Annotated in this window: 48 protein-coding genes; 38 read left to right on the top strand and 10 right to left on the bottom strand. The window is 40.5% G+C overall.

Features of this window, described 5'->3' with window-relative positions:
* Window positions 1–105: 105 nt before the first annotated feature.
* Together FTU70_RS11875 and FTU70_RS11870 are read right to left on the bottom strand one after the other, a co-directional pair.
* Window positions 106–450, bottom strand: coding sequence for a hypothetical protein (locus FTU70_RS11875; protein WP_180060636.1), 345 nt, complete (start codon window positions 448–450; stop codon window positions 106–108).
* 88 nt (window positions 451–538) lie between these two features.
* The gene (locus FTU70_RS11870; protein ID WP_131261492.1) at window positions 539–934 is read right to left on the bottom strand and encodes a hypothetical protein; all 396 of its coding nucleotides are present in this window, start codon (window positions 932–934) and stop codon (window positions 539–541) included.
* 257 nt (window positions 935–1,191) lie between these two features.
* On the opposite strand from FTU70_RS11870, the gene FTU70_RS11865 reads away from it, so the two are divergent.
* Both FTU70_RS11865 and FTU70_RS11860 read left to right on the top strand, forming a co-directional pair.
* Window positions 1,192–2,004, top strand: a complete 813-nt coding sequence (locus FTU70_RS11865; protein ID WP_178867737.1) for a DUF6502 family protein — start codon at window positions 1,192–1,194, stop codon at window positions 2,002–2,004.
* On the top strand, window positions 1,982–2,635 hold the full coding sequence (locus FTU70_RS11860; RefSeq protein ID WP_131261490.1) for a hypothetical protein: 654 nt from the start codon (window positions 1,982–1,984) through the stop codon (window positions 2,633–2,635). Before FTU70_RS11865 ends, FTU70_RS11860 begins: the two co-directional genes overlap by 23 nt.
* A gap of 113 nt (window positions 2,636–2,748) precedes the next feature.
* Here FTU70_RS11860 and FTU70_RS11855 read toward each other — a convergent pair whose 3' ends face one another.
* Window positions 2,749–4,050 carry a peptidylprolyl isomerase gene (locus tag FTU70_RS11855; protein WP_131261489.1) on the bottom strand — a complete coding sequence of 434 codons (1,302 nt, stop codon included), beginning with the start codon at window positions 4,048–4,050 and terminating at the stop codon, window positions 2,749–2,751.
* Window positions 4,050–6,497, bottom strand: a complete 2,448-nt coding sequence (locus tag FTU70_RS11850) for an LPS-assembly protein LptD (protein WP_180060635.1) — start codon at window positions 6,495–6,497, stop codon at window positions 4,050–4,052. Before FTU70_RS11850 ends, FTU70_RS11855 begins: the two co-directional genes overlap by 1 nt.
* 120 nt (window positions 6,498–6,617) lie before the next feature.
* Here FTU70_RS11850 and FTU70_RS11845 point away from each other — a divergent pair, with 120 nt between their 5' ends.
* From FTU70_RS11845 to pyrF, 28 genes are all read left to right on the top strand, one after another.
* On the top strand, window positions 6,618–7,631 hold the full coding sequence (locus tag FTU70_RS11845; protein ID WP_168419026.1) for an aminoglycoside phosphotransferase family protein: 1,014 nt from the start codon (window positions 6,618–6,620) through the stop codon (window positions 7,629–7,631).
* Window positions 7,632–8,321, top strand: coding sequence for an N-acetylmuramate alpha-1-phosphate uridylyltransferase MurU (murU, locus tag FTU70_RS11840; RefSeq protein WP_180060634.1), 690 nt, complete (start codon window positions 7,632–7,634; stop codon window positions 8,319–8,321).
* Between the two features lie 84 nt (window positions 8,322–8,405).
* The gene (rsmG, locus tag FTU70_RS11835; RefSeq protein ID WP_180060633.1) at window positions 8,406–9,038 is read left to right on the top strand and encodes a 16S rRNA (guanine(527)-N(7))-methyltransferase RsmG; all 633 of its coding nucleotides are present in this window, start codon (window positions 8,406–8,408) and stop codon (window positions 9,036–9,038) included.
* A 23-nt stretch (window positions 9,039–9,061) separates the two neighbouring features.
* Entirely contained in the window at window positions 9,062–9,844 is a 783-nt protein-coding gene (locus FTU70_RS11830) for a ParA family protein (RefSeq protein WP_004976821.1), read from the top strand.
* Window positions 9,841–10,728 carry a ParB/RepB/Spo0J family partition protein gene (locus tag FTU70_RS11825; RefSeq protein ID WP_180044047.1) on the top strand — a complete coding sequence of 296 codons (888 nt, stop codon included), beginning with the start codon at window positions 9,841–9,843 and terminating at the stop codon, window positions 10,726–10,728. Before FTU70_RS11830 ends, FTU70_RS11825 begins: the two co-directional genes overlap by 4 nt.
* Window positions 10,729–10,759: 31 nt before the next feature.
* Window positions 10,760–11,407 (top strand): MotA/TolQ/ExbB proton channel family protein, encoded by a 648-nt coding sequence (locus tag FTU70_RS11820; protein WP_004976814.1) that lies wholly within the window; start codon window positions 10,760–10,762, stop codon window positions 11,405–11,407.
* Between the two features lie 9 nt (window positions 11,408–11,416).
* Window positions 11,417–11,839, top strand: a complete 423-nt coding sequence (locus FTU70_RS11815; RefSeq protein ID WP_004976812.1) for a biopolymer transporter ExbD — start codon at window positions 11,417–11,419, stop codon at window positions 11,837–11,839.
* On the top strand, window positions 11,839–13,566 hold the full coding sequence (msbA, locus tag FTU70_RS11810; RefSeq protein ID WP_180060632.1) for a lipid A export permease/ATP-binding protein MsbA: 1,728 nt from the start codon (window positions 11,839–11,841) through the stop codon (window positions 13,564–13,566). The genes FTU70_RS11815 and msbA overlap by 1 nt, the downstream gene beginning before the upstream one ends.
* A 3-nt stretch (window positions 13,567–13,569) precedes the next feature.
* The gene (gene lpxK, locus FTU70_RS11805) at window positions 13,570–14,583 is read left to right on the top strand and encodes a tetraacyldisaccharide 4'-kinase (RefSeq protein ID WP_131261483.1); all 1,014 of its coding nucleotides are present in this window, start codon (window positions 13,570–13,572) and stop codon (window positions 14,581–14,583) included.
* Window positions 14,584–14,594: 11 nt separating this feature from the next.
* Window positions 14,595–15,356 (top strand): 3-deoxy-manno-octulosonate cytidylyltransferase, encoded by a 762-nt coding sequence (gene kdsB, locus FTU70_RS11800; protein ID WP_004976805.1) that lies wholly within the window; start codon window positions 14,595–14,597, stop codon window positions 15,354–15,356.
* A 14-nt stretch (window positions 15,357–15,370) separates the two neighbouring features.
* The gene (locus FTU70_RS11795) at window positions 15,371–16,360 is read left to right on the top strand and encodes a DNA polymerase III subunit delta' C-terminal domain-containing protein (RefSeq protein WP_180060631.1); all 990 of its coding nucleotides are present in this window, start codon (window positions 15,371–15,373) and stop codon (window positions 16,358–16,360) included.
* A gap of 10 nt (window positions 16,361–16,370) precedes the next feature.
* A complete protein-coding gene (locus FTU70_RS11790) occupies window positions 16,371–16,712 on the top strand; it encodes a PilZ domain-containing protein (protein WP_026438361.1) in 342 nt (113 codons plus the stop codon).
* Between the two features lie 24 nt (window positions 16,713–16,736).
* Window positions 16,737–17,510 carry a TatD family hydrolase gene (locus FTU70_RS11785; RefSeq protein ID WP_004976800.1) on the top strand — a complete coding sequence of 258 codons (774 nt, stop codon included), beginning with the start codon at window positions 16,737–16,739 and terminating at the stop codon, window positions 17,508–17,510.
* Between the two features lie 93 nt (window positions 17,511–17,603).
* Window positions 17,604–18,218: a TetR/AcrR family transcriptional regulator gene (locus FTU70_RS11780; RefSeq protein WP_004976797.1), complete on the top strand. Its 615-nt coding sequence runs from the start codon at window positions 17,604–17,606 to the stop codon at window positions 18,216–18,218.
* Window positions 18,219–18,224: 6 nt separating this feature from the next.
* A complete protein-coding gene (locus FTU70_RS11775; RefSeq protein ID WP_131261481.1) occupies window positions 18,225–18,776 on the top strand; it encodes a prepilin-type N-terminal cleavage/methylation domain-containing protein in 552 nt (183 codons plus the stop codon).
* Complete coding sequence (gspI, locus tag FTU70_RS11770) at window positions 18,766–19,146, top strand: type II secretion system minor pseudopilin GspI (RefSeq protein ID WP_004976793.1); 381 nt, start codon at window positions 18,766–18,768, stop codon at window positions 19,144–19,146. The genes FTU70_RS11775 and gspI overlap by 11 nt, the downstream gene beginning before the upstream one ends.
* The gene (gene gspJ / locus FTU70_RS11765; RefSeq protein WP_131261480.1) at window positions 19,143–19,766 is read left to right on the top strand and encodes a type II secretion system minor pseudopilin GspJ; all 624 of its coding nucleotides are present in this window, start codon (window positions 19,143–19,145) and stop codon (window positions 19,764–19,766) included. The genes gspI and gspJ overlap by 4 nt, the downstream gene beginning before the upstream one ends.
* 13 nt (window positions 19,767–19,779) lie before the next feature.
* Window positions 19,780–20,763 carry a type II secretion system minor pseudopilin GspK gene (gene gspK / locus FTU70_RS11760; protein WP_171501107.1) on the top strand — a complete coding sequence of 328 codons (984 nt, stop codon included), beginning with the start codon at window positions 19,780–19,782 and terminating at the stop codon, window positions 20,761–20,763.
* 182 nt (window positions 20,764–20,945) lie between these two features.
* On the top strand, window positions 20,946–21,542 hold the full coding sequence (locus FTU70_RS11755; protein WP_104851897.1) for a 6-carboxytetrahydropterin synthase: 597 nt from the start codon (window positions 20,946–20,948) through the stop codon (window positions 21,540–21,542).
* Between the two features lie 37 nt (window positions 21,543–21,579).
* On the top strand, window positions 21,580–22,293 hold the full coding sequence (gene ung / locus FTU70_RS11750; RefSeq protein ID WP_004976786.1) for a uracil-DNA glycosylase: 714 nt from the start codon (window positions 21,580–21,582) through the stop codon (window positions 22,291–22,293).
* Complete coding sequence (locus tag FTU70_RS11745) at window positions 22,290–23,411, top strand: enoyl-CoA hydratase/isomerase family protein (protein WP_004976784.1); 1,122 nt, start codon at window positions 22,290–22,292, stop codon at window positions 23,409–23,411. The genes ung and FTU70_RS11745 overlap by 4 nt, the downstream gene beginning before the upstream one ends.
* A gap of 27 nt (window positions 23,412–23,438) precedes the next feature.
* Window positions 23,439–23,930: a tRNA adenosine(34) deaminase TadA gene (gene tadA, locus FTU70_RS11740; RefSeq protein ID WP_004976782.1), complete on the top strand. Its 492-nt coding sequence runs from the start codon at window positions 23,439–23,441 to the stop codon at window positions 23,928–23,930.
* 101 nt (window positions 23,931–24,031) lie between these two features.
* Complete coding sequence (locus tag FTU70_RS11735) at window positions 24,032–24,463, top strand: SRPBCC family protein (protein WP_019836521.1); 432 nt, start codon at window positions 24,032–24,034, stop codon at window positions 24,461–24,463.
* A gap of 16 nt (window positions 24,464–24,479) precedes the next feature.
* Complete coding sequence (cmk, locus tag FTU70_RS11730; RefSeq protein ID WP_154320795.1) at window positions 24,480–25,172, top strand: (d)CMP kinase; 693 nt, start codon at window positions 24,480–24,482, stop codon at window positions 25,170–25,172.
* Window positions 25,173–25,291: 119 nt separating this feature from the next.
* Window positions 25,292–26,968, top strand: coding sequence for a 30S ribosomal protein S1 (gene rpsA / locus FTU70_RS11725; protein WP_004976774.1), 1,677 nt, complete (start codon window positions 25,292–25,294; stop codon window positions 26,966–26,968).
* A 159-nt stretch (window positions 26,969–27,127) separates the two neighbouring features.
* Window positions 27,128–27,433: an integration host factor subunit beta gene (locus FTU70_RS11720; RefSeq protein ID WP_004976773.1), complete on the top strand. Its 306-nt coding sequence runs from the start codon at window positions 27,128–27,130 to the stop codon at window positions 27,431–27,433.
* A 17-nt stretch (window positions 27,434–27,450) separates the two neighbouring features.
* Window positions 27,451–27,816: a lipopolysaccharide assembly protein LapA domain-containing protein gene (locus FTU70_RS11715; RefSeq protein ID WP_004976771.1), complete on the top strand. Its 366-nt coding sequence runs from the start codon at window positions 27,451–27,453 to the stop codon at window positions 27,814–27,816.
* Between the two features lie 182 nt (window positions 27,817–27,998).
* Window positions 27,999–28,679: an orotidine-5'-phosphate decarboxylase gene (pyrF, locus tag FTU70_RS11710; RefSeq protein ID WP_180060630.1), complete on the top strand. Its 681-nt coding sequence runs from the start codon at window positions 27,999–28,001 to the stop codon at window positions 28,677–28,679.
* Window positions 28,680–28,800: 121 nt separating this feature from the next.
* On the opposite strand, the gene FTU70_RS11705 is transcribed toward pyrF, so the two are convergent.
* Window positions 28,801–29,706: a lysine exporter LysO family protein gene (locus tag FTU70_RS11705; protein ID WP_004976767.1), complete on the bottom strand. Its 906-nt coding sequence runs from the start codon at window positions 29,704–29,706 to the stop codon at window positions 28,801–28,803.
* 67 nt (window positions 29,707–29,773) lie between these two features.
* Entirely contained in the window at window positions 29,774–31,252 is a 1,479-nt protein-coding gene (locus FTU70_RS11700) for an NAD(P)/FAD-dependent oxidoreductase (RefSeq protein WP_180060629.1), read from the bottom strand.
* A gap of 169 nt (window positions 31,253–31,421) precedes the next feature.
* On the opposite strand from FTU70_RS11700, the gene FTU70_RS11695 reads away from it, so the two are divergent.
* From FTU70_RS11695 to FTU70_RS11675, 5 genes are all read left to right on the top strand, one after another.
* Entirely contained in the window at window positions 31,422–32,429 is a 1,008-nt protein-coding gene (locus FTU70_RS11695; RefSeq protein WP_165492532.1) for an AraC family transcriptional regulator, read from the top strand.
* Window positions 32,430–32,518: 89 nt separating this feature from the next.
* Window positions 32,519–33,673, top strand: a complete 1,155-nt coding sequence (zapE, locus tag FTU70_RS11690) for a cell division protein ZapE (RefSeq protein WP_004976758.1) — start codon at window positions 32,519–32,521, stop codon at window positions 33,671–33,673.
* Window positions 33,674–34,031: 358 nt separating this feature from the next.
* The gene (locus tag FTU70_RS11685) at window positions 34,032–36,197 is read left to right on the top strand and encodes a malate synthase G (protein ID WP_004976757.1); all 2,166 of its coding nucleotides are present in this window, start codon (window positions 34,032–34,034) and stop codon (window positions 36,195–36,197) included.
* Window positions 36,198–36,396: 199 nt separating this feature from the next.
* Window positions 36,397–37,839, top strand: a complete 1,443-nt coding sequence (locus tag FTU70_RS11680) for an aldehyde dehydrogenase family protein (RefSeq protein WP_136144233.1) — start codon at window positions 36,397–36,399, stop codon at window positions 37,837–37,839.
* A gap of 115 nt (window positions 37,840–37,954) precedes the next feature.
* On the top strand, window positions 37,955–38,632 hold the full coding sequence (locus FTU70_RS11675; RefSeq protein ID WP_096901413.1) for an SOS response-associated peptidase family protein: 678 nt from the start codon (window positions 37,955–37,957) through the stop codon (window positions 38,630–38,632).
* Between the two features lie 54 nt (window positions 38,633–38,686).
* On the opposite strand, the gene FTU70_RS11670 is transcribed toward FTU70_RS11675, so the two are convergent.
* Window positions 38,687–39,151 (bottom strand): MarR family winged helix-turn-helix transcriptional regulator, encoded by a 465-nt coding sequence (locus FTU70_RS11670; protein WP_004976754.1) that lies wholly within the window; start codon window positions 39,149–39,151, stop codon window positions 38,687–38,689.
* Window positions 39,152–39,928: 777 nt separating this feature from the next.
* On the opposite strand from FTU70_RS11670, the gene FTU70_RS11665 reads away from it, so the two are divergent.
* A complete protein-coding gene (locus FTU70_RS11665) occupies window positions 39,929–41,452 on the top strand; it encodes a TerC family protein (protein WP_004976753.1) in 1,524 nt (507 codons plus the stop codon).
* A 268-nt stretch (window positions 41,453–41,720) separates the two neighbouring features.
* Here FTU70_RS11665 and FTU70_RS11660 read toward each other — a convergent pair whose 3' ends face one another.
* On the bottom strand, window positions 41,721–42,581 hold the full coding sequence (locus FTU70_RS11660; protein WP_096901415.1) for an alpha/beta fold hydrolase: 861 nt from the start codon (window positions 42,579–42,581) through the stop codon (window positions 41,721–41,723).
* A 140-nt stretch (window positions 42,582–42,721) separates the two neighbouring features.
* Between FTU70_RS11660 and FTU70_RS11655 the strand changes: the two genes are divergently transcribed.
* Window positions 42,722–43,174 (top strand): hypothetical protein, encoded by a 453-nt coding sequence (locus FTU70_RS11655; protein WP_004976749.1) that lies wholly within the window; start codon window positions 42,722–42,724, stop codon window positions 43,172–43,174.
* Window positions 43,175–43,347: 173 nt separating this feature from the next.
* On the opposite strand, the gene FTU70_RS11650 is transcribed toward FTU70_RS11655, so the two are convergent.
* Complete coding sequence (locus tag FTU70_RS11650) at window positions 43,348–43,584, bottom strand: hypothetical protein (protein ID WP_004976747.1); 237 nt, start codon at window positions 43,582–43,584, stop codon at window positions 43,348–43,350.
* 572 nt (window positions 43,585–44,156) lie between these two features.
* Window positions 44,157–45,449 (bottom strand): branched-chain amino acid transport system II carrier protein, encoded by a 1,293-nt coding sequence (gene brnQ, locus FTU70_RS11645; RefSeq protein WP_154320787.1) that lies wholly within the window; start codon window positions 45,447–45,449, stop codon window positions 44,157–44,159.
* 366 nt (window positions 45,450–45,815) lie between these two features.
* On the opposite strand from brnQ, the gene FTU70_RS11640 reads away from it, so the two are divergent.
* Window positions 45,816–45,940: MerR family DNA-binding transcriptional regulator (locus FTU70_RS11640; RefSeq protein WP_180060505.1), on the top strand; the 125-nt coding region annotated here is incomplete at its 3' end.

The following is a 45,940-nucleotide window of genomic DNA, read 5'->3' as shown; positions in this document are numbered from 1 at the left end:
CTAGACAAAATGACACCAAATGAGTTTTACTATGATCAGCTACCCCAACAAAACAAGGTGGCTTAACTAGAGCGGAATATCACTTATAAATACGCTTTTAGTTGTTCAAACAAGTGGGACCACCTCTTTTAATGAAGGATTATATAGAGAATATTGAACACCTTCATTACTGGCTTCTACTGAATTATTCCCAGTTTTAGTAATTTCAATCTGAGCTAAATTACAATCAGAAATACCTAAGTTAGATGAGCCTTGAATCCACTCTCCAGCCAATTTATCCGCTACTGTTGTTGGTGTTGGTGTTGGTGTTGGTGTTGGTGTTGGTGTTGGTGTTGGTGTTGGTGTTGGTGTTGGTGTTTGTGTATTGGAATTATCTGAGCTGTCACTGTTACAACCAACCAAAGCAGTAATTATTACAGTCACAAAGCCACTTTTAATTATCTTGTTCATAATAAGCTACTCACTAGAAATATTTTTCACAGAGATAGCCATCAAAATTCTGATAGCTATGTTATCACTATCGCCCCCATTTTAAGAATTAATGAATTAAATGAGACTCTACCCATCCATTTCCATATTCTGTTGTTACTTCGATTAATCCATTTGAGCTGACATTACCTGCATAAATAATGTCAGAATTTTTAGAAAGCTTAGTTTTTACTTTGCTTGATTTATTAGACGTTTCATAAAGCGGTAAGTTGTTTAGTTTTGGGGTTAATTTTTGTCCTATAGTACGTTCAATATCTTTAGATGTTTCATCATTACCACGAAACTTAGTCATTTCTTTGGCTGTACCTGCTACTTCTTTGGTCGTTTCGTTAATTTGACTTAAGGTTCCTCTTAGATCTCTTAAACTGTCTGCAAAGCCAGCATAAGAAGACGTTGAACTAGCATAAATGGTAAACAGAAGAATCAGGGGTGAAATTTTCATCATACTTACTCCTTAACGATGATTATTTAAATTGAATACTTTGTTTAGGAATGCGAAAAATTCGCATTTTTATGATAGAATATTTAATTAACAGTTGTAAATAGATGAACGTTAAATAGTAAAAAATTAAAAAGTGATATAGTGAGAGCCAGGTTGTGAGTATTTTTATTTCACAAGATATGAAAATTCATCTGATATAATTTGTAAGAGACTAAAAATAGTGAGAAAATTTCAATTGTAATTCTATTGCTGTTGGTGTAATGACTAAACTTCCTACTAATGATGCTGAGTTTAATTTAAAGCAAGTGCTTGCACTCATGGATTATCTTAGCCAATGGTTAATTCGTTCTGGTGTTGGATATACAGAATTTTCAGCTGCTTTAAAACCAATTTTTTATCAACAGGCTCTTCAAGAATTAGAAAGGATTGATCAAAAGCCTACTATTTCTGCTATTAGTTTATTATCTGGTCTACACCGTAAGGATGTCAGTGCATATAAAGAGACAAAGCTGGCGGGTAAGCCTTTGACTGAAGCAAATATCTCTGAACCAATTAGTGTTCCTTCTCGGGTTATAGGTTTGTGGTTAGCAGAAGGCTGGGGAGAATGTTTACCATTCAGTAGTGATGAAGAAAATAATTTCGAAATTCTGGTAAAAAAAGTATCTACTGAACGCCATCCTAGGTCTGTGTTAAATGAGTTGATCCGATTAGGCATAGTACTTGAAAAAGAGGGTAATATTTTCTTGCAAAAAGGACAGTTTATTCCTGATCCTTCTTTACAAGAAGCTCGTAAAATTTTGATTAAAAATTTACAATCCCATCTGGCTGCAGGTTTACATAATTTATTTGAAAATAATCAGACAAACTTTTTAGAACAAGCTGTGTGTGCGGATGGCTTAACAGAAGCATCTGTTCAGTTTTTACGTGATCAAAGTCTAAAATTGTGGCACGAATATTCACTACAACTACTCAAGCTAGCTTCTGAAAAATGTACAGAGGATGAAGGCAAGCTAGATGCTTCTAAAACTTTTATATTTGGGGTTTATCAACATGACCGTGAAGAAAATGGTTAAGCTATTTTGCTTTAATGTTTTATTTTTAACAATGATTGGTTGCGGACAGGATTTTAGTGTAGGGGGAGCTAGTTTAGAAGGTACAGGTAATGGGCTTCCACCTCCACCTGGTCTTGGGAATGCTAACGACAGCAATAGTGATGATGTCTTTAAACAGGATCAATATACGTTAAGACTATCTGGGGCTGCAACTGATTTGTGTGGTCTAGTCGTTCGTGAAATTCAATTTTTGGATTTATATCAAAAAACAGATTTACGTAAAGATGCTTCGTATGATCTAAAAGTTGATAAAGATAAAGGTACTCCTATAGAGATTAAATTATCTTTTCTTAATAATTATTCGGATAAAGTGATATTAGAATATCCTGATTGCAATGTGCCTTTAGATTTTTATAATACTGAAACAAAAGATCAATTATTTCCTGAGATGCAGTGTTCCATTATTAAAAAAGTTGAATTAATGCCAGATGAAGAGCGTATTTTTCAGCTTAAATACAAGTTATTTGAACCTGTAAAAGGAGTATGGCAGTTAAATAATCAAGTCAAAATTACTATCCCATCTGAGCCAGAAGAAGAGTGTGGAGAATTGCAGCTACCATTGGAACTAATAGAAAATAAAAACTTTTCTTGATGAAAGTCGAACGGATGAGGACATAAGTTTGAGCAGATACCCTTGCAAATAAAAAAACCAGTGCGGTGGCACTGGTTTTGATTGTGATCTAAAGCTCTAAAAGCTATATGCGCTTAGGAGTTCTTTTTACGATCTAGGCTTGGGTCTTTGATTTCTACAAAAGCATTGTTGCGTGTTTCACGTAACCAACTGTCCAATTCAGTATCAAACTGGCGTTCACCTAGTATTTGACGTGCCATACGTTCTTGGTATTCACGAGTCATATCTTGCTGGCGTGTATCGGTCACTTGCAGTACATGCCAACCAAACTGGGTTTGGAATGGTGCGCTAATTTCACCTTTTGCAGTATTTTTCATTTGGTTTTCAAATTCAGGTACCATCACCCCAGGATTAACCCAACCCAAGCTACCACCATCACGTGCAGAGCCAGCGTCATTAGAGAACGTCGCTGCTAAGGTTGCAAAGTCTTCACCCGCTTTTAAACGGTTGTGAATACTGTCAATCATGTGTTTCGCATTTTCAGGGCTTACGACTTCACTTGGCTGAATCAAGATATGTCGAGTTTGATATTGTGGAACTAGTGCACGTTGCTCAGTACTTTTGCGCTCCAGTAATTTTACGACATGAATACCATCACGGACTTCAATCAGTTCACTGGTTTGCCCCACATCTAATGGCGTAATACGTGCAGCAAGTTCCGCGGGAATATCGGTCAAGTTACGTAAACCCATGTCTGCAGACTGAACGGTTACACCATTGCCTGTATATTTTTTACTAATGGCTTGAATGTCATTGTTCTGCGCCAATTCAGCTTTGACTTGTTGCGCAACTTGTGCGGCATTTTCTGCTCCAGAAACACGCACATGCAAAATATGGACTTGGTTGCCTAAGGCAGCCTGACCTTGTGGGGTTTTCAGAAAGTTATCAACGTCTTGATCGCTAATTTGAATACGTGACATCACCACTTGCTGACGCAAACGATTCATAGCTAAATCTTCGGCAATACGATTACGTAAAAACGCATAACTGCCAGGAGATGATTTATCTAACTTTTGCTGAAAAGCCTCTAAGCTATTGCTTCCATTTTGCTGTGCAACTTTTAACACAGCTTCATTCAGGGATTTTTCATCAGCTTTAATGTTATAGCGTTTGACTTGTTCTAATTGCGCTTGGCGTACAATCAGTTGTTCTAAAGCTTGTTGTTCTAAAATGTGTTGTGGCGGAACAGGGCGCTTTTGCATTTCAAGTTGTTGTTTGAGTTCAACCACGCTTTGCGCTAAATCACTTTTTAAAATGACACTATTGTCAACTACAGCCACAATTTGATCATTCGCAGCAAATGCAGGCAGCGCTGCTGTCATGCAAAGTGCCAAGGTAGATGCTTTTAAAAATCGTTTTAACTGTTCTGTTTTCATTAACGTTGTGTCCAAGATTGATTAATTTTATTAAAACCTAAAATACGGTTTTCAAGTAAAGATGCAAGTTTATTATTGAAACTGCCTAAACCTTTTAAATTTAACTCTGCCATAATGGCACGTTTGGGTTTAACGCCCGCATCCGTCACATCATCCAAGTCGTTATAGTAAGAGCGACCATAGACTGAGATGCCCCAACAGCACGACTCATAGTTCACACCTAGCAAATATTCACGCGCAACGCTGTTGTCTAGGTCATATTGAGCATGACCTAAAATGCGCCAGTTGTTGTGAATAGGTTGAATAAACGATGCCACGACTTGATCATAATGATCTTGACGGTTTGGAATAACACGGCGGTTAATATAACCAAAGCTATATAAGTTGCCTTGATCACCCGTGTAAAGCATATTGACACTGCGCTGTGCATTGTCGCCATTTGACATCCATGCAGCATTGGCACCCACACTAAGGTTTTGGCTTAGCTGACTGGTTAGGCTAACAATTGGCCCAGTACGGTTTTCCGTATTAAATTCGTCTTCGGTATTATCCAGCGTGACACGACGATCTTCAAAGTAAAAACTTTGACCAATTCCTGCTCTAAGGCGTTCCAAACCAATTTCATCAAATAGGCTATAGTTTAAACCCAAAGACAAAAAGTTGTTGTCTTCTAAACGGTCATGACCATAGAAACGGTTTGGACTGAACAACTGGTCATAATTAATCGAAGCTGTTGCAGAGTCAAAGTTTGGGTGGTCGTTTTGATTGCGGTACGGTGCATAGGCATAGAACGCGCGCGGGGTAATGGCTTGCAAGAAGCGACCATCTTTTTCAAAGGTAATCCCTGTGTCTAAAGTGAATTGCGGAACAGTAACCGACTCACTTTTACTTGAAGATTTATACGTGTCTGTACTTAGAGTTTCTTTATCATAGAAGGTGTTGATGTTGCGTAACGATACTTCTGGAATCACAAATGACCACGGGTTACGGTAGTTGTAACGCACTGCAAAGTCATTATAAATACGCGTACCACTTGGTTCCCCATCTTGCGCAGCTAGATCTTTTTTGAAGTAAGCTGTGTCGTTATTAAATTCGACTTGGAAGCCTTGAGGATTGCCCGTTTTATAGTTCAATAAAAATTGTGGTAGGCGTGCATAAGGGCGATCCACAGATGGAATCGTCTTATCCAGGGTTTGGAAATCTTCAACTTTGAGCTGTGCTTTTAAACCCGGTATGCCGTTACGATAATTCAACTCCCAAGCACGACGTAAATTTAGGTCGGTTTTAGAGTTCGGGTTGTTATTTAAATCGGCAAAGTAGTCTTTGTCCGATGCATAGTTATATTCTAAGTTGGTTGAAAATTGTTCGTTGATTTGCCAGCCGTGTAAAAAATGTAAGTCTTTACGGTCTTGGTCATCATATTTGGCATCCGATGCTAAATAACCGCCCCAAATTTTACCTGAACCAAAATTTTCAGTTAAATAACGGAATTCACCTTCTAGCATCGCGCCACGATCTGCAATATAACGTGGGCTAACGGTAGCATCAAAATTCGGTGCAAGGTTTAAATACACAGGCACAGATAGCTCGACACCACCATCATTGGTAAAGCCAAAACTAGGCGTCAAAATACCTGTGGTACGGCGGTCATCAATTGGGAAATTGAAGTAGGGTACAGCCAAAACTGGTACATTTTTCACATACAATTTGGTGCCACGTGTTTCACCGCGTCCCGTTTCCTGATTCAGCTTAATTTCATTGGCTTGAATTTTCCAAGTCGGGGCTTGTTCAGGCGGGCAAGTACTGTAAGTGGCATTATTCAGCACCATCGTATTGGTTGAGGTGCGTGCAATTTTTTCTGCCATGCCGTGTGCATGTTGTTCTTCGGCAATATAAAAACTGTTGTTTAAGTCACCTTGCTGGGTTTTTAGGTTGTAATTAATTTCATCACTTTGCGCCAGTAAACCCGCTTGCGCCATTTGTACCCGACCTTCGGCTTTGGCAAAGGTCTGAGTTTGATCAATGGTAATTTTATCGGCACGAATTTGACGACCTTCTTGGTCAATCACCACGTTGCCTTCTAAGACTGAATCACCATTTGGGTCATAGTGCCCATAATCGGCAGTCACTGTAGAAGTGGCATTTGCAGCATCTACCGCAACAGTACCTGAGCTGATCGGCGTTAGCCACGCACCCTCACAATAGGCAGAACTTTGGCTGTGACCAAATTGTTGTTGTGCTTCAGGTGCAGCTTTATCAACATAATATTGCTCAAAGAACTGCTGCCCAGGATAAGCTTCCTGAATGGTGTGCTTAAGCTGCTGGTTATTGAGATTTGTGACAGATGAAGTCTGATCTGTGGTCTGCGCATAGCTGGAAACAGAGTGACCACATAACAGAGTTAAGACCGCAGTCGCTAAAGGATTAAATTTAAACTGATGCTTCATTTATCTCATCAACCAAGAGTGCTTAATCGCAATTAATTATTGTCGCATCATAGAGAAAAAGCGCAGAAGTAGCTACACTTAGCACTTTAAAAACTCAGCCTGTATTAGAATTTATTGCAAATGAATACACAACGCGAACAATTGATACAAACATGGATAACATCTGTACTTGGTTCAGATCAATTTGAAACTCATTTTTTAGCAGGCGATGCAAGTTTTCGTCGTTACGCACGAATCAAGTTGAATAATAAAACATTTATGCTCATGGATGCACCACCAGAAAAAGAAGATTGTGGTCCTTTTGTGTCGATTGATGAATTTTTTGCTGCCCATGGCGTGCGCGTGCCAAAAATTGTAGCCAAAGACTTGACACAAGGCTTTTTGTTGCTTGAAGATTTTGGTGATGTCTTGTTATCCACCTTGCTGAATGATCAGACTGTAGATGACTACTATGCGCAGTGCTTTAAGCAGTTAATTCAATTACAAGATATTGATGGCACTGCACATTTCCCTGAGTATTCCTATGACAAACTCATCAGTGAAATGGAATTGCTCACCGATTGGTTATTGCCTGCCTTACAGATTCAGCCAAGCGCAGAAGAAAGTGCCTTAATTAAACGTACTTTTGCTATTTTAGCCAATGCAGCTGTGGCACAGCCGCAAGTGATTGTGCATCGTGATTTTCATAGTCGTAACTTAATGAAAGTAGGCGATGACACGGAACTTGGTGTGATTGATTTTCAGGATGCGGTCATTGGTGCAGATACATACGATTTAATTTCGATTACCCGTGATGCTTATGTGCAGTGGAATGCTGAGCATGTGTATCGTTGGTTTAAAATGTTCTATGATTTGTTGCCAGAAGTATCTAAGCAAGACCGTGATTTTGAACAATTTAAAAAAGATGCCGATATGATGGCGATTCAGCGTCATATCAAAATTTTAGGTATTTTTGTGCGTTTATTTGAGCGTGATGGTAAATCGGGTTATCTCAAGGATTTACCGCGCGTAATGTGGTATTTACTTGAAGAAAGTAAACCTTATCCAGAATTACAACCATTTATGCACTTTATTCACACGACAGTAATGCCAAAATTTACTGCTAAATATGGTCAGTATGAGGTGGTTGCCTAAATGAAAGCCATGATTCTTGCCGCAGGAATGGGCAATCGTATGCGTCCTTTAACACTGCATACGCCTAAACCTTTATTGGAAGTCGGTGGAAAACCTCTAATTGTGTGGCACATCGAAAAATTACAAAAGATGGGTGTGCAGGAAATTGTCATCAATACGGCATGGTTGGGTGAAAAACTTGCAGATGCTTTGGGTGATGGTTCGCAATTTGGTGTGAAAATTTTGTGGTCGCATGAAGGCGAAGGCTTAGAAACTGCAGGTGGCATCATCAATGCGTTGCCATTATTGGGCAATGAACCTTTTATATTGGTGAATGGCGATGTTTGGACCACCATGGATTTTGCGCCATTATTAAATGTGCAGCTTCAAGATGACTTGGCACATTTGGTTTTGGTGGAAAATCCAATACAGCATCCACAAGGTGATTTCATTTTGGCTGCAAACAAAGCCTATACTTTTGAGCAAGCACGTTCAGGTGAAAATCTGACTTATAGTGGCGTGGCGGTGATGCATCCGCAAATGTTTAATGGTTTGGAATCGGGTAAACGTCCACTTGCACCATTGCTTAAACAAGCCATGCAGCAAGAAAAAATTTCTGCACAGAAATTGCAGGGTGTTTGGGTGGATGTTGGCACTCCTGAACGATTAAATGCGCTAGATCAACAAATTCAGCAGGGTGTGTACGCTTAAGTGCATATTCACTAAGCATTCGCCCCTATGACTGCAACTATAAATCGGTATACTTCCATTAACTTTTTCGAGATGTGAATTGTGATGCATTCGTTTTTTCAGGAACTCAAGCAAGGTAGTCAGGCTTTAGGTTTAGAGCTCAGTGATGAGGCTTTAAATTTATTACTCAAATACCAAGATGCTTTGGTGCTATGGAACAAAGCGTACAACCTCACTGCAATTCGTGACCCGAAAGAAATGCTGGTGAAGCATTTGCTAGACAGTCTGAGCATCCTCAAAGATTTGCCTGCAGGTCGTTTACTGGATATTGGGACAGGTGGCGGTATGCCAGGCATGATTATTGCCTTGTGTCAGCCTGAGCGCGATTGCGTGTTACTGGACTCGAATGGTAAAAAGATTCGTTTTTTAAAGCAGTTTATTGCGGATTTAAAACTGAAAAATGTGGTGGCGGTACAGACTCGGGTTGAAAATGAAGATAGTATTCGTGAACTTGGGCAGTTTGATGTCATCACCAGTCGTGCTTTTGCTTCGTTAACCGACTTTGTTACTGCATCAACACCTTTTATGCATGCGCAAAGTATCATTGCTTCTATGAAAGGTTTGGTTCCTGCCGATGAAGTCGCGGCATTGAAAGATCAGTTTAGCTGTGAAATTATTGAGCTCAAAGTTCCGCGTTTAGACGAACAACGTCATTTACTTTTATTAAAACGTATTTAATTTTTCAAAGGACTGGGGTGATCATGGCACAAATTATTGCGATTGCGAACCAAAAAGGTGGTGTCGGAAAAACCACAACCGCAGTAAATTTGGCAGCATCTTTAGCTGTTTTGAAAAAGCGCGTTTTATTGGTCGATATGGACTCACAAGGCAATGCCACCATGGGTTCAGGCATTCAAAAAAATGATTTGCTGTATTCAGTGACCGATGTATTGTTGGGCGAAGTGCCGATTGAAACCGCAATTAGCAAGGCAGAAGTTGGTTATAAAGTCTTGGGTGCCAATCGTGATTTGGCAGGGGTTGAATTGGTGATTGCTGAGCAAGAAGGGCGCGAGTTTATTTTGCGCAATGCCTTGCAAGAAGTTGCCAAAGACTTTGATTATATTATTGTCGATTGTGCGCCAAGTTTAAGCTTAATTACCGTGAATGCTTTGGCAGCAGTGCAAAGTGTGATCATTCCAATGCAGTGTGAATATTACGCACTTGAAGGTTTGGCTGACCTGACGCAAACCATTGACCGTATTCAACAAGCACTCAATCCTGATTTAGAAATTATTGGTGTATTACGCACCATGTATGATGCGCGTAATGCCCTAACCCGTGATGTGTCTGAAGAATTATCACACTATTTTGGTAAAAAATTATACGATACCGTGATTCCGCGTAATGTACGCTTGGCAGAAGCGCCTGCACACGGTTTACCCGTCATTTATTTTGAAAAAAGCTCGAAGGGTGCAGTTGCCTACCTGAATTTAGCAGCTGAAATGTTGAAAAAAAGCAAAGTAAAAAAAGGAAGTAAAGCATGACCACAAAAAAACGCGGATTAGCCAAAGGTCGTGGTTTGGATGCCTTATTGGGGTCAATCCAGAAAGAAAAATTACAACTTGAAGTGCAATCTTTAGATCATGGTCAGCTAAAACAAATTGATGTCAATTTATTAAAACGTGGTGAATATCAACCGCGTCGCTTTATTCAAGAGCAAGATTTACAGGAATTGGCGGCATCTATTGAAAAACATGGTGTAATGCAGCCAATTGTGATTCGTCCGATAGATGACGAACAACATCCTTATGAAATTATTGCAGGTGAGCGTCGCTGGCGTGCTGCACAGTTGGCAGGTTTAACTGAAATTCCTGCAATTGTGCGTGATTTGACCGATCAGGTCGCGATTGCTTTGGCATTAATTGAAAACATTCAGCGTCAAGACCTCAACCCAATTGATCAGGCAATGGCGTTACAACGCTTTCACGATGAGTTTGGCTTGAGTCATCAGGAAATTGCCGAAACAGTAGGTAAAGCACGTACCACGGTCAGTAATTTATTGCGTTTACTCACTTTGGCTGAGCCTGTTAAAGAGTTGATGCAGCAAGGCTTGCTAGATATGGGTCATGCACGTGCTATTTTAACTTTGAAAGCTAAAGATCAGCTCAAAGTCGCGCAGCATGTAATTGAAAAGAATTTATCGGTACGTCAAACCGAACAGTTGGTACGTGACTTTAATGCGCCAAAACAAGAAAAGCCGAAAACGGCTATTGCGCCTGATATTCAACAACTCACGCAACGTCTTTCTGAGCGTTTTAGTGCAGATGTTAAAATTGATTATAACAAGCAAGGTAAGGGCAAATTGACCATCAGTTATCACTCTCTGGAAGAGCTGGATGGTATTTTAAATATTTGCCTGTCCGATTAATTTTAATTCGTATTTTATTGGGGAAAAGCGAATGTGGGAATTGGTAAAAGCAGGTGGCTGGCTGATGCTGCCGTTGGTATTGTGCTCGGTATTTACCGTTGCAATTACCATTGAGCGTTTTATGCGTTTAAAGAGAGCAGGTATTTTGCCCAATGCGTTGTTGCTCAACCGCGGGCAAAGTTTAGCGACTGTGTTGCAACAACTGAATCAAAGTGCCAACTTAAAAAACAGTACATTAGGCCGTATTTTTGAGGCGGGTGCGCGTAATAAACAACAATCAGAACACTATGCGCGTGCACAAATGGAAGCGACAGCTTCACAAGAAATTGGTTATTTAGAAAAAAATATCAACTTCTTGGGTACGCTCAGTGCAGTTGCGCCATTATTGGGTTTATTGGGTACAGTGCTTGGGATTATTGAATCATTTTTAGTGATTGATGTGGGTGCAAGTAATCCAACCTTAATGATTCCAGGGATTTCTAAAGCCTTAATTACCACTGCTGCAGGTATGTTAATTGCAATTCCAGCCTTATTTGCCTATCGTTATTTTCAGCGTTTGGTGCAAGAATATACTGCTGAGTTAGAGCAGCAAGCGACTTTGTTTCACGCAGGATTATTTCATCAGAGTCAACCTCATCAGCTTGATGCGGATGTGCAAGATGTGAAAAAAGTAAGCTAAGGTGAGTTTATGAAATTCAAACGCTCGCAAGTTGAAGATATTCATATTAACCTGACCCCAATGATTGACTGTTTGCTGTTCATCTTGGTGTTTTTGTTGCTTTCGACCACATTTAACCAATTTAGCCGTATGAATTTAACTTTGCCAGATGCGCAAGGTGTACCACCAAAATCTTATGAACATAAAATTGAAGTGGTGGTAGATTCTTCAGGGCATTATTCTGTCAATGGTCAGGCACTTTCGACTAAGGAAGTGGCAGATTTAAGCACAGCAATTAAACAAATTTCTCAAGATCGACGCGATTTAATGTTTATCATTGCTGCAGATGCCAAAGCCACTCATCAAGATGTGATTCGAGTGATGGATGTCGCAGGACAACTTGGTTTCGTCAACATCAATATCAGTACGAAAGTCCCAACTCGAGGTTATTAGTGAAGAAGGATTTACAGGTCTATCGCCGTCTTCTGAGATATTTGCTCCCATTTTGGGGCTTAGCAATCTTGGTGATTATCGGTTTCGCCATTAATGCAGCCACAGAAGTATCTGTGGCAAAACTCTTGGAAAAAATTATTAATGCCATTCAGGAGCGTGACCAATCTTTCACCACACTATTTCCGCTATTAGTCATTGCACTGATGTTTTTCCGTGGTTTGGGAACTTTTATTGGCGGTTACTATACCGCAGTGATTTCACGTAATTTGGTATTCAATATCCGTCAGGAAGTCTTTGCTAAATTGCTGCGTTTACCTGCACAGTATTACTTAGATAATACCAGTGGGCACATTACTGCCAAAATTATGTATAACGTAGAGCAGTTGACCGCTGCATCTACAGAATCGCTGCGTACATTGGTACAACAGGGTTTGATTACACTCGGCTTGCTCGGCTATTTGCTGTATACCAACTGGCGTTTGACCCTCTGTATTTTGGTATTTGGCCCATTAATTGGCTTGCTGATTCGTAAAGCTGCAAAACGCATGCGTCGTTTATCTATTCAAGTACAAGACACCATGGGGGATGTAAACCACGTGGTGCAAGAAACGGTGAATGGTAATTTGGTCGTCAAAGGTTTTGGTGGTCAGACCTATGAACAAAGCCGATTTAAAGAAAACTCTTTAGAAAACCTGCGTCGTGGTTTAAAGATGGTGGCAGTGCAGCAATTGAACAGCCCTGTGGTGCAGTTCATTATGTCCATTGCTTTGGCAATTATTATCTGGATTGCCTTACGCCCAGAAATTCTACGTGATATTTCAGCAGGCGAGTTTGTAGCCTACATTACTGCCGCAGGTATGTTGAGCAAACCAATTAAAGCCCTTACCGATATTAATGAAAAATTACAACGCGGTTTGGCAGCAGCGCATTCGGTTTTTGAATTGCTCGATATGCCTGAAGAAGATAATCACGGGACGCTTACACCAGACTTAAAAGGTAATTTGCAATTTAAGAATGTGAATTTGGTGTATTCCGATGGGCATCATGCCATTCATGATTTTAATCTGGATGTCAAAGCAGGTGAAACTGTGGCTTTAGTTGGGCGTTCAGGTGCGGGTAAAACCTCATTGGTCAATCTGTTGGTACGTTTTCAGGAAGTATCTTCAGGGCAAATTTTGTTTGATCAGCAGGATATTCGTGACATTGAGCTGAATAGCCTGCGTTCACAAATTGCTATGGTCAATCAGCAAGTGGTATTGTTTAACCGTACGGTGCGTGAAAATATTGCCTATGGTCAGCTTGAAGGTGCGAGTGATGAAGCAGTGATTGCTGCAGCCAAAGCGGCTTATGCACATGACTTTATTATGGCTTTACCGCAAGGCTACGACACAGCATTAGGTGCGCAAGGCTTGAATTTGTCTGGTGGTCAGCGACAACGTATTGCCATTGCACGTGCAATCTTAAAAAATGCACCAATTTTAATTTTAGATGAAGCCACCAGTGCTTTAGACAATGAATCTGAATACTTTATTCAGCGTGCATTTGATGCGGCTATGCAAGACCGTACCACCATTGCCATTGCACACCGTTTATCTACCATCGAAAATGCTGACCGTATTGTAGTGATGGATCAGGGACGTATTTTAGAACAAGGTACTCATCAGGAACTCATGGCGCAAAAAGGCGCGTACTTTCAGTTGCATCAGCGTAACTTCGAGGAACATTAATTCATGTCTTTGGCACAATTTATTCAGGACGCTTGGCAGCAACAGGCCAAATGGCTAGTTGTGCTTAGGCCCTTGTCTTTATTGTACCGTGGTGTGAGTTTGCTCAATCAAAATTTATATCGCTCAGGTATTAAAACCGCTTATACTGCGCCCGTACCTGTGATGGTGATTGGCAATATTACTGTGGGTGGCAGCGGCAAAACCCCTTTGCTGATTCACTTGGTCAAATATCTACAAAGTTTAGATGTTCGTGTTGGCGTGATTAGCCGTGGTTATGGCGGAAAAGGCCCATTTCCAGCCTATGTCAGCATTGACGCTAATGTTGACGTAGTGGGCGATGAACCGACTTTGATTGTGCAATCTACAGGCGTACCGATGGCTGTGGGGCCAAATCGTCAAAAAAGTATTGAATTGTTACTTGCACAGCATGAATTGGATTTAATTATTAGTGATGATGGTTTGCAGCATTTGGCTTTAAACCGTCAATTGGAATGGATTGTTTTAGATAATAATCGTGGTTTGGGTAACGAGAAAATATTGCCCGAAGGTTATTTGCGTGAACCAAAATCTCGATTAGAGCATGCCACGGTGATTGAACATGCAGCGCAACCGAGTTCTGAATTAAATATGCATTTGGCCGTTGCAGCGCCATACTTATTGCATCCCGCACAAGAATTAATTTTTGATCCGACCCAAAATTTTTATGCTGTCGTGGGCATTGGCTTTCCTGAGCGGTTTTATAAAACTTTAGAGTCGATGGGTGTGACCCAATTTCAATGCCATGAGTTTCCAGACCACCATGACTATGAAATTACCGATTTGCAGTTTGAAGATTCGCAACCGATTATTACCACAGAAAAAGATGCAGTAAAGTTATTGCCTCTGTTAAAACAATATCCAGATTTTCAGCGTGAAATTTGGGTTGTACCTGTAGATGCAGTATTGTCATCGGCCTGCTATGTCACCTTACATCAACAATTGAAACAATTGGGTTTAAACCTGCCTGAAAGACCATGATAAGGAAAATTATGAAGCACATTGTTATCCCTGCACGTTATGCTAGTTCACGCCTGCCAGGCAAACCTTTACTGGAAATTCATGGTCGTGCCATGATTTTACGTGTGGTTGATCAGGCAAAAAAAGTGGCAGGTTTTGATGACTTGTGTGTGGCGACCGATGATGCTCGTATTGCAGAATTATGCCGTGCCGAAGGTGTAGATGTAGTGCTGACTTCGGCAGACCATCCATCAGGTACAGATCGTTTAAGTGAAGTGGCGCGCATTAAAGGTTGGGATAAAAACGATATTATCGTCAATGTGCAGGGCGATGAGCCACTTTTGCCTGCGCAATTGGTGCAACAAGTGGCGCAGTTGTTAGAAGCTCAACCTGAATGCTCGATGTCTACGCTATGTGAGCCGATTCAGCAACTAGATGAATTTACTCGCGACAGCATTGTTAAAGTGGTCATGTCTAAACACAATCAGGCTTTGTATTTTAGCCGTGCCACGATTCCTTATGACCGCGATGGTGCGAAAGCAGCGACACCACAATTGCATGCACATGCGTATCGCCATTTAGGTTTGTATGCGTACCGTGTGGAATTGCTGCAAGAATATGTGACTTGGGAAATGGGAACATTGGAAAAGCTGGAAAGCCTAGAGCAATTGCGTGTCTTGGAAAATGGACATCGTATTGCCATTGCAGTTGCAGAAGCCAATTTACCACCGGGTGTAGATACCCAAGCAGACTTAGACCGTTTAAATGCAATGGATATTGCCCATTTTGAGTAAGTGAATCACCGACCATGCAACGTGATGTAATTGGACAAGTATATCCTTGGCAGCAACAAGTTTGGGAAAACCTGACAGGGCGATTTCCTAAAATGGGGCATGGTTTATTGTTTTTTGGCAAACAGGGTTGTGGTAAAGAAGCCTTTGCACAGCAATTTGTGGCTTGGATTTTATGCCAACAGCGTGATGTGCAGTCACAGCCTTGTGGTGAATGTAGCAGTTGTCAGTGGTTAAAATCAGATACACATCCGAATTATGTCTATATCAGCACCGATGAAGAGAATAAAAAGCAAAACGCGAAAATTAAGATCGAGAAGATCCGTGATTTATTACCTTTTGTCCAGCAAACGGTAGATGGCTGGCGGGTGATTGTGATTGAACCTGCTGAAGCCTTAAATATTGCATCTTCCAATGCGTTGCTGAAAACCCTCGAAGAACCGGGTGATCGCATCGTGATTATTTTGCTGGCAGATCATTATCTTAAATTACCTGCAACCATTCGTAGCCGTTTGCAGCATTTTGCTTTAGACCGTATTGATGCTGCACAGGCTACGGCATATTTGCAGCAGCATTTGCCCGATTTAGATGCGAACAAACAGCAATTGTTGATGAATTTGTCTAATCAAATGCCATTGCAGGCTTTGCAGTTGGCACAGGCAGAATGGCTGGAACAGCGTACAGATTTTCTGAAAGACTGGTCTAAACTGGTAACGCAAAAAAATATGCCGCTGGCAATCGCAACCAAGTGGAACAAGGCGCTGAGCTTTACTGATTTTAGTCAGATGTTTGAATACTTGTTGTGTGATTTAATTTGTGTCAAGCTAAATCAAAGCATTAAAAATTTGGATTTAAGCACCGCTTTGCAGCATTTGGCTGAACAATATGACTTAGAAAGTCTGTTTGGTTTATATGCAGAATTACAGCAAGCCAAGCCAATGCTTGAGCAAAACGTGCAAAGTAATCTAGTGCTTGATCAATTATGTATTAAGTTGATGAATATTTAAGGGGAACATGATGCAACCACGTATGGGCGGTATTATTCAGGCCAATATTCCTGATGTCGAAACGCTATATTTAAGTTATATGCCATACGTTGTGGGCGGTGGCTTATTTGTACCCTCAAAACAACCTGTAAAAATGGGTGAAGAAATCTTCGTGCTTGCAACTTTGCCTGAACAATCACAAAAAATTCCACTTACAGGAAAAGTCATCTGGATTTCGCAAAAGCAAAACGGCATCAAATTGCAGGGCTTTGGCATTCAACTGAGCGGTGAAAAAGGCGTTTATTACAAATCTGAAGCCGAAAGAATCCTTGCGGGGCTTAAGTCTGACAACCGTAACAGTTACACTATGTAGGTTGTTTGCTTTTAGGAAAAAATCGTGTTTGTAGATACACATTGTCATTTAACGATGTTGGATTTAAGCCCTTATGATGGTGACTTAGATGCAGCAATTGCACAGGCACGCCTAGCGGGTGTGTCTAAAATTATGGGTATCTCTGTCGATTTAGACGATCATATTGCATTGTCAAAAATTGCAGCACGCCATGCCGATGTTGGTTATAGCGTGGGTGTGCATCCTTGTGAAAATGCTGAAAATATGGCGCGTGCCACCACCGAGCAACTGATTGCTTTAGCACAAGCAGACAAAGTCTGGGCTTTGGGCGAAACAGGTTTGGACTATTTTCACAGTACCGATTTTGTCGCAGAGCAAAAAGCCTGTTTTGCACGGCATATTCATGCGTCACAAGCTGTAAAAAAACCTGTGGTGGTACATACCCGTGCTGCCAAGCAAGATACAGTAGATATTATCCGTGCGGAAAAATCGACGCATGGTGTATTACATTGCTTTACTGAAGACTGGGCAACCGCCAAAGCGGTGTTAGATTGTGGTTATTATGTGTCGTTTTCAGGCATTGTTTCCTTTAAAAATGCGCAAGATTTACGTGATGTGGCTAAGCAAGTACCTTTAGACCGTGTCTTAATTGAAACTGATAGTCCATATTTGGCACCTGTGCCATATCGCGGTAAGACAAATGAGCCAAAATACGTTCCGTATGTAGCCAAAGCCCTAAGTGATGTATATGATAAGTCCTTAGAGGAAATGGCTTTCATAACAACACAAAACTTTGAAAACCTGCTCAAAGGACATTAATTTGCATAGTGGAATGATGCAAAAATTTAATGTTCTGGTGATATTAAAAATTTCCATTGATTGAATAGTGAAAAGAGAGTTTATCGGGTGAAGATGGATCGTCAGGCTCAGTTTCGAGCAAGAGAAACGTTAATTTTCCAAGTGGCAGAGCAGTTGCTTTTGGAAAATGGTGAAGCAGGAATGACCCTTGATGCTTTGGCAGCAGAACTGGATTTGGCCAAAGGTACTCTATATAAACACTTTCAAAGTAAAGATGAACTATATATGTTGCTTATTATTCGTAATGAGCGCATGTTGCTAGAAATGATTAAAGATGCGGAAAAACAGTTTCCTGAACATCTAGCATTTTTTATGCTGCATCACTTACATCATCCTGAACGTACTGTGCTTTTTCATCAAATTGAAGAACGCCTTTCTACAACGGGTGTTGGCATTGGCTTGTTGTTTAGTGAACTATATCAGGTTCGTAAAAGCCGATTACGCATCATTATCCGTATGACTGAACAATATTTGGAATCTATTAATAGTCACATGGAAGTGCGTGATTATCTGGCTTCAATTTGGGCACTTACGCATGGTGCGGCAGCCATTTTAAACTCAAGTTTCTATCAGCGTTATTTAGGTTCCCGGGATACTTTACGTGTGGCCTATATCGATCAAGCGTTGGCGATGCCCAAACAAGCACAATCTTTCGAGCAATTGAATTAATACGCTATGAACACACCACTATCTTCGGTTCGCGGTTTTACGCTCATTGAATTGATGGTGGTGATAGTCATTATGGCGATTATGGCATCGCTGGTTTTAATGAATATCGGTGGTGTTGATCAGCGTAAAGCCATGCAGGCGCGGGAAGTGTTTTTATTGGATTTGCGTAAACTGAATCGTGAAGCCAATGATCAAGCGCGTATTTTTGCACTCAATTTGCATCAAGCAACCGATGTTTCACCTGCGCGATATGATGTACTGGAATATCAGCCTTATGCTTCAGAACAACAATTAACCCTGCAAAATAATCAAAAATGGCAAAACTATGGCGAATTTAAAAGCAGAACGTTGCCTGAACAAGTTTCTATCCAAATTTTATCTTTAGAACAAAGCTATCCGAATGCTAACAATAGTGAGTTGCTGCAAGGTAATGCACCCGCACTGATTTGGCTGGGCAATGGTGAAGCCAAACCTGTGCGTATTCAGTTCTATTTAGAACAGCGTCCTGTAGGTGCGGAAATAGAGGTCGATCATTTAGGAAAAATCCATGAAAGCTAAAGGATTTACACTACTTGAAGTTATGGTGGCTTTGGCAATTTTTGCAACAGCAGCTATGGCAATGACCAAAGTGGCGATGCAATATACCCAATCCACCGCCAATGCAATTTTAAGAACCAAAGCACAATTTGTGGCTTTGAATGAAGTGGCATTGATGGAAATGAATCGGCAATGGTTAAGTGGAACAGAGTCAAAGCAAGTGACACAACAGGGCGAAACATGGCAAATTGACAAGTCCACACAGCCAACCATTAGTCCGAATGTGCAACGTGTCGATCTTCAAATCAGTTTATATAATCAAGACACAGGACAAGTTGAAGCAGGAGTGACTTCTTTGGTGTTTTTTAATGCCCGTGAGCAGCAATCATGAGTACAAAGAAAGGCTTCACTTTAGTTGAGTTGCTAGTCGCTATTGCAATTTTTGCAGTGCTGTCTGCTTTGGGTTGGAAAGTATTTGATTATCTCGCCAAAGTCAAAGATCGCAATGCGATGCATGAAGCCAATCTAGAACAGTTGCAAGAAAGCTATCAACAAATATTACGTGACACGATGCAGGCTGTTCCATTAACGGCCAATGTCAAAGGGCAGCAACAACCTGCTTTGGTTTTACAAAATGGACGTTTTAATTTCAGTAAAACAGGGGTGACCGATCCTTTGCAGCAGAGTATTTCACCCCATGAGCGTGTTGAATATCAATATCGTGCCGATGAAAAAAAATTGTATCGTTTAAAATATCGTAATTTGCATCAAACGGGCAATGATCAGCCTGAGTCGAGCGTGATGTTGGATGAAGTCGAAGCCTTTGAGATTATGGTTTTGAATCCAAATGAATTGAGCAGTTGGCCTGAAAGCAGTGTCGATTCGCAGCAAACTGAACAATTAAGGCTACTCCCGAAAGGAATAAAAATAAATTTAACCGTGCGTGACGTGCAATACGAATGGATATTTAGCTTATTGCAGACTGATTTTTTAAAGAAGAAAGACAATTAAAGGCACAGTGGCAATGTATTCAAAATCGACTCAGCGCTTAGGTAGCATCATCAAATCACAACAAGGCATCGCCTTGATTACGATTTTGATGTTGGTTGCCTTAGCTACGATTTTGGCAGCGACCATTGCCAAGCGGCAAATGTACACCAGTGAAAATACCGCCTATTTGATGCGTCAAAATCAGGCATTGTTATATGCCAAAAGTGCTGAAGTATTTTTTGCAGAATTACTGCAAGATGATGCTGAAAATGCAGGCCAAGTTGATCACTTACAAGAGAACTGGGCAAAACCGATGCCGCCATTTCCAGTCGAAGATGGTTATGTATCGGGCGTGCTGCAAGATGAGTCAGGGAAATTTAATTTAAATAGTTTGCTGACAACCGAAGATCAAGTAAACGAAAAAGCAAAAAAATATTTTGAAAAATTATTGCAGCGTGTTGGGCTACCTGCGCAATTAAGTGAAGCTGTGATTGATTGGCAAGATGCAGATGATGAACCGAGTGGTGCTATGGGTGCAGAGTCGAGTTATTACCAAGGTTTGCCAATTCCTTATTTACCGCCCAATAGCTTGTTTCATAGTGCGGAAGAATTAAAACAAGTCCGTGGTTTTGAAGGTGCGAAGTATCAGCAAATTGCACCTTATGTGAGTGCCTTGCCAAAACGAGATACCACTATCAATATTAATACCGCACCTGCTTTAGTTTTGGCGAGCTTTGATGAAAAATTGGATGTGGTTGCTGTGCAAAATCTACTTGATCGTCGTAATGCCAATTTAGAGCACTTTAGCAATGTAAATGCTTTGTGGGAGTTAGATGGCTTTCAAGCTGTCGATAGCGCGATACGCAATGAATTTACAAGTTTATTGGGTGTGCAATCCCATTATTTTAAAGCCAAAATTGAAGTGGTATTGGGCGAGCGCAAACGTCAATTTAGCAGTGATTTGGTGCGTAGCGAAAAATCTGTCAATGTCAGTGGGCGAAGTCTGGCGCCATTTTAAGTATTAGCATTAACCTTGACTTAGTTGCTGTTATTCGGATGCAAATGCATTGCATATCTGTACTGAAACTGATCATTACGATTTTTGTCTGGCAATCTGCGGGCTAAAATTGGCTTATTGTTCACGTTTTGCATTATAATTAAAAAGAATATCCCCCAAATATTTTGATGACGTTAAGACCCATGTTAATTCGAAAGTTATTTAAGTTTGAAAATGCGCATATTGTGCGTAATTGCACTTCAGACCGCTGTAAGCGCTCGATTCATGGTCATAGCTATAAAGTAGAATTATTACTGAAAGCTTCAAAACTTGATCATGGACAAATGGTGTATGACTTTGGTTTGCTTAAAGGTGTAATCAAAGAATTATTTGATGCCTTCGATCATGCCATTTGTTTTTGGGAGCAGGATGACCCTGCATATATTCAAGCCTGCAAAACGTTCAGCGCACGTTGGGTATCTTTACCAGTATCGCCATCAGCAGAGCAGTTTTCACGTATTTTCTTTTATTTGGCACAACAAGTTTTGGCATCAACCATCACACAAAATGGGGAAGGTGATGTAGAAGTCTATTCTGTGATTGTACATGAAACTGATACAGGCTATGCACAAAGCTTTTTGGAAGATATTGAAAATGCGCAGATGGGATTGCTAAGTCTGGATCAAATTCATTTCTCTGAGCAAGTACAGACAGAATGGTCAGACCCACAAATGTATGAAAAATTAAAACAGGGGATGACATTCCAAAACCCGAATGTCGAGTTACAAGTTAAACTTTAAATCACATCATTAGACATCAACAAGGATTGATAGCGGTATGTCTTTTACTGAGCAGCAATATGCGAGCTTAAATAAAGTTCAGTTAGATGAGAGTTGGAAATACAATCTAGCTGAATTTTTATTGAGTCCACAAATGGATGCGCTACGCGATTTTTTGTTGCAGGAAAAACAACAGAATAAGGTGATTTATCCACCAAGTTCACTGATATTTAATGCTCTAAATACCACGCCTTTAAATCAGGTGAAAGTCGTGATTATTGGGCAAGACCCTTATCATGGACCTAATCAGGCACATGGACTTAGTTTTTCTGTACAAAGAGGGGTTGCATTGCCACCATCTTTGCGTAATATTTTCCATGAGTTACATACAGATTTAGGTGTGCCTATTCCAAGACACGGTGATTTAACGCATTGGGCAGAGCAAGGGGTATTGCTGCTCAACAGCGTGTTAACGGTAGAAGCAGGACAACCAACCTCGCACCAAAAGCAGGGTTGGGAAGATTTTACAGATCATGTGATTGATGTGTTAAATCAACAACGTGAGCATATTGTGTTTATTTTGTGGGGCGCGTATGCACAACGTAAAGGACAACGTATAGATCCAAATAAACATCTGATTTTGAAGGCAGCGCATCCATCCCCATTGGCAGCAAACCGCGGTGGTTTTTTTGGATGTAAAGTATTTTCAAAATCAAATAATTATCTTAAACAAAATGGCATTGAGCCTATAGACTGGCAGCTGGACGCATGACACATTCTCCCATTTCTAAAGAATATCATCCGGATTTAATTGTCGAAGAAGCAAATAACGGTTGGCGCATTGTACGTTTGAATCGCCCAAAATCTTTGCATGCTTTAGATGAATCTATTGTTTCTGCATTATTGGCAGTATTTGAAGACTTTCATACCGATGATAGCGTAAAAGCAATTTGGCTAGATTCGACCACACCAAAAGCATTTTGTGCAGGCGGTGATGTGCGTAAATTACGTCAGCTTGTCATTAATGATGAGGTTGCAACTGCCAATAAATTCTTTGAGCAAGAATATGCGTTGGACTTGTTGCTACATAACTATGCCAAGCCTGTTTTAGTGTGGGGTGAAGGTTATGTCATGGGTGGTGGCTTAGGTCTATTTATGGCTGCACCATTCCGTTTGGTGACACCGTATTCACGTTTAGCTATGCCAGAAATTAACATTGGTTTATACCCAGATGTAGGGGCAACTCGTTTCTTGGCTGACCGTGGTGCGATTGGCTTGTTCACAGGTTTAACGGGTTCAATTATGACTGCTGCAGGTGCGTATGGTATTGGTTGGGCAACCCATATTTGTGATGCACAACGCGCTTCTGTATTAGAAAAAGTCATTAATATTGACTGGAATCATTACCCTGCAGGTGACTTCCGTGCCATTGATGATACCTTGAACAGCATGCACCGTCCTGTAGGGCCTGGGCCGCTACAGAATTCTTTGGATGTGATTCAAAGCGTGTGCCGTGGTGTGAGTTTTGAAAGTGATTATGAATCCATCATTGGTCTAAGCGATGCACGTAGCGATTGGTTACGTCAAGCCAGTGAAAACTTGCAAAAAGGTTCACCAACCACAGCAGCTTTAACGTGGTTACTATGGCAATGGGGTAAGAAGGTTCACGCTTGGAATGAAGTGTTTGAACTGGAAACGCAAATTTCAGACTGGAAAATTCGCCACGCAGATTTTGTCGAAGGTGTGCGCGCACGTTTGGTCGATAAAGACCTTGCACCAGCTTGGCAGCAAAATGGGCCAGTGCAGCTCAAAACCATTTTTGCAGACAATCCACCTGTGACGAGCATTGAAAGCTGGAATGAGTTATTGAAACAATACGAGATTATTTAATTCGTATTGATTTTTACTCATATTTAAATGTCAGAACAGAACTATAGTGATGAAGACTGGATGCAGCTTGCCTATGCGCAGGCTGCTTTGGCTGCAGCACAGGGGGAAATTCCTGTGGGGGCTGTCATCGTTAGTCAAAATCAAGTGATTGGCGCGGGTTATAACGCGCCTATTTCCTTACACGACGCAACCGCACATGCCGAAATTGTGGCAATCCGTGCAGCATGTGATCATATTCAAAATTATCGTTTGCCTGAAGATGCCACGCTTTATGTCACACTGGAGCCTTGTACCATGTGTGTGGGTGCGCTCATTCATGCGCGAATCAAACGTGTGGTATTTGGAGCAACTGAACCCAAAGCCGGCTCATTGATCAGTGCTAGAAAGCTTTTAGAGTCAGGCTATTACAATCATATTTTTGAGTATCAATCAGGTTGTTTAGAGCAGCAATGTTCAGCCCAGTTGAGTGATTTTTTTAAGATGCGCCGTGCGCAAAAGAAACAACAAAAGCAGCAATAGTTGATAAATGACCTCCATGATCAAAACCAGTTCTGAGTTTTAGGCTTGATTTGCGTTAAACTAAATCAAACACAACATAGCATTCATCATCAGGGCAAACCATGCACGCTATTCAAATTAAAAAAGAATTTAATGCGCCAGTTGCGCAAGTATTTGAATTACTTTCTAAACATGCAACTTATAATATTGCGTTTGCACCAATGCAAGTGGTGCGCATTAAAGACTCTGCTGACCCTGAACGTCCAGATGGTGTAGGTTCGGTGCGTCGTATGGGGATTGGGCCAATTAAACCTTTGCAAGAGCAAATTACCGTGCTTGAACCGAATCAGCGGATTGAATATAAAATCATTAAAAATCCATTGATCAAACATCATTTGGGTACCATTGAATTTCAGCAAGTGGCAGATCACAAAACCTTGGTCACGTATAGCATTGAGCTACAAGCGCGAGTTCCGTTTGTGAGCAAAGCTATTCTTGCGCAGTTGAAAACTGCAATTAAAATTGGTTTATCCAAACTCGCAAAATCTCTCTAATCATTTCGGAAACAGCATGACGGTTCAAATTATTACCATTGATGGCCCTAGCGGTTCAGGTAAAGGCACACTCGCGGCAAAATTGGCAGCATATTATCAGTTTCATTTACTCGACTCTGGTGCGTTGTATCGTTTGTTGGGTTTGGCGTTACATAAGCAGAATTTGCTAGATCAACTTGATACTGAACTGAGTCAATGCGTTGCCATTGCAACACAGCTCAATATTCAATTTGTGACCCAGCCAGATGGCACACAAGTGTTGCTTGATGGTGAAGATGTCACGCAAACCATACGTACCGAACGTGTGGGGGAATATGCCTCAAAAGTTGCGGCAGTACCTGAATTGCGCACAGCATTACTTGCACGTCAGCATGCCTTTGCCCAAGCACCAGGCTTGGTTGCAGATGGACGCGATATGGCGACCAGTATTTTCCCAAATGCGCAGGCTAAAATTTATTTAACTGCTTCGGCAGAGTCACGTGCACAAAGACGAGTAAAACAGTTGCAGGGTATGGGGCTGGATGCTAAAATAAGCGACATTTTAGCGAATATACAGGCTCGCGACAAACGAGACATGGAGCGCACAGTTGCTCCGCTCAAGCCCGCAGAAGATGCTTACATCATTGATAGTTCTGAGTTGAACATTGATGAAGTGTTTGCATTAATGACGGCTTATGTCGATCAGAAGCTTGCTATTTGCCGCGCTTAACCGCGTGAAATAAACCTATTCAGCGAACGCATAGCTTGATCAGTTCTATACGGACTATGTAGACGCTTAACTAAACCGGCCTTGTCTGATCCAAGACCGCTGACTTTATCAGGTATATCATGACCGAATCTTTTGCAGCCCTCTTTGAAGAAAGCGAATTAAACCTCAACGTTGAAAAGGGTGCTGTCATCCAAGGCGTTGTAGTAAGCATCGACTCTGACTGGGTAACAGTTGATACTGGCCTTAAATCAGAAGGCGTTGTTGACCGCGCTGAATTCTTAAACGAACAACGCGAACTTGAAGTTCAAGTTGGTGACACCGTTGATGTTGTTGTTGAAGCACTTGACAACGGTATGGGCCAAACTGTTTTATCACGTGAAAAAGCGAAACGTGCTGAAACTTGGACTAAACTTGAAAAAATCTTTGAAGACGGCGAAATCGTTACTGGTGTTATCTCTGGTAAAGTTAAAGGCGGTTTCACTGTAGACATCGGTCCAGTTCGTGCGTTCTTACCAGGTTCTTTGGTAGACACTCGTCCTATCCGTGACACAACTCACCTTGAAGGTAAAGAGTTAGAGTTCAAAGTTATCAAACTTGATGCTAAACGTAACAACGTTGTTGTATCTCGTCGTGCAGTTATGGAAGCTGAATCTTCAGCTGACCGTGAAGCGCTTCTTGCTCAGCTTGAAGAAGGTCAAACTGTTACTGGTACGATTAAGAACCTTACTGACTACGGTGCATTCGTTGACCTTGGCGGTATTGACGGTCTTCTTCACATCACTGACATGGCTTGGAAACGTATCAAGCATCCATCAGAAGTGGTTGAAGTGGGTCAAGAAGTTACTGTTAAAGTACTTAAATTTGACAAAGAGCGTAACCGCGTATCTTTAGGTCTTAAGCAATTAGGCGAAGATCCATGGTTAGCGATCATGAGCCGTTATCCTAAAGGTTCTATCGTTAAAGCTCGCGTAACAAACTTAACTGACTACGGCTGTTTCGCAGAAATCGCTGAAGGCGTTGAAGGTTTAGTACACGTTTCAGAAATGGACCACACTAACAAAAACATCCACCCATCTAAAGTTGTTCAGATTGGTGACGAAGTTGACGTTATGGTTCTTGAAGTGGACGAAGAGCGTCGTCGTATTTCTCTTGGTATCAAACAAACTCGTGCTAACCCATGGGAAGAGTTTGCTAAGAACCACGACAAAGGTGAAAAAGTTTCAGGTACAATCAAGTCAATCACTGACTTCGGTATCTTCATCGGTTTACCAGGCGGTATCGATGGCCTAGTTCACTTGTCTGACATTTCTTGGAACGAGCAAGGCGAAGAAGCTATTCGTCGTTACAAGAAAGGTGACACTGTTGAAGCGGTTATCCTTTCTGTAGACGCTGAAGGCAACCGTATCAGCCTTGGTATCAAGCAATTGAACAGCGATCCATTCAACGATTTCTTAGCTGCTAACGAACGTGGTGCTTTGGTTAAAGGTACTGTAACTGCTGTTGATGCTCGTGGCGCAACTGTTAAGTTAGCTGACGAAGTTGAAGCAACACTTAAAGCATCTGAAATCAACCGTGATCGCGTTGAAGATGCAACTAAGTTCTTGGAAGTTGGTCAAGAAGTTGAAGCGAAAATCATCAACGTAGACCGTAAATCTCGCTCTATCAACTTGTCTATCAAAGCGAAAGACGAAGCTGAAGAGAAAGAAGCTGTTGCTAACTTGAAAACTGCAACTAGCGGTCAAGACAATGGTCCTAAGACAATTGGTGACTTGATCAAAGCTCAAATGGGCAACTAAGTTGCGGGTAAACTGTATGGTTAATGTAAATTAGCACATACTTTTTACACAAATACTGTAAACGGTAGCGTAGTATTCAATTATTACGCTACCGTTTTGTATTTAAACAGGTTATTATCAGTTTAGGTAAAAGTAGCTTGATAATTAAAGAGGTCGCAGATGACTACTGAAGCACTTAATAAGTCTGATTTGATAGAACGAATTGCTTTGAAAAATCCACATTTGGCTGAGCCATTGGTGGAAGAAGCTGTGAAGATCATGATTGATCAAATGATTGCATCACTATCGGCAGATAACCGAATTGAAATTCGTGGATTCGGTAGTTTTGCATTGCATCACCGTGAACCACGTGTAGGTCGTAACCCAAAAACAGGTAAGTCTGTAGAAGTTGCGGCTAAAGCTGTACCGCACTTTAAACCGGGTAAAGCACTACGTGATGCAGTAAACGAGTCTGTAAATAAATAAAATTCCTAGGGGTGTTTATGCGTTACGTTCTAGTCGCTATTTTAGTTATTCTATTTGGATATTCTCTGGCATTGGTTTTGCAAAACGGCACTGAACTTTCAGTTGACCTGTTATTTACTCAAGTGCCTGCAATGCGTTTGGGTCTATTGCTACTGATTACATTGGCACTTGGTTTGGTGCTAGGGTTATTGTTGGGCGTGCAGGTTTTCCGTGTATTCCAAAATAGTTGGGAAATTAAGCGACTACGTAAAGATATTGAATACCTACGCAAAGAGCAAATTCATGCAGCTCAACTGGCTGCTGCTGAAGCTGCTGCGCATACTCGTCATGAAAAAACGGTATTAGATGTGCATACTGAAGATCGTTCTTCTAATGCACTTTAATTTGCTCTGTTGAGCGAATTGATCATCAACACCTCAAGGTTATCTTGGGGTGTTTTTTTATGTGTGCCTTTGACGAATGGCTGATTATCGCTGCGATGGGGGATAAGCTGTCTTTTTGACTATCTGCTTGGCACGAATCACTTTATAATAGCGACTCTTTGTCAAATCCATAGGTAATTCTCTTGAGTATCATTGTTGCCCTCGATGCTAAAAGCCAATATGACGCCTTAATCATTGCAGAACAATTAGACCCTGCATTATGTCGAGTAAAAGTTGGTAAAGAGTTATTTACCCATGAAGGTCCTGCAGTCGTGAAAGCCTTGCATGACAAAGGTTTTGAGGTTTTTCTAGATTTGAAATTTCACGATATTCCAAATACAACGGCTCAGGCTGTATGTGCTGCAGCAGATTTAGGCGTATGGATGGTCAACGTGCATGCCTCAGGTGGTCGTAAAATGATGGAAACCTGTGTGGAGCGTTTAAAAGCAGGGAATTATCAGACTCAACTGATTGCAGTGACTGTACTAACCTCTATGGGGCGTGAAGATTTAAAAGATTTAGGTTTAGATATTGAGCCTTTTGAGCAAGTTCAGCGTTTAGCTAAACTCACTCAAGAAAGTGGTTTAGATGGTGTGGTGTGTTCTGCGCAAGAAGCCAAAATGTTGCGTGAAATCTTAGGGCAGGATTTTGCCTTAGTAACTCCAGGGATTCGTCCTGAAGGCTCAAATGCCGATGATCAAAAACGTATTGTGACTCCCAAACAAGCTATGCTGGATGGTTCTACGCATTTGGTGATTGGTCGTCCAATTACAAAATCTGAAAATCCACGTCAGACTTTGAAAGATATTTTAGCGACGCTTTAATTTTACTATCGCTGACTCTCTAAAAGGGAGATAAGCCCTCTCTCTAACTCTCGCCTAAATAGAGCGCAAACCCTCTCTCCAACTCTCTCCCAGAGGGAGAGAGGACAATTGTTGATTCTTTTTAAATAGCAGCCAATACACTTACAGCAATGGGTGCAAGGATTGACAATACAAATCCACTGACCATGGCATGTGGAATAAAATCGTTGCCACAGGCTTGTTTTACCATGGGCAAAGTGACGTCCATGGCAGTTGCGCCTGCGGCAGAAATTGCAGCACGTGGATAACGCCATCCCAAAATATACATCAGCAATATCGCAAAAATCTCTCTGAATAAATCATTCATTAACGCAATACTACCCAATTCGGCATTGCGAAGTTCCGACACCACAATCCCGCTCATGGAATAAAATCCATAACCTTGTGAGAGCATAAGCAAATCTTGTAGAGCGATGGGGAGCCAAAGTGCGCAAAGTAGTACCCCTGCAACTGAACCGAAAATACAGCCTACGGGCACCATTAAAATTTTCCAATTCAGCCAAGAACGATCTAAAGGCGAATAAGCGAGATCGAGTCCAATCATCCACATAAACAGCAACAGTAAATACCAAGTGTTGATCTGAACTTGGAAATCCATAGCACTAAAAAGTAGATGCAGCACGTAGCCTGCCAAAAGTGCAAAAAAGGCATAACTGATGTTGATGCAGGATTGAATCAACAACTGTAATGAAACTTTGCCTTGCGTTGCTTGCAGCCCCAAACCTTTGTAAAGCAAATAACAACACAGAAAAGCACCAATTGATGTAGCAAATGCAATCTGTAAAGCTGTAGATAGAATATGCGATGGCTGCTGTAGTGAACCGAGCGTTTGTGAAAATTCCATCGCAATTGCAATTAGCAGGATATAGCTAAAATATGGAAGCAGTTGAAACGCAATTTTTTCGATTATTCGAGGGAGGCGTTTTGCCAGTACAAAGCCTAGACATAAACAGCAGAGTAATTGGAAAATCAGCCAAAGAGATTGCATGAGATCAACAGGTGGGAGATAGATAAAAACCTGTTGATTATGCCAGTTTGCTTTTAAAAGCGGAAATTTATGCCGCTTTACTGATTAATCTGAAATCACTCGGATGCAGCGACTTGGTTTTTAGCCAATATTTCCAAGTATAGGTTGGCCAAAGTGCAAAGTTTTTTCCACCATCTTGTTGATACCAACTTACACAGCCAGATTGCCAAACCGTGTTATTTAGCATGTCTTGCACATCGTGGTTAAATTGATCTTGTACTTGATCTTTTACTACAATTGCATTGCTCTGTGATTGTGCCACCAAATCCATCATTTGCAGAATGTAATCGACTTGCGATTCGATCATAAAAATAACCGAGTTATGCGCCAAAACTGTATTTGGCCCAAGCAACTGAAACAGGTTCGGAAAACCTTTGTGGCTAATGCCGTAATAGCTTTCTGCGCCATCTTTCCATGCCTGTTTTAATTCAACGCCATGTTCACCAATGCAGCTAAATGGCTGTAGATAGATACGCGGATCGGTAATAAAGCCTGTGCCATAAATCAGACAATCAATTTTTCGCATTTTACCATCTTTGGTGATGATGCTGTCTGCAGTCAATTCCTGTATTGCATCAGTCACTAATTCGACGTTGTCACGGTTAAAAGTTGGGAAGTATTTATTGGACACTAAAATACGTTTACATCCCATAATGTAGTCAGGCGTGAGTTTTTGTGCCAATTGTTTGTCTTTGACCTGAAAACGAATAAAGGCTTCTGCCAGTTTTTGGGTATATTTCATCACGCTAGGTTGCATGATTGGAATTGCACGTGATTCATTCGACCAATACAAACGCGCACGATGCAACTTTCTAAACCAGTCTGCTTGTTTAAACAGTTTTTTCTCAATATTCAGATATTTGCGTTCATCTCGTGGAATGACCCATGCAGCTGTACATTGCATGACATATAACTGTTTAACTTGAGGTGCAATTTCAGGAATGTATTGAATCGCGCTGCCGCCTGTGCCAATAGATGCCACAACTTTGCTATTTAAGTTGTATTGATGATCCCATTGAGACGAGTGAAAAACCTTGCCCTGAAACTTTTCAATGCCTTTAATGTGCGGGATTTGTGGCACATGCAGTGGGCCAGAAGCAAAGACTAAATATTGGCAACTCAATTGTCTGCCATCTTTTAACGCAACATGCCATACACAGTCTTTTTCATGGTATTCGGTATGCACCACTTCGCTGTTAAATTGGCAATATTCGCGCAGATTAAACTGTTGCACCACATCTTGAATATACTGAAAAATTTCTGGTGCTTCGGCATAGCGTTTTGACCAGTCAGTTTTGGGTGCAAATGACAATGAATACAGATGCGACTGCACATCACAAGCCGCGCCAGGGTATTGATTTTCACGCCAAGTACCACCCACTTCATTAGACTTTTCTAAAATTACAAAGTTATGAATGTTGCGTTGTAGCAAACGAATCGCCATGGCTAATCCACCAAAGCCTGCGCCAATAATTGCGACTTGATAATGAGCTGCTGCATCCTGCATGAAGACATCCTTATATTTATTTTGTTTGACTTGAGTTTGTTTGAGTCAGGATAGAATAAGCCAGCATGTGGTAACATGATCGTGCTGACATAAAAATTGATATTTTCGGCAATTTCTATCTGTGGATGAATCGGGTAAAAAGGATATTCCGTTTCGCACTGTTCATTTTATGAAAAGATCCATACTTGGCTTAATGTATTTAATACAAGGCATGCGTAAAGCAGGCGTTGATGTCGATGCAAAATTGCAAAGTATCGGCTTGCGTGCAGATGCGCTGGATACCAGTTCAATTATTCATCCGAGTTTGGAATGGGATATTCTCAAAGTCATTGGTGAAGATGTAGAGCCTGAAATGGGGCTGTTTATTGGACAGCATTATGCTTTGGCAGGTTATGGTCCTTTACTGATGTTATTGGTGACCAGTCCAGATATTGCCACTGCATTAGAAAAAGGGATTCAATATCAGGGATTGACGCATTTAAGCGGGAAACTGAGTTTGCAACATAGCACGCGACATATTGCCTTGTGTTATCAACCCAATGATTTACATAGTAGTTTAGGTGTATTGCGTGCGCAGTGTGAAATTTCAGGCACGTTCAAATTTATTCAAGACCTATATAAAATGATGGGGATGAGTGCGCCACGTATTCGCATAGAATTGCCATTTGCACAGCCGCAGCAAAGTGAAGTTTTGCAAACTTTTTATGATTATTACGGTCAAGATATTGTTTTTAATCAACCCCAAGCAGCGTTTTGGTTTGATGATGCAGTTCTCACAGCACGTATTCCATCTGCCGATGCAGTCACTTTTAGTAGTTATGAAGCCAAATGCGTGATTGAGTTAGAGCGACTTAAACTCGAAGATGATGCGCCTTCGGTGGTACAGCGCGTAAAAGATTATTTGGAATTACAACAAGGCAGTATGCCGAGCATGGCAGAAACAGCACATGCTTTGCAAATTCCTGAACGGACATTGCGCCATCAACTGCAACAATTGAACACTAGTTACAAACAAATTCGTGAAGATCTTATCAAAGATAAAGCATTGCGATTAATTGAATATCAGGAATATTCAATTGAAATGATTGCAGAGTTACTTGGTTATTCAGAACCCGCAGCATTTAATCATGCCTTTAAGCGGTGGTTTGGACAAAGTCCACGCCAATATACAAAATAGCCTAAGTATTTTGCAAACTATGCCAAAGTGCTATATCTCGTGATTCGATCTTCGTTATAATCTATTTGCCCAAATAAGTACTGATGAATATGTCTGATTTTAATTCGCCACAAACCACAGCCTTTACTCCATTATCGCCTGCGGAGCGTTATGCACAAGCGTTAGCCTCTGGACAATTTATGCCAGATGATGCGCAGGCGCAGGCTGTACACGAACTTGAGCGTGTGTGGCAGGAATTAATTCAACGCTATAAAGCATCAAAAAAAGCGTTCCGCCGTTTCCGCCGCCAAACAGCACCACAGGGTGTTTATATGTGGGGTGGTGTAGGTCGTGGTAAAACATGGCTCATGGATCAGTTTTACGACTCGATTCCATTTAGACGTAAAACACGTATGCACTTTCACCACTTTATGCAGCATGTGCATCGTGAACTGAACAAACTTTCAGGGCAGCGTAACCCGCTCGATTCTGTTGCAGACCAAATTTATAAAGATGCAGTGGTGATTTGTTTCGATGAATTTTTCGTATCTAACGTGACTGATGCGATGATTCTGAGTGACTTGTTCCAAAAATTATTCCATCGTGGCATTACTTTGGTGGCAACATCTAACATCGCCCCAGACGGTTTATATAAAAATGGTATCCATCGAGATCGTTTTATTCCAACCATTGAAATGGTCAAAAAACATTGCCAAGTGCTAAATGTCGATGCTGGTGTAGATTATCGCTTACGTGTTTTGAAACAGGCGCAATTATTTAAATCGCCTTTAACGCATGATAATCAAAACTGGATGGCACAGCGTTTCAGTGCTTTGAGTAATACACAACATTATTCTTCTGAGCCAATTATTATCAACCAACGTATTGTTGAAACAATTGCGCATACTGAAGATGTGTTGTGGTGTGAATTTTCAGAACTGTGCTTTAAACCGCGTAGTCCTGCAGACTTTATTGAAATTGCCAACATCTACAACACGGTTTTGGTGAGCAATGTACCGCATTTAACAGACTTCTTGTCTGAAGGAACACGTCGTTTTATTTATTTGGTCGATGAATTTTATGATCGTGGTGTCAAGTTATTACTGACTTCTGAAGATTCGATTATTGAAATTTATCAGGGCGAAAAACTGGCATTTGAAATTGAACGCACACGTTCACGTTTATTGGAAATGCAGTCTGATGATTACTTAAATGAAGAACATCGACAGATACAGGCCACCGAAGCCAAACATCAAATCAGTTGATCTTTTAAGCGCCTAGAACTAGGCGCTTTTTTATGATAGAAAAGATGTGACTGTTGGTTTTATCGACATTTTGTCATAAACATGGCTTAATCTTGAAGGGTTGCAATAAGACTGACGTCGATTTTTACAACAAAATCTGAACTTAAGTCTAATTTCGACATTTCAAAAACTTTATACACTGTAAAAGTGTATTTAGATGAGTAATAGTGTCGTGTTTCTGATCAGGATTTATGATGATTGTTGTCATTCATCTTGTAATAAATGATCGTTATTTTGAAATGTGATAATACTATTCAGCTAAATATAAATCAGTATACTAGAATCTCTTGTATAAAAAGTAGCAATATCAGGAAAGACAATGACTGCACGTATTCAAAAAGGCAAGTTAGCGATTGCTAAAGAACTTTACGATTTCATCGAAAATGAAGCATTACCAGGTTCTGGTTTGGACAGTGATACATACTGGAAAAACTTTGAGCAAGTCGTTGTCGATCTTAGCCCTAAGAACAAAACATTACTCGCAAAGCGTGATGAGCTTCAGGCTAAAATTGATGAATGGCACCGCAATAATACATTTGAATTAGAAGCTTACAAAGCTTTCTTGACTGAAATTGGCTACTTATTACCAGAAGTAGAAGATTTTCAAATTACCACCGAAAATGTTGATGAAGAAATCGCATTATTGGCTGGTCCACAGCTCGTAGTACCTGTACGTAACGCACGTTATTGCTTGAACGCAGCAAACGCACGTTGGGGTTCGTTATATGACGCACTTTACGGTTTTGACGTTATTTCTGAAGAAAATGGCGCAGAAAAAGGTAAAGGCTACAACCCAGTTCGTGGTGAAAAAGTAATTGCATTCGCGAAAAACTTCTTAAATGAAACTTTCCCATTGGCGCAAGGTTCACATGCCGACGCGACTCAATATGCTGTAGAAGCAAACAAACTTGTTGTTCGCCTAAAAGATGGTTCTACAACAACTGTTGCGGATAGCTCTAAATTCGTTGGTTACAATGGCGAAGCTTCTGCACCAACTGAAATCGTACTGAAAAATAACGGCCTGCACGCAGTCATCCAGATTGATGCAAACAGCCCAATTGGACAGACAGATGCAGCTGGCGTGAAAGATGTTGTGCTTGAAGCGGCTGTAACGACGATTCAAGACTTGGAAGACTCTGTTGCAGCAGTTGATGCTGAAGAAAAAGTTGAAGGCTACCGTAACTGGTTAGGCTTGATGAAAGGTACGCTTGAAGAGTCTATCGAGAAAAATGGCAAGACCATTACCCGTAAACTAAATGCTGACCGCACCTTCAAAAATGTTGAAGGCGGTGAGACCAAGGTTCATGGCCGTTCATTGATGCTGCTTCGTAACGTGGGTCACTTGATGACAAACCCGGCGATCCTTGTAGATGGCGAAGAAATTTATGAAGGCATCATGGATGCATTGGTCACTCCATTGCTTTCTGTGGCTGATATCCGTGGTGAGAACACGATCAAGAACTCACGTACCGGTTCTATGTATATCGTTAAGCCAAAAATGCACGGTCCAGAAGAAGTAGCATTTGCGGTTGAGCTGTTTGAACGTGCTGAACAAGCGCTTGGCTTACCTGCTAAAACCCTGAAAATCGGTATCATGGATGAAGAGCGTCGTACCTCTGTTAACCTGAAAAACTGTATTGCTCAGGCGAAAGACCGTACCATCTTTATTAACACCGGTTTCATGGATCGTACAGGTGATGAAATCCATACCTTCATGGAAGCAGGTCCATTTGTTCGTAAAGGCGAAATCAAAGGCCAAAAATGGTTCCCAGCTTACGAAAACCGTAACGTCATGGTAGGTCTACAAACAGGTCTACGTGGTAAAGCACAGATTGGTAAAGGCATGTGGCCAAAACCAGACATGCTGTTAGACATGTACAAAACCAAGACTGAACATCCTGAAGCAGGCGCAAGCTGTGCATGGGTTCCGTCTCCAACAGGTGCAGTGATTCACGCGATTCACTACCATCAAATTAATGTAGCAAACCGTCAGCAAGAATTGCTTGCAACTGAAGCATTGCCTTTAGATGATTTGTTAACTCCACCTCTTGCAACTGATACCAACTGGTCTGAAGAAGAGAAACTAAAAGAACTGGAAAATAACTGCCAAGGTATCTTGGGTTATGTCGTTCGTTGGGTTGATCTGGGTGTAGGTTGTTCTAAAGTTCCAGACATCAATGATGTGGGCCTGATGGAAGACCGTGCAACTTTACGTATTTCTTCTCAGCACGTTGCCAACTGGTTACGTCACGGAATTGTAACGCGTGAACAGGTTGAAGAAGTAATGCAGCGCATGGCGAAAATTGTAGATCAACAAAATGCTGATGATCCACTATACACGCCTATGTCTAACGACTTTGCTAATAACATTGCATTCCAAGCTGCATCTGACTTGATCTTCAAAGGTGGCGAGCAACCTTCTGGTTACACAGAGCCACTTTTACACGCAGCGCGTTTAAAGTTAAAAGGTTATACAGGTGATTAATCCTTTAGGATTTGATTTACTGATTGTGTAATACAAACAAATGAGCCTCTTCGGAGGCTTTTTTGTTGCCTGTATTTTGCTTATGGTTTTTTGAAAATTTTGCAGCTGAATAGTTACAGGATGTACTTGCTGCTAGAAAAACATCAAGCTGCGGAGTAGAGTGAAAGTCATATATAAAAAGTAGCGCAAGGACAAATACATGCCAGCATATCAAGATTTGAATCAACAATTTATTGGCGGCAAGTGGTCGGTTGGGACATCTACTAAAACCATTCCAAACTTGAATCCATATCATCAAACTACAATTTTTGAGATGCAGGGCGCCAGCGTGGTAGATGTTGATAGTGCCTATAGTACAGCGCAAAAAGCTTTTGATGAACAATTGATTCAATCCACAAGTCTGCGTCAATACATCATTAAGAACTTAGAGCAAGTCATTCAGCAACGACGCGAAGAAATTATCCAGTGGCTGATTGATGAGTCGGGCAGTACCCGTTTAAAAGCCAATATCGAAGTCGATGCTGCTTTAGGGATTATTCAAGAAGCTGCACAATTTCCCGAGCAAATGACCACGACGCAACTGGAAAGCAAAGATCCGAAAGTCCGTAGTGTTGTTTTGCGTAAACCTTTGGGTGTTATTGCTGTGATCAGTCCGTGGAATTTCCCTTTCCATTTGTCTATGCGTTCAGTGGTTACAGCGATTGCTTGTGGTAATAGTGTAGTGCTCAAACCTGCCAGTGATACGCCAGTCACAGGTGGAACTATACTCGGTAAACTGTTCGAAGAAGCAGACTTGCCTGCAGGCGTACTCAATGTGGTGGCGGGTGCGAGTCGTGAAATTGGTGATTACTTTGTTGAGCATGCAACTCCTAAAATGATTTCATTTACAGGCTCTACAGAAGTTGGACAGCATGTAGGGCAACTGGCCGTTGCGGGTGAGCATTTAAAACGTGTCGCCTTAGAACTCGGTGGCAATGCACCTTTAGTCATTTTGGATGATGCAGATATAGATTTGGCCGTAGAACTAACTGTGATGGGGCGCTTTTTGCATCAAGGTCAAATTTGCATGAGTACCAATCGGGTCATTGTCGATCAGTCTATTTATGCAGCCTATCTTGAAAAATTGTTAGCAAGTGTGTCGCAATTAGTAGTAGGTGATCCGAATAAAAATGACACCTTGATTGGACCAATTATTAATGCAGAACAGGTGAAAAAGCATCAGCATATTATTCAAAAAGCACAGGCGCAGGGTGCAGAATTGGTTTATGCGGGCGGGGTTACGGGGAACTTAGTTGCACCACATGTTTTTGTGAATGTCGCTGCCGATTCAGAAATTGTACAAAATGAAAGTTTTGGACCTATTTTACCGATTCTCAAAGCAGCAGATACCGCACATGCCTTACAGTTAGCGAACGATACACGCTATGGTTTATCTGCTGCTGTATGCACTACAAATGTAGAACGCGGTGCAGAATTTGCAGCACAGTTTGATGTTGGAATGACACATATTAATGGTATTACCGTTGCCGATCATGCCAATGCACCGTTTGGTGGTGAGAAAAACTCAGGCTTAGGTCGTTTTAATGGGCGCTGGATATTTGAAGAATTTACCCGCACGCATTGGCTGACATTGCCAGCTTAACGGTAATTATTTGTCCTGCGTTTTGTTTGAGTAAGAAGGAATGCGTGGGTGCGCACTTACTGTTCATGATCAAAACGCATAATATAGTGCGTGTGTCTAATCATCCAATTTGTATATGTGTGCCAATTTTAAACCAATAAGCATAGCGCAATTATCTGCATTAGGTCTGCCTGAAATTCCGTTTGAATATGCTGAAGAAGCGTATCCAAATTCGAGTGTGCCACTATTGTTTAAGTCTGAACAAGGTTTAGAGTGGCGCTCGGTGAATTTTGGCTTGATTCCCAAATGGGCGGAAGACAGAAGTATTGCGCAAAAAACCTATAATTGCCGTAACGAAACTTTATTAGAAAAACCAAGTTTTAGTGAAGCTGCTTATAAGTGTAAATTTGGCGCGATTGTTGTGTCAGAATTTTATGAATCCAAATATATAGACAGTAAACCGCAGCGTTGGGGTGTACGTCGTAAAGATGGACAGGCCTTTTTTATTGCAGCACTGTATGAAATTTGCCGTTTAAAGGATGGGCAAGGCACGGAAGAAATTGTCCGTTCTGCGAGTATGATTACCATGGACGCAATTGATCACGCGATGATGAAGGAATTTCATGAGCCTGGGCCAGTCAAACGTTCTGTTATTGTTATTCCACATGCACGTTTAGATGAATGGCTAAGTTTGAAAACACCGAACATACACAGCTTTGTGCAGGGCTTTCCTTTAGACGAGTTTGAGTGTTCACATGTACCAAAAGCAAAGATCGAAAAAGTAAGCCCCCAGCTCAATTTTTTCGATCTTTAAGTACATCTTGTGCTTATATAGGATAAGAACAGATGTGGAACAATAACGTGATGTTTAGCGTGCTAAATTATTAAAAATATGACGTAAACTTTCCATCATTTTTTCAATTTGTAGTGGAGTTAAACCATCAAATGACTGCTCTAAAACAACGCTAGTCAGATCATTAATTTTGTTGGTCATCTCATTACCTTTTTCAGTAAGCACGACACGAGTGATACGCGCATCATCATCACAAGAATAAGTTTCAACCAAACCTTCATCTTTTAAACGATAAACAATTTTAGTTGTAGTTGACATTTTTGACACCACCATGTCTGACAAATCAGACACACTCGCATGTGCTTTTGACCTTAATGCCAATAAAATACGACGGCGAGAATTATCTAAACCATACTTTTTAAGTGCCTGATCGACATTCTGTACATATTGAGCATGTACTTGTGTGACCCAATAATACGGAAATTGTTCAATATCATATTGGTCGGCGGATGGTAGAAATTTTGAATATTTCTTGGACATTGCATATTCCCTGCATTGTTTTAATTGTATTTTTGATATTTCACATTTTATGTGAAAACTCATGTGCTTAGCAAGATGCTTTCAGTGGCTAAAATTTGGTTGAAATCTGACGAAATATGATGAATCTCGATTTAGAAGCTGGCTTTGAAATGGCTATTTTTCCAAGCGCGTAGGCATTTGTTTAAGTTCAATCCATATTCATGTGTCATATCAATTAATCCTATAGAATTGTTTTAGTTTGGATTAGTAGTGAGTTATCTGGTTTTATAAGTTGAATTATCAATTTAACCATCAACTTAGGCTGCATTTTAGTTAAAAAAATACATTTGTACACTTGGCTTTTAGGTAAAAGTGCGGGTTATTGCGTTGAATTTTGCAAAAAAATTATAAGCTTTGGTCTAATCTTTTAACAATAGTTGTTTTTTATCAATATTTTAAGTTTAGATTAAAGTGTGGGTTGGCTTACAGTTGTAATCTATGACTAATGCGTCTAAAAATACATTACAATTCATTTGACATTTTTAATCCATTCTCACGGCTTTTGTTTGGCTGTCATCGCTCTAAAAAAATTAAGAATGTGAAAAATAAAGTAAAAACCTTCTTATAGATCGTACTGTTTAGTTTTATTCAAAAAAATTAAAAATTTAATTACAAATGTTCAAGATTGTGCATAATTAAGCTATCTATTGCTAAAAAGGTTACTTTTATGGATCCGTCGCCGTGCGCAGGTCTACTTTATATTTCGATTTCTGCTAACTATCTCGGAGCTATGAACTAATGGAGTTTTTATTAGATCCGGGAATATGGGTTGGTTTAATTACACTTATTATTCTAGAAATCGTATTAGGTATTGATAACCTAGTCTTTATTGCAATTCTTGCAGAAAAATTACCCCCAGAACAGCGTGATAAAGCCCGTGTGATTGGCTTATCTTTAGCGTTGTTTATGCGTTTAGGATTGTTATTTGCAATCTCTTGGTTGGTTACTTTAACCGAACCGTTAATTACCTTATTTGAAAAAACCTTTTCAGGGCGTGACCTCATTCTCTTGGGTGGCGGTTTGTTCCTCGTCTATAAGGCGGTAGGAGAGTTGCATGAGAAGATGGAAGGCAAACCCGAAGTCAAAGTCACGACCAATGTGGTTTATGCAAGTTTTGCCGCAGTTGTAGCACAAATTGTTGTTCTAGATGCAGTTTTCTCTTTAGACTCAGTCATTACCGCAATTGGCATGGTCGACAACATCTATGTGATGATGGTTGCCATGGTGGTTGCAATGTTGGTGATGTTACTTGCATCTAAGCCATTAACTGCTTTTGTGAACCGTCATCCAACAGTGGTGATTTTGTGTTTAAGCTTCTTACTATTAATTGGTATCAGCTTGATTGCAGAAGGTTTTGGCTTCCATATCCCTAAAGGTTATATCTATTCGGGTATTGGTGTTGCGATTGCTATTGAAGCGTTTAACCAATTTGGTCAGCGCAATGTTGCAAAACATGAAGCAAAAATTCCGTTACGTCACCGTACTGCAGATTCAATTTTAAAATTGATGGGGGGGCGAGTTGAAACCAGTAGCCCTGATTTGCATAACGAAGCGCAAGAAGCGTTTGCAGATGAAGAACGCTACATGATTGGTGGTGTCTTGACCTTGGCAGAGCGTTCAGTCGCATCAATTATGACGCCACGTAGCCAAATTTCATGGGTCGATATTGAAGATTCACCTGAACAAATCCGCGAACAGATTCTATCTGTACCACACAGCTTATTCCCAGTGTGTCGTGGTAGTTTAGATAAAGTCATTAGTATTGTACGTGCCAAAGAGTTGTTGGATGTATTGGACGAAGAAGAAGAGCTTAAAGCTTTAATTAAACGTCAGCGTCCAATTTACATTTTTGAAAAAATGAAAGTGATTGATGCGATCAATACGTTACGTACCTCTAAAGGTTCTTTGGTTTTAGTCAGCGATGAGTTTGGTAATGTTCAAGGTTTGATTTCACCGCTTGATGTGTTTGAAGCGATTGCAGGTGAATTCCCTGATGCAGACGAACAGTTAGATTTGGTTAAAACCAATGAAAACGAATGGAAAGCAACAGGTATGCTGGATTTATACCAGCTTGAACTTGAACTGGGTATGATGGATCTGATTGAAGAAGATGCAGGCTACATTAGCGTTGCAGGTTTGATTTTAGATAAAACCCAAGGTGAAGTTCAGGTCGGCACGCAGTTGGATTATCAAGGTGTGCACTTTGAAGTGACAGAACTTGATGGTAACCGTATTAAAACTGTGATGATTCGCTTACGCTAATTACTAAGCTTTGAATTAAATCACTCAAAAAGCTCTACCGAAATGGTGGAGCTTTTTTATGGTGTAATAAAAAGATTGTGATGTTTCATCCTGAAAATGTGTATCAGCGATAAGTCTGGATTTTAAAAAGCTGAACATGAAATGTGGCATGGAATAGAAAAAAAGAAACAACCAAACAGGATTACAAATTTGGTTGCTTAAACAGGGAAAAGAAAAAGCGAGAAACTAAAACAAATGTTTAATTTGTATGTGACTTCGCCACTAAAAATTAAACTGCCAATTGATTTTCAATCACATTCCATAAATTTCGATGTGACTTTTTAAACATCGCCATATGCCCAATGGCTTTATGCTGATAACGCTTTGGTTTAAGTTCAATCATATTAGTCGATGCATGGGGATAGAGACGGAGTAAATCTTTCACATTGGCTTCGGTGGCAATCTCATCATCCGAACTCCAAATAGCAGTAATCGGGCAACGAATTTCATCGTGATAATGCTGTGAAACTGTTTTGCCTATAGCATTGATGACATAGCCGGGTTTGCTACAAAATTGTGCCCATTGTTGGGCCACATTTTTAGGTAGGTTTTCGCCCATGCCAATTGCATTGGTTGGGCCATAACCATGTGTGATTCTGGCAAGTGGAAAAATAACTTTAAACATCACAGGGGCAAGTAGGCGAGTACGACCTTTTAAACCTTTTGTGTGGCCTGTAGAGCCTGAAACAGCTACGACTTTTGCCACTTTATGATATTCAGGATTAATCCCCAGTAATTGTCCGCCTGCGCTGTGTCCCAATAAAACCACTTGTTCAGCTTGCGTTTTTTGCAGCAAAGTATTTACTGCTGCAGGAATATCTAACTGCCCCCAATCAACAATACTGGCTTCACATTGTTTCAATGGTTCGTGTAACGAATCACCAATACCACGAAAATCAAAACACAGCACAGCATAGCCTTGTTCATTTAGCCATGTGGCAAAAGCGTGATAAAAATTCTTGGTAATGCCTGTCGCGGGACAAATCAAGACGGGTAGACGCTGTGCTTGTGTATATTGATTTGGATAATAACGGGCAGCGAGGGCATAACCATCTGCACATATAATATTTAAGCTTTCAAATGTGCTCATAATGTTTTAAGGATGATGAGAATAAAGTTACTTTACACGAGTTCCAAAAAGAAACTTGTATTTATTCTGACTCTAAAGTCAAGCTTAGTAGTCTGCGAGTGTAGTTAAATAGCCACACGAAAAATAAAAGAGTGTTAAACATGGAAAGTTTATCTTTGGCAGTGCGCCTTGCGATTATTTTCAGTGGAATATTTTTGTGGGTGGGGATGCTTACAGGCGTGTGGAAATATTGGCAAATTCGTGCTTCTGCCCAAGCGCGTGCTCATTATTATGTGGATATCGCACATCGCAGTAGTTTGTTATATGCACCTGCAAGTTTAATTTTAGCGGTCTTGGCTTATTTTTGTATTTGGGATGCCACTGTAATTTTAATTTGTGTGATTCTAAATTTAGTATTTTTTAGCTTTTCTATTCTGAGTTATATCTTGCATGGATTGCTTAAAGATACCACTAATCAATTTAAACAACCGCATCAAATTGCAGCATGGACATTGCCAAGTTGGTGCATGAGTTTGGCGATGCTGTTATTGATTGTGGCTGAATTGGGTGGGACTAGTGTGTTATTGCTTGGCGCAATCTATGGATTGTTGTAATTCTAATTGCTCAGTTTAATTTTTTCTTGGTAGCCCGTAGAAGATTTTGAGATTTTTGCTGTAGATCAGGAATGATGATTAGAATCTACTTTTTGAGTTTGGCGGCAGAGGAGTGATCCATCTGCCGCAAAGTGAAAGCGAAAAAGCTAAAATGAGTGGGTGCTAGGGTATGATTAATGAACTTCTACGTTTTTATGTTCACGAAACTTTTGGTCAATGGATGTCCAAATCGCAAAGGCTATACATACCAATAAGGCATATAAAAAATAGGTTGGTTTCAAGTTGCCTTGAATTGAGCCTTGGAGCAATAGGGTCAGCATCAGTGCAAAAGTGGTGCTTAAAAAAGTAACTAGATTTTGGTTAGCCTTCAGAGCGTTAATGAAGACTTGCGTATTGAAATGTGAAAACATCTCCATCCCTCCTTGTTATAAATCACTAAAATCAGAGCATTTTAGTCAGATTGGTTTTATTGTTCTACCTTGTTTAGCAAACTATTTCAAGCCCTTATAGTCATATTTTGATAAAAAACATCATTTTCATATGAAATACTACTATTTGTTATCATTTATTTACAAAATAATAAAAAGTAGTGTGTTTTTTAAGCCATTTAAATACGATTTCAATCGTACTTGCATATTTTATGCCAGCTAATTTTGAGGGCGACTATACGACTTTAGCGTTAATTTGAGCTCTGCTTAAAATGGGTGAATGATTTATTTTGTTTTAGTTTTTTATTGAAAATATTTTAATTTCATTTGTTTATTTATACCAAATAATTATTTGGGTTGCTATTATCATGACTGATAAATTGCCTTAAAAAGAGGCAGTTTTAGCACAAGAAACAATAAGTGCGGGTTTGGGTAAAACCTGACAATTATTGTCTAACTTAAATTCGTATTTGGATAAAACACGACTTTAATACAATACAGCTCGAAAATAGAGCATGACTTGAAAAAATAGCCGAGCTCGAAGTCCGTACTGGCTATTTTTTCATTCGATCATGAATTGTAGCGAATACAAAAATCAGTAATGCAGGAATCAACCAAGCGAGGTTTTGTTCACTCAGGGGAAAATTGGTCAGTGTGGTTGGCAAGAATCTAGCTAAGTCTGCGGCCTTCATTGCATCAATGATGCCAAAGAGCAATGCAACTGCGGCAGTAGGTGCAATCACGCGGGTTGGAATACGGAATAATCCCCAGAAAAAGCTGAGTAGAATGACCACAATTGCAGGTGGATAAATCGCGCTTAAAATAGGCACTGAAACTGCAATGAGTTTGGTGAGTCCAAGATTGGAAATAACAAAGGCAAAGCCCACTAAAATAAATACCCAACGGCGATAATGAATTTTAGTAATTTGCTCAAAATATCCAGCACATGCGCATGTCAGTCCAATTGCCGTAACCATGCAGGCAATAAAAATCATTGCAGCTAAAAATACCGAGCCAAATCCGCCAAAAGCATGTTGCACATAGGCATGTAAAATGACTGCACCATTACTGGCATTGGCGGCAACATCGTGACTGCCCATCCCCAGTTTAAATAGGCTTAGATAAACTAAAGTTAAACCGATCCCTGAAATTAAACTTGCCCATACCGCATAGCGGGTGATGAGTTTTTTATCAGTTACGCCACGTGAACGAATCGCATTAATAATCACAATCCCGAATACCAATGCACCTAAGGTATCCATAGTGAGATAACCGTTAATAAAGCCTTCAGATACAGGACTGTTCACATAATTGTGAATGGCAGGTGAAATTGTACCTGTCGGAATAATAAATGCAGTGATGCCTAAAATTAGTAATGACAGAATTTTAAGCGGGGAAAGTACATAGCCCACTGTATCTAAAATTTTGTGTGGATACAGTGAAACTAACATCACCAAGGCAAAATAGATGGCGCTATAAATGAATAAGGTGCTCGCGGAATCGCCAAAATAGGCAGAGAAACCAATTTCATAAGATACGGTAGCGGTACGTGGTGTGGCGAAAAGCGGGCCAACCGCTAAATAACAGACGACTGTTAAAATTAAGCTCGCGATTTTGCCTAAAGGCGAACTTAAAATTTGTATAGAACCTTCGACACGTGACAACGCCATAATGGTAATCACGGGTAAGCCAACTGCGGTAATGAGAAAACCGAGCGCAGCAAGCCAGACGTGTTCGCCCGCTTGCTGTGCCACGATAGGTGGGAAAATAATATTACCTGCACCAATAAACAGCGCAAAGGTCATAAAACCCAAGGCAATAATATCCCGTGTGCGTAAATTCGTCATGGGAGAGAAATAAGATGTAAACAAAAGAAAGCGATTTTAGTAGATCGAGCTATGATTTTCTAATTTATTTTATAGGTCATATGAATATTTTTTATGATATGTGTTTGTAGGCTATTTTAATCTTCACTATAAAAATTAAATAACTTACTGTTTATCTGATGTATTTTTGAAAAATGCTGATCCCACATAGTATAGATGGCTTATCTAGTATAAGTTTTGGTTGCTATTTTAAATGCGCAGTTCTTAAACAAAACTGTTGGTCGCATGACGATGGATACTTGTTTGGCAGCTTGAGCTGATTTTACAAGCCGAAAGGGTTAATAACTGCTAGTTGAAATCTACCTATTTCTATATTATTATATATAAATGAGTAGATATGTTAGTATTGGCGTTGCAGCTAAAACACTGGGTGTTTCCATCCAAACCCTAAGAAGATGGGATGAGGAAGGCACTTTAGTCGCAGATAGAACCCCAAAAAATCACAGACGTTA

Source organism: Acinetobacter sp. YH12135 (assembly GCF_013418565.1).
GTDB lineage: Bacteria > Pseudomonadota > Gammaproteobacteria > Pseudomonadales > Moraxellaceae > Acinetobacter > Acinetobacter towneri.
Note: the sequence above shows the minus strand (reverse complement) of the source record. Positions and strands in the feature narration are given on the sequence as shown.

Excerpts from the sequence above, each read along its gene's own strand:
- FTU70_RS11875 (WP_180060636.1), bottom strand. The coding sequence starts at position 450 with ATGAACAAGATAATTAAAAGTGGCTTTGTGACTGTAATAATTACTGCT.
- FTU70_RS11870 (WP_131261492.1), bottom strand. The coding sequence starts at position 934 with ATGATGAAAATTTCACCCCTGATTCTTCTGTTTACCATTTATGCTAGT.
- FTU70_RS11865 (WP_178867737.1), top strand. The coding sequence starts at position 1,192 with ATGACTAAACTTCCTACTAATGATGCTGAGTTTAATTTAAAGCAAGTG.
- FTU70_RS11860 (WP_131261490.1), top strand. The coding sequence starts at position 1,982 with ATGACCGTGAAGAAAATGGTTAAGCTATTTTGCTTTAATGTTTTATTT.
- FTU70_RS11855 (WP_131261489.1), bottom strand. The coding sequence starts at position 4,050 with ATGAAAACAGAACAGTTAAAACGATTTTTAAAAGCATCTACCTTGGCA.
- FTU70_RS11850 (WP_180060635.1), bottom strand. The coding sequence starts at position 6,497 with ATGAAGCATCAGTTTAAATTTAATCCTTTAGCGACTGCGGTCTTAACT.
- FTU70_RS11845 (WP_168419026.1), top strand. The coding sequence starts at position 6,618 with ATGAATACACAACGCGAACAATTGATACAAACATGGATAACATCTGTA.
- murU (WP_180060634.1), top strand. The coding sequence starts at position 7,632 with ATGAAAGCCATGATTCTTGCCGCAGGAATGGGCAATCGTATGCGTCCT.
- rsmG (WP_180060633.1), top strand. The coding sequence starts at position 8,406 with ATGCATTCGTTTTTTCAGGAACTCAAGCAAGGTAGTCAGGCTTTAGGT.
- FTU70_RS11830 (WP_004976821.1), top strand. The coding sequence starts at position 9,062 with ATGGCACAAATTATTGCGATTGCGAACCAAAAAGGTGGTGTCGGAAAA.
- FTU70_RS11825 (WP_180044047.1), top strand. The coding sequence starts at position 9,841 with ATGACCACAAAAAAACGCGGATTAGCCAAAGGTCGTGGTTTGGATGCC.
- FTU70_RS11820 (WP_004976814.1), top strand. The coding sequence starts at position 10,760 with ATGTGGGAATTGGTAAAAGCAGGTGGCTGGCTGATGCTGCCGTTGGTA.
- FTU70_RS11815 (WP_004976812.1), top strand. The coding sequence starts at position 11,417 with ATGAAATTCAAACGCTCGCAAGTTGAAGATATTCATATTAACCTGACC.
- lpxK (WP_131261483.1), top strand. The coding sequence starts at position 13,570 with ATGTCTTTGGCACAATTTATTCAGGACGCTTGGCAGCAACAGGCCAAA.
- kdsB (WP_004976805.1), top strand. The coding sequence starts at position 14,595 with ATGAAGCACATTGTTATCCCTGCACGTTATGCTAGTTCACGCCTGCCA.
- FTU70_RS11795 (WP_180060631.1), top strand. The coding sequence starts at position 15,371 with ATGCAACGTGATGTAATTGGACAAGTATATCCTTGGCAGCAACAAGTT.
- FTU70_RS11790 (WP_026438361.1), top strand. The coding sequence starts at position 16,371 with ATGCAACCACGTATGGGCGGTATTATTCAGGCCAATATTCCTGATGTC.
- FTU70_RS11780 (WP_004976797.1), top strand. The coding sequence starts at position 17,604 with ATGGATCGTCAGGCTCAGTTTCGAGCAAGAGAAACGTTAATTTTCCAA.
- FTU70_RS11775 (WP_131261481.1), top strand. The coding sequence starts at position 18,225 with ATGAACACACCACTATCTTCGGTTCGCGGTTTTACGCTCATTGAATTG.
- gspI (WP_004976793.1), top strand. The coding sequence starts at position 18,766 with ATGAAAGCTAAAGGATTTACACTACTTGAAGTTATGGTGGCTTTGGCA.
- gspJ (WP_131261480.1), top strand. The coding sequence starts at position 19,143 with ATGAGTACAAAGAAAGGCTTCACTTTAGTTGAGTTGCTAGTCGCTATT.
- gspK (WP_171501107.1), top strand. The coding sequence starts at position 19,780 with ATGTATTCAAAATCGACTCAGCGCTTAGGTAGCATCATCAAATCACAA.
- FTU70_RS11755 (WP_104851897.1), top strand. The coding sequence starts at position 20,946 with ATGTTAATTCGAAAGTTATTTAAGTTTGAAAATGCGCATATTGTGCGT.
- ung (WP_004976786.1), top strand. The coding sequence starts at position 21,580 with ATGTCTTTTACTGAGCAGCAATATGCGAGCTTAAATAAAGTTCAGTTA.
- FTU70_RS11745 (WP_004976784.1), top strand. The coding sequence starts at position 22,290 with ATGACACATTCTCCCATTTCTAAAGAATATCATCCGGATTTAATTGTC.
- tadA (WP_004976782.1), top strand. The coding sequence starts at position 23,439 with ATGTCAGAACAGAACTATAGTGATGAAGACTGGATGCAGCTTGCCTAT.
- FTU70_RS11735 (WP_019836521.1), top strand. The coding sequence starts at position 24,032 with ATGCACGCTATTCAAATTAAAAAAGAATTTAATGCGCCAGTTGCGCAA.
- cmk (WP_154320795.1), top strand. The coding sequence starts at position 24,480 with ATGACGGTTCAAATTATTACCATTGATGGCCCTAGCGGTTCAGGTAAA.
- rpsA (WP_004976774.1), top strand. The coding sequence starts at position 25,292 with ATGACCGAATCTTTTGCAGCCCTCTTTGAAGAAAGCGAATTAAACCTC.
- FTU70_RS11720 (WP_004976773.1), top strand. The coding sequence starts at position 27,128 with ATGACTACTGAAGCACTTAATAAGTCTGATTTGATAGAACGAATTGCT.
- FTU70_RS11715 (WP_004976771.1), top strand. The coding sequence starts at position 27,451 with ATGCGTTACGTTCTAGTCGCTATTTTAGTTATTCTATTTGGATATTCT.
- FTU70_RS11705 (WP_004976767.1), bottom strand. The coding sequence starts at position 29,706 with ATGCAATCTCTTTGGCTGATTTTCCAATTACTCTGCTGTTTATGTCTA.
- FTU70_RS11700 (WP_180060629.1), bottom strand. The coding sequence starts at position 31,252 with ATGCAGGATGCAGCAGCTCATTATCAAGTCGCAATTATTGGCGCAGGC.
- FTU70_RS11695 (WP_165492532.1), top strand. The coding sequence starts at position 31,422 with ATGAAAAGATCCATACTTGGCTTAATGTATTTAATACAAGGCATGCGT.
- zapE (WP_004976758.1), top strand. The coding sequence starts at position 32,519 with ATGTCTGATTTTAATTCGCCACAAACCACAGCCTTTACTCCATTATCG.
- FTU70_RS11685 (WP_004976757.1), top strand. The coding sequence starts at position 34,032 with ATGACTGCACGTATTCAAAAAGGCAAGTTAGCGATTGCTAAAGAACTT.
- FTU70_RS11680 (WP_136144233.1), top strand. The coding sequence starts at position 36,397 with ATGCCAGCATATCAAGATTTGAATCAACAATTTATTGGCGGCAAGTGG.
- FTU70_RS11675 (WP_096901413.1), top strand. The coding sequence starts at position 37,955 with ATGTGTGCCAATTTTAAACCAATAAGCATAGCGCAATTATCTGCATTA.
- FTU70_RS11670 (WP_004976754.1), bottom strand. The coding sequence starts at position 39,151 with ATGTCCAAGAAATATTCAAAATTTCTACCATCCGCCGACCAATATGAT.
- FTU70_RS11665 (WP_004976753.1), top strand. The coding sequence starts at position 39,929 with ATGGAGTTTTTATTAGATCCGGGAATATGGGTTGGTTTAATTACACTT.
- FTU70_RS11660 (WP_096901415.1), bottom strand. The coding sequence starts at position 42,581 with ATGAGCACATTTGAAAGCTTAAATATTATATGTGCAGATGGTTATGCC.
- FTU70_RS11655 (WP_004976749.1), top strand. The coding sequence starts at position 42,722 with ATGGAAAGTTTATCTTTGGCAGTGCGCCTTGCGATTATTTTCAGTGGA.
- FTU70_RS11650 (WP_004976747.1), bottom strand. The coding sequence starts at position 43,584 with ATGTTTTCACATTTCAATACGCAAGTCTTCATTAACGCTCTGAAGGCT.
- brnQ (WP_154320787.1), bottom strand. The coding sequence starts at position 45,449 with ATGACGAATTTACGCACACGGGATATTATTGCCTTGGGTTTTATGACC.